The 57,671-nt window shown below is 43.0% G+C and carries 49 protein-coding genes (1 of these 49 running past the window's edge); 34 read left to right on the top strand and 15 right to left on the bottom strand.

Going from position 1 to position 57,671, the window contains the following annotated elements; translation table 11 throughout:
- A protein-coding gene (locus tag NH399_RS19180) for an FG-GAP-like repeat-containing protein (RefSeq protein ID WP_253042805.1) crosses the window boundary here: on the top strand, nt 1-1,372 show its 3' portion. The gene continues 7,100 nt to the left of window position 1, outside the view; 1,372 of the gene's 8,472 nt are visible here — the last part of the coding sequence; the start codon falls outside the window, past its left edge; it ends in the stop codon at nt 1,370-1,372.
- Nucleotides 1,373-1,620: 248 nt separating this feature from the next.
- On the top strand, nt 1,621-3,015 hold the full coding sequence (cysS, locus tag NH399_RS19175; RefSeq protein WP_253042804.1) for a cysteine--tRNA ligase: 1,395 nt from the start codon (nt 1,621-1,623) through the stop codon (nt 3,013-3,015).
- 37 nt (nt 3,016-3,052) lie between these two features.
- On the opposite strand, the gene NH399_RS19170 is transcribed toward cysS, so the two are convergent.
- From NH399_RS19170 to mltF, 4 genes are all read right to left on the bottom strand, one after another.
- Nucleotides 3,053-3,985, bottom strand: coding sequence for a DUF808 domain-containing protein (locus NH399_RS19170; protein ID WP_253042803.1), 933 nt, complete (start codon nt 3,983-3,985; stop codon nt 3,053-3,055).
- Nucleotides 3,986-4,094: 109 nt separating this feature from the next.
- Nucleotides 4,095-4,760, bottom strand: coding sequence for an alanine and proline-rich secreted protein Apa (locus NH399_RS19165; protein ID WP_253042802.1), 666 nt, complete (start codon nt 4,758-4,760; stop codon nt 4,095-4,097).
- 117 nt (nt 4,761-4,877) lie between these two features.
- Nucleotides 4,878-5,438 (bottom strand): cob(I)yrinic acid a,c-diamide adenosyltransferase, encoded by a 561-nt coding sequence (locus NH399_RS19160; RefSeq protein ID WP_253042801.1) that lies wholly within the window; start codon nt 5,436-5,438, stop codon nt 4,878-4,880.
- Nucleotides 5,439-5,529: 91 nt separating this feature from the next.
- Nucleotides 5,530-7,032: a membrane-bound lytic murein transglycosylase MltF gene (gene mltF, locus NH399_RS19155; protein WP_253042800.1), complete on the bottom strand. Its 1,503-nt coding sequence runs from the start codon at nt 7,030-7,032 to the stop codon at nt 5,530-5,532.
- 363 nt (nt 7,033-7,395) lie between these two features.
- Between mltF and purL the strand changes: the two genes are divergently transcribed.
- The 4 genes from purL (at nt 7,396) to NH399_RS19135 (ending at nt 13,103) form a co-directional block, all read left to right on the top strand.
- A complete protein-coding gene (gene purL, locus NH399_RS19150) occupies nt 7,396-11,292 on the top strand; it encodes a phosphoribosylformylglycinamidine synthase (RefSeq protein ID WP_253042799.1) in 3,897 nt (1,298 codons plus the stop codon).
- A 139-nt stretch (nt 11,293-11,431) separates the two neighbouring features.
- A complete protein-coding gene (locus tag NH399_RS19145; protein WP_253042798.1) occupies nt 11,432-12,019 on the top strand; it encodes a hypothetical protein in 588 nt (195 codons plus the stop codon).
- A 32-nt stretch (nt 12,020-12,051) separates the two neighbouring features.
- Nucleotides 12,052-12,510, top strand: a complete 459-nt coding sequence (locus NH399_RS19140) for a hypothetical protein (protein WP_253042797.1) — start codon at nt 12,052-12,054, stop codon at nt 12,508-12,510.
- 176 nt (nt 12,511-12,686) lie between these two features.
- Nucleotides 12,687-13,103 carry a hypothetical protein gene (locus NH399_RS19135; RefSeq protein WP_253042796.1) on the top strand — a complete coding sequence of 139 codons (417 nt, stop codon included), beginning with the start codon at nt 12,687-12,689 and terminating at the stop codon, nt 13,101-13,103.
- A gap of 154 nt (nt 13,104-13,257) precedes the next feature.
- Here NH399_RS19135 and NH399_RS19130 read toward each other — a convergent pair whose 3' ends face one another.
- Together NH399_RS19130 and NH399_RS19125 are read right to left on the bottom strand one after the other, a co-directional pair.
- Nucleotides 13,258-13,929: a DUF3011 domain-containing protein gene (locus NH399_RS19130; RefSeq protein ID WP_253042795.1), complete on the bottom strand. Its 672-nt coding sequence runs from the start codon at nt 13,927-13,929 to the stop codon at nt 13,258-13,260.
- 11 nt (nt 13,930-13,940) lie between these two features.
- Nucleotides 13,941-14,876 (bottom strand): hypothetical protein, encoded by a 936-nt coding sequence (locus tag NH399_RS19125; protein ID WP_253042794.1) that lies wholly within the window; start codon nt 14,874-14,876, stop codon nt 13,941-13,943.
- A gap of 329 nt (nt 14,877-15,205) precedes the next feature.
- Here NH399_RS19125 and NH399_RS19120 point away from each other — a divergent pair, with 329 nt between their 5' ends.
- Nucleotides 15,206-19,315, top strand: a complete 4,110-nt coding sequence (locus NH399_RS19120) for an ATP-binding protein (RefSeq protein ID WP_253042793.1) — start codon at nt 15,206-15,208, stop codon at nt 19,313-19,315.
- Between the two features lie 12 nt (nt 19,316-19,327).
- Here NH399_RS19120 and NH399_RS19115 read toward each other — a convergent pair whose 3' ends face one another.
- On the bottom strand, nt 19,328-20,317 hold the full coding sequence (locus tag NH399_RS19115; protein ID WP_253042792.1) for a questin oxidase family protein: 990 nt from the start codon (nt 20,315-20,317) through the stop codon (nt 19,328-19,330).
- A 260-nt stretch (nt 20,318-20,577) separates the two neighbouring features.
- Between NH399_RS19115 and gshA the strand changes: the two genes are divergently transcribed.
- The 4 genes from gshA to NH399_RS19095 all read left to right on the top strand — a co-directional run bounded on the left by gshA (nt 20,578) and on the right by NH399_RS19095 (nt 25,860).
- Nucleotides 20,578-22,143, top strand: coding sequence for a glutamate--cysteine ligase (gshA, locus tag NH399_RS19110; RefSeq protein ID WP_253042791.1), 1,566 nt, complete (start codon nt 20,578-20,580; stop codon nt 22,141-22,143).
- A 37-nt stretch (nt 22,144-22,180) separates the two neighbouring features.
- Entirely contained in the window at nt 22,181-23,689 is a 1,509-nt protein-coding gene (putP, locus tag NH399_RS19105; protein ID WP_253042790.1) for a sodium/proline symporter PutP, read from the top strand.
- Nucleotides 23,686-24,177 carry a GNAT family N-acetyltransferase gene (locus tag NH399_RS19100; protein WP_253042789.1) on the top strand — a complete coding sequence of 164 codons (492 nt, stop codon included), beginning with the start codon at nt 23,686-23,688 and terminating at the stop codon, nt 24,175-24,177. The genes putP and NH399_RS19100 overlap by 4 nt, the downstream gene beginning before the upstream one ends.
- A gap of 249 nt (nt 24,178-24,426) precedes the next feature.
- The gene (locus NH399_RS19095) at nt 24,427-25,860 is read left to right on the top strand and encodes a B-box zinc finger protein (RefSeq protein WP_253042788.1); all 1,434 of its coding nucleotides are present in this window, start codon (nt 24,427-24,429) and stop codon (nt 25,858-25,860) included.
- A gap of 34 nt (nt 25,861-25,894) precedes the next feature.
- Here the strand turns inward: NH399_RS19095 and NH399_RS19090 are convergent, their stop codons facing one another.
- From NH399_RS19090 to NH399_RS19080, 3 genes are read right to left on the bottom strand one after another with little or no spacing between them, the layout of a single operon-like run.
- Nucleotides 25,895-26,527 (bottom strand): glutathione S-transferase family protein, encoded by a 633-nt coding sequence (locus tag NH399_RS19090; RefSeq protein ID WP_253042787.1) that lies wholly within the window; start codon nt 26,525-26,527, stop codon nt 25,895-25,897.
- Between the two features lie 37 nt (nt 26,528-26,564).
- Complete coding sequence (locus tag NH399_RS19085; RefSeq protein ID WP_253042786.1) at nt 26,565-26,993, bottom strand: SRPBCC domain-containing protein; 429 nt, start codon at nt 26,991-26,993, stop codon at nt 26,565-26,567.
- An 11-nt stretch (nt 26,994-27,004) separates the two neighbouring features.
- A complete protein-coding gene (locus NH399_RS19080) occupies nt 27,005-27,343 on the bottom strand; it encodes a helix-turn-helix transcriptional regulator (protein WP_253042785.1) in 339 nt (112 codons plus the stop codon).
- A gap of 231 nt (nt 27,344-27,574) precedes the next feature.
- On the opposite strand from NH399_RS19080, the gene NH399_RS19075 reads away from it, so the two are divergent.
- The 4 genes from NH399_RS19075 to NH399_RS19060 all read left to right on the top strand — a co-directional run bounded on the left by NH399_RS19075 (nt 27,575) and on the right by NH399_RS19060 (nt 33,310).
- Nucleotides 27,575-28,291, top strand: a complete 717-nt coding sequence (locus NH399_RS19075; protein ID WP_253042784.1) for a hypothetical protein — start codon at nt 27,575-27,577, stop codon at nt 28,289-28,291.
- Between the two features lie 204 nt (nt 28,292-28,495).
- Nucleotides 28,496-30,475, top strand: coding sequence for a pentapeptide repeat-containing protein (locus NH399_RS19070; protein WP_253042783.1), 1,980 nt, complete (start codon nt 28,496-28,498; stop codon nt 30,473-30,475).
- A complete protein-coding gene (locus NH399_RS19065) occupies nt 30,460-31,575 on the top strand; it encodes a substrate-binding domain-containing protein (protein ID WP_253042782.1) in 1,116 nt (371 codons plus the stop codon). The genes NH399_RS19070 and NH399_RS19065 overlap by 16 nt, the downstream gene beginning before the upstream one ends.
- Before the next feature lie 40 nt (nt 31,576-31,615).
- Nucleotides 31,616-33,310: a flavin monoamine oxidase family protein gene (locus NH399_RS19060; protein WP_253042781.1), complete on the top strand. Its 1,695-nt coding sequence runs from the start codon at nt 31,616-31,618 to the stop codon at nt 33,308-33,310.
- Nucleotides 33,311-33,382: 72 nt separating this feature from the next.
- On the opposite strand, the gene NH399_RS19055 is transcribed toward NH399_RS19060, so the two are convergent.
- On the bottom strand, nt 33,383-35,566 hold the full coding sequence (locus tag NH399_RS19055; RefSeq protein ID WP_253042780.1) for a S9 family peptidase: 2,184 nt from the start codon (nt 35,564-35,566) through the stop codon (nt 33,383-33,385).
- A gap of 689 nt (nt 35,567-36,255) precedes the next feature.
- On the opposite strand from NH399_RS19055, the gene NH399_RS19050 reads away from it, so the two are divergent.
- From NH399_RS19050 to NH399_RS18985, 14 genes are all read left to right on the top strand, one after another.
- Nucleotides 36,256-37,896: a CTP synthase gene (locus NH399_RS19050; protein ID WP_253042779.1), complete on the top strand. Its 1,641-nt coding sequence runs from the start codon at nt 36,256-36,258 to the stop codon at nt 37,894-37,896.
- 20 nt (nt 37,897-37,916) lie between these two features.
- A complete protein-coding gene (gene kdsA / locus NH399_RS19045; RefSeq protein WP_253042778.1) occupies nt 37,917-38,756 on the top strand; it encodes a 3-deoxy-8-phosphooctulonate synthase in 840 nt (279 codons plus the stop codon).
- A 64-nt stretch (nt 38,757-38,820) separates the two neighbouring features.
- A complete protein-coding gene (gene eno / locus NH399_RS19040) occupies nt 38,821-40,098 on the top strand; it encodes a phosphopyruvate hydratase (protein WP_253042777.1) in 1,278 nt (425 codons plus the stop codon).
- 35 nt (nt 40,099-40,133) lie between these two features.
- Nucleotides 40,134-40,418 (top strand): septum formation initiator family protein, encoded by a 285-nt coding sequence (locus NH399_RS19035; RefSeq protein WP_253042776.1) that lies wholly within the window; start codon nt 40,134-40,136, stop codon nt 40,416-40,418.
- Nucleotides 40,419-40,514: 96 nt separating this feature from the next.
- On the top strand, nt 40,515-41,252 hold the full coding sequence (gene ispD / locus NH399_RS19030; RefSeq protein WP_253042775.1) for a 2-C-methyl-D-erythritol 4-phosphate cytidylyltransferase: 738 nt from the start codon (nt 40,515-40,517) through the stop codon (nt 41,250-41,252).
- 25 nt (nt 41,253-41,277) lie between these two features.
- Nucleotides 41,278-41,760, top strand: coding sequence for a 2-C-methyl-D-erythritol 2,4-cyclodiphosphate synthase (ispF, locus tag NH399_RS19025; RefSeq protein ID WP_253042774.1), 483 nt, complete (start codon nt 41,278-41,280; stop codon nt 41,758-41,760).
- A 24-nt stretch (nt 41,761-41,784) separates the two neighbouring features.
- The gene (gene truD, locus NH399_RS19020) at nt 41,785-42,837 is read left to right on the top strand and encodes a tRNA pseudouridine(13) synthase TruD (protein WP_253042773.1); all 1,053 of its coding nucleotides are present in this window, start codon (nt 41,785-41,787) and stop codon (nt 42,835-42,837) included.
- 57 nt (nt 42,838-42,894) lie between these two features.
- Nucleotides 42,895-43,635: a 5'/3'-nucleotidase SurE gene (surE, locus tag NH399_RS19015; protein ID WP_253042772.1), complete on the top strand. Its 741-nt coding sequence runs from the start codon at nt 42,895-42,897 to the stop codon at nt 43,633-43,635.
- Nucleotides 43,632-44,300: a protein-L-isoaspartate(D-aspartate) O-methyltransferase gene (locus NH399_RS19010; protein ID WP_253042771.1), complete on the top strand. Its 669-nt coding sequence runs from the start codon at nt 43,632-43,634 to the stop codon at nt 44,298-44,300. The genes surE and NH399_RS19010 overlap by 4 nt, the downstream gene beginning before the upstream one ends.
- Entirely contained in the window at nt 44,297-44,881 is a 585-nt protein-coding gene (locus NH399_RS19005; protein WP_253042770.1) for a YqaA family protein, read from the top strand. Before NH399_RS19010 ends, NH399_RS19005 begins: the two co-directional genes overlap by 4 nt.
- Nucleotides 44,882-45,245: 364 nt before the next feature.
- Nucleotides 45,246-46,205: a peptidoglycan DD-metalloendopeptidase family protein gene (locus tag NH399_RS19000; protein ID WP_253042769.1), complete on the top strand. Its 960-nt coding sequence runs from the start codon at nt 45,246-45,248 to the stop codon at nt 46,203-46,205.
- A gap of 91 nt (nt 46,206-46,296) precedes the next feature.
- Complete coding sequence (rpoS, locus tag NH399_RS18995) at nt 46,297-47,292, top strand: RNA polymerase sigma factor RpoS (protein WP_253042768.1); 996 nt, start codon at nt 46,297-46,299, stop codon at nt 47,290-47,292.
- A gap of 241 nt (nt 47,293-47,533) precedes the next feature.
- Nucleotides 47,534-48,220, top strand: coding sequence for a DNA-3-methyladenine glycosylase I (locus NH399_RS18990; protein WP_253042767.1), 687 nt, complete (start codon nt 47,534-47,536; stop codon nt 48,218-48,220).
- A gap of 374 nt (nt 48,221-48,594) precedes the next feature.
- A complete protein-coding gene (locus tag NH399_RS18985) occupies nt 48,595-50,472 on the top strand; it encodes a VCBS repeat-containing protein (protein WP_253042766.1) in 1,878 nt (625 codons plus the stop codon).
- Nucleotides 50,473-50,564: 92 nt separating this feature from the next.
- Here the strand turns inward: NH399_RS18985 and NH399_RS18980 are convergent, their stop codons facing one another.
- From NH399_RS18980 to NH399_RS18965, 4 genes are read right to left on the bottom strand one after another with little or no spacing between them, the layout of a single operon-like run.
- Entirely contained in the window at nt 50,565-51,503 is a 939-nt protein-coding gene (locus NH399_RS18980; protein WP_253042765.1) for a hypothetical protein, read from the bottom strand.
- A gap of 9 nt (nt 51,504-51,512) precedes the next feature.
- The gene (locus tag NH399_RS18975) at nt 51,513-51,770 is read right to left on the bottom strand and encodes a BolA family transcriptional regulator (RefSeq protein ID WP_253042764.1); all 258 of its coding nucleotides are present in this window, start codon (nt 51,768-51,770) and stop codon (nt 51,513-51,515) included.
- Complete coding sequence (locus tag NH399_RS18970; protein WP_253042763.1) at nt 51,771-52,070, bottom strand: YciI family protein; 300 nt, start codon at nt 52,068-52,070, stop codon at nt 51,771-51,773. It abuts the gene before it with no gap.
- Nucleotides 52,071-52,073: 3 nt separating this feature from the next.
- Complete coding sequence (locus NH399_RS18965; protein WP_253042762.1) at nt 52,074-52,661, bottom strand: inner membrane-spanning protein YciB; 588 nt, start codon at nt 52,659-52,661, stop codon at nt 52,074-52,076.
- 397 nt (nt 52,662-53,058) lie between these two features.
- On the opposite strand from NH399_RS18965, the gene NH399_RS18960 reads away from it, so the two are divergent.
- The 5 genes from NH399_RS18960 to scpB form a co-directional block, all read left to right on the top strand.
- Entirely contained in the window at nt 53,059-53,898 is an 840-nt protein-coding gene (locus NH399_RS18960) for a PHP domain-containing protein (protein ID WP_253042761.1), read from the top strand.
- 28 nt (nt 53,899-53,926) lie between these two features.
- Nucleotides 53,927-54,550 carry an L-threonylcarbamoyladenylate synthase gene (locus NH399_RS18955; protein ID WP_253042760.1) on the top strand — a complete coding sequence of 208 codons (624 nt, stop codon included), beginning with the start codon at nt 53,927-53,929 and terminating at the stop codon, nt 54,548-54,550.
- A gap of 236 nt (nt 54,551-54,786) precedes the next feature.
- The gene (locus tag NH399_RS18950) at nt 54,787-56,004 is read left to right on the top strand and encodes a tryptophan--tRNA ligase (RefSeq protein ID WP_256489700.1); all 1,218 of its coding nucleotides are present in this window, start codon (nt 54,787-54,789) and stop codon (nt 56,002-56,004) included.
- Between the two features lie 27 nt (nt 56,005-56,031).
- Entirely contained in the window at nt 56,032-56,955 is a 924-nt protein-coding gene (locus NH399_RS18945) for a ScpA family protein (protein WP_371876101.1), read from the top strand.
- Between the two features lie 3 nt (nt 56,956-56,958).
- On the top strand, nt 56,959-57,671 hold a 713-nt coding region (scpB, locus tag NH399_RS18940; protein ID WP_253042759.1), incomplete at its 3' end, for an SMC-Scp complex subunit ScpB.

Here is a 57,671-nt window from a genome sequence, read left to right as displayed (position 1 = left end):
GAGTACGTCAGGAAGTATCATCAAAGAAAATGATACTCATTACATCCACAAGGAAGCTCTCGGATCAACGGATGTCATCACTAATGGCAGTGGCGACATTCTGGTGGATGAGCAAGGTAACAAGATGATCTTTAGCTTTGATAGCTGGGGAAAACGGAGAAATCCTTTTTCTGGCGAGCAGTTGCTAGAGTCTCAGTTGCCTTCTATTGGAATCAGTATCTTTGCCAAGCTCTCAACACAAAGAGGATATACAGGACACGAAATGCTGGATGAGGTTGGCCTTATTCACATGAATGGTCGAGTGTATGATCCTATGCTGGCGCGATTTGTCAGTGCCGACCCTGTGATTGATGGTGTTAAGAATACTCAAGGCTACAATCGTTATAGTTATGTCAGTAATAACCCGTTGGTGTATACAGACCCCAGTGGTTATAGCAAATGGCGTAAGTATCGTGGTGCGGTGATTGAGATCATCGCTCAGATTGTTCGAGTGATTTTGAATGTCTATGCTGGAGGATCTGGAGAAGCATTCTATGCCTATTATCAAGCAGCAAAGATGATGCGGAATGCTTACGTGGCCATGAAGAATGGCTCACTGGATAGTGCGGTTAAAGGCTATTTCATTAGTATCTTCACACCTTATGTTTCTGGTGCTGCAGGAAGTTATGTCAATAGTCTCACTAGCAATGGGTTCTTGCGTTTTGTAGCGGGTGCTGTAATTCAGGGAACTATCTCCGAAGCGACGGGGGGCAAGTTCTCAAATGGAGCAAAAGGCTATGCATTCAAATGGATGGCTGGGAAAATACTTGGCGGAAAGGGCAAAACAGGTAAAGGCCAAAGCTCCGAACGAGAAGATATTACTGCACCTCAACTTAGAGCTGATATTGATGGTGATGGTATTCCTGATGATGGAATGGATGGCGCATCGCTTTCTAAGCAATCGGTTTCTTACTCTAGCCAAAGAAGTAGCGTCACGATCGAAGAGCTCGGAGTTAACCATTCAGAAGAAAGCATTATGTGTACTAAGTTCTGTAATGATGATTTCCTACGTGGAGTAAATACCGGAAAGCTTTTCTATTCTACTGCCTCTGATACATTACGTATGGAGAATGCTCGCAAAGGCGATCGGAACATTCAGATTGCTCTAACGGTAACTCCGATTGGTGGTGGTGCTGGTTATGCAGCTTATAGAGCTGCTTATTGGTGGGCTGGTAAAGCAACGCTTCGACAAAAAAGAGCCATTGTTAAAACACTTCGTAAAGCATTACAGGAAATTAGTGATGTTGATGGTTCGCTTGCCTCCAAAACTGGAGGCAAGACACCGAGTCCTTACGATATGCTTAATCCTCCACCTCCTTACATTGGATTCTAGCTGTTGATAAGAGATGTTAAGACCAGAATTAATTATTTTGGTCTTAACTCATAAGGTTGACAATTTCCTTAATGATGGTAGTTTTGTGTTATGAACATGATTATCCAAACTAACAGAGCTATTTCCGCTACTTCACAGTGTTGCTGCTGCGAACGATTGCGGCCGCTTGTCTGTTAATTTGACAACTACCTTTTCTTAAAGGGCCGCAAAGAAATTTGCGGCCCTTTTTTTATGCCTGGAGAAAACTGATGGAATTACAATTGTTTGACACCTACCAACGCGAGGTAAGGGCCTTTGAGTCGATTGAGAACAATCAGGTGGGGCTTTATTCTTGTGGGCCAACGGTTTATGACTTTGCGCATATTGGGAATTTAAGAACCTATTTATTTGTTGATCTGTTAAAACGTGTTTTGGCATTGAATGGCTATGACATCCGGCACGTGATGAATATTACTGATGTTGGCCATCTGGTATCGGATGCTGATGATGGTGAAGACAAGATGGAGAAAGGTGCTCGCAAGCACAAGGAGTCTGCCTGGGATATTGCCAAGCGTTTCGAAGCCGCTTTTTTTGACGACCTAGAACGACTTAATATTTTAAAGCCGACAATAGTCAGTCGAGCGACAGAGCATATTCAAGAACAAATCGATTTTATTCTGTCATTGGAAGAGAAGGGGTTTACTTACATAACAGATGATGGCGTGTATTTTGACACCAGTCGTCAAGATAACTATGGATTTCTGGCGCGTCTGGATAAAGAAGGCTTAATGGCGGGTGCTCGTGTTGAAGTTAATCACAAGCGGCATATTACTGACTTTGCTTTGTGGAAGTTCAGTGGTGATACCGAACGACAAATGGAATGGGAAAGTCCGTGGGGCAAGGGTTTTCCCGGTTGGCATATTGAATGCTCAGCAATGGCCGAAAAGTACTTAGGGCCATTATTTGATATTCATGTGGGTGGAGAAGACCATATTTCTGTTCATCACACGAATGAGATCGCTCAGTCTCAGGCTCGACATAATACGAATATGGCGAACTACTGGATGCATGGTTATTTCTTACAACTGGATAAAGAAAAAATATCTAAGTCGGGTAAGTCGTTAACATTAGAGCAACTGATACAAAAGGGAGCTGATCCACTGAGTTATCGTTATTTAACTTTAACGGCTCACTATCGGAGTCATTTAAATTTCAGTTGGCAATCATTGCAGTCAGCAACCAATGCGTTGACTCGATTAAGAGGGTTGGTATCGGAGTGGAAAAGGGGGAGCAAAGAAGACAAGTTACCGCATGCCGAATATCAACAGCGTTTCTATGATCTGATTAATGACGACTTAAATCTACCTGGCGCATTAGCGTTAACTTGGGAGTTGGCTCAAAGTGACCTGGAGTCGAATGTTAAGTTATCGACACTTTCCTATTTCGATCAAGTGTTAGGTCTTAATCTGATGGAATCAACCATCGAGTTAGATATACCTCAAGAGGTTATAGAGCTGGCAGAAAAAAGACTACTGGCGAGAAAAAACAAACAGTGGTCATTGTCAGATGAACTGAGAGATGAAATAGAAAGTGCTGGATTTCAGGTAGAAGATACTCGTGAAGGTTATAAAATAAAAAGCAAGAAAGTAGAGCTTGGTGAGTAAGAGTTGCCCCAGACTAAGCATCTGGGGCATTCAACTTTTAGTGTGCTTCTTTTTTACCTATTACCTTTTGAACACCGCTGACTAATAGTAGTACTAGACCGCCAGCGATAAAGCCGCCAATCATTTCTAGCAGAGTTGGGACGATATATTTTAAGGCGGTACCAACCGTTGATATTGCTGCCATTGTTTCTTTTACGCCATGGAAGAAATCATGAGAGCCGGGTATGCCATGAAGCAATATGCTACCGCCAACCATAAACATAGCAATGGTGCCAATAATGGACAGTGACTTCATTAAGAAAGGTGCAAAAATAAGTAGCCCCTTACCAACGGCTTTCTTAAAACTTGATGCTTGCTTTACCAGGTAATATCCGGCGTCATCCAACTTAACAATGCCTGCGACTAAGCCATAAACACCCACTGTCATTAATACTGCGATACCGACAACAACACTAACTTGCATCATAAACTCGGCGTTTTGTACTGTTCCTAGAGCGATAACGATGATTTCGGCGGAGAGAATAAAGTCTGTTCTGATGGCGCCTTTGATTTTTTCTTTCTCGAACTCTTCCATATCTACGTTGGGATCAGACAGAGCCTCCAGTTTCTCTTGGTGCTCTTTTTCATCGTCTTTATGAAAAAACTTGTGAGCGACTTTTTCGAAACCTTCGTAGCAAAGATACGCACCGCCTAACATTAACAAAGGAGTAATTAACCAGGGTAATAAAACACTGAGTAATAGCGCAGATGGAACCAGAATCAATTTGTTTTTAGCGGAACCTTTGGCAACGGCCCAAACAACAGGGAGTTCTCTCTCGGCTCTTACTCCAGAAACCTGTTCTGCATTAAGTGCCAGGTCATCACCCAGTACACCCGCGGTTTTTTTTGCCGCAACTTTGGTCATAACTGCGACATCGTCCAGTACTGCTGCAATATCATCAATTAAGGCTAATAGGCTTGATCCAGCCATTTATGAACTCCTGATTATTTATTCGTTGTGAGCGGTTAACAAGCTTTTATAATGTGAGGCTTATTAACCGAGTATCTTATATGTATGTTTCAATTTTAACAGATTATCGTTAAGGCGTATCAGTAGGTGTTGCGTAGATTTCGCGGCGAACTTCATCCAAGCGTTGGCGCAAATATTCCGAACGCGTTAAACCATCTGGGTAACTATCCATTTGCATAACTTCTCTAACAATTTCGGCTTCTCGCTCTTTGTAACTTTTATGCTCTGGTGTACGGTTCGCCAGATAGTGTTGCCACTGTTGTTCGCTTACTGCTTTTTCTTCGGCCAGCAATTTTTGAGAATAGCTTTGATAGTCTTCCTGATTCATCACGTACTTCATTAGCGCCAGCTTTAAAAAGGTTTTCTCAGGTTGAGAAATCTGCTGATTAGCCGCTTTGGTCTCAATGTCTTCTAATAATTCATTCGCCGTGTTATCCAGCTCCTCTCCAGACAATTGGGCAAGTTCCTTAAACTGCTTGTGGTATCGCTCGCCATCTTCAATGTCTTTAAAGTAGGCTTCTGCGCGAGGATCGAGTGGCTGCTCCTCGGTCGCAACTGGTTCTGGGGATGCTTGCTTGTTGGCTATAGCTGGAGGGGGATTGGAGGCTTGTTGGGTTGGTGCTGGTTGAGGCTCTGCGACAGCAGGAGGTGAGGATAGGGTATCTTCTAATTTGATCCAGACGACAATGCCCATTATCAAGACGACCGACATTACAATAAAAAAGAGCTTTTTCATGGCTATCCCCTGCTATTTTTTTCGCCAATATACCACTAAGTGGTTGGGGCCTTCCAGTGACCATTAGCGATAGTTGATTGCTCTTTGTCAGGGGGACTCTATCCCCCTGATAAAGAGTTATGCGTCGTCTTGAGTTCTTTTGGATTGCCACATCTCTTCAGTAATGTCTGAGCTTTTGGCCAGAATTCGACAGCACACAAAAAGAAAGTCTGACAAACGATTGAGATAGATTTTACCGGATTCGTTGATACTCTCTTCTCGGCCTAGAGAGACCATTCTGCGCTCTGCTCGACGACAGATGGTACGCGCCAGGTGGCAGCAGGTGGTTGCCATATCGCCTTTCGGTAAGATGAATTCTTTTAGTGGCGGTAGTGTGTCATTCAGTTCTGCCAACCAGGACTCAAGCGTGCTGACGTCTTCTTCTTTGACTAGAACGTATTCTGGCATGGCCAGTTCGCCGCCCAGGTTAAACAATATATGCTGGATCTTATCCAACTTCTCGCGGATGTTGTCTGGCAGCGTCTGTGAGGTGACCATGCCTATTGCTGAATTCAGTTCATCCACTGTGCCGATGGCTTCAATTCTTAGGCTGTCTTTGGCGACGCGTTGGTTTTGACCGATACCGGTTGTGCCGTCATCACCAGTTTTGGTGACGAGTTTTGATAAGCGATTACCCATGTGCAGTTCCTCAATAGAATGATGACTGCATTGTAACGGATTTTTCTACGAGGAGATGATAAAAAAGGCTAACAAAATGAATAGTTAGCCGTTAATCAACGTGTGATTTTGATTCTTTTTCAGGCAGCGGTTTTAACTGACTGCGGGGATGGGCCTCGCTGGGAGTGTCGTCATTCGATGCCACCATTTCGCCAGGCTGAAGCTCAATGCGATCAGGTCGTTCTTCGTTTAACCAAAGCAGAACATCATAATAACGACGGATGTTGGTTACATAATCGACAGGCTCATTACCACGAGCGTAACCAAAGCGGGTTTGTTTGTAGTAACGTTTTTGACGTAATAAAGGAAGTCTTTCTTTAACGTCGACCCATTTGTCTGGGTCAGCGCCTTGCTTTTGCGTAATGATGCGTGCATCTTCTACGTGACCCCAACCAATGTTGTAAGCCGCCAGGGCAAACCAGGTTCGGTCTGGTTCACCAATGCGTTCGGGAACTCGTTTTAGCATACGGCGCAGGTATTGCGCACCGCCTTCAATACTTTGCTCAGGATGCAGACGATGAGTAACCCCCATCTGTTTAGCTGTTCTTTGAGTGAGCATCATGATGCCACGAACACCTGTGCTGGAGCGTGCTTTAGGGTTCCAATGGGACTCTTGGTATCCAATCGCTGCAAGCAGACGCCAATCAAGATCGTCTTTGGCGCTTTTTTGGAACATCTCTTTATAAGGCTCCAGTTTTTCTTGGGCGCTTTTAAGGAAGGTACGAGCGTCTACATAATCAAATTCGGCTACGTGGCCATAATATTGTTCAACCAACTGACTGACTCGACCTGATTGTTGTTGCTCGCCAAAGAACTCGACCGCTTCACTAAACAGAGAGAAGTCATTGTCTTTCGCAAACGCCCAGGCCAGCTGTTGTGGCTCACCAACGGTAAAGGCGATAACCAATTCGGTGTTGTAGCGACGATTAAGATCTAAGGCAACGGAATCAACAATGGTGTAGTCGAGTGTCTCATTCAGAACCATATCCAGTAGTTCTTCCTGAGTGTGTTCTTCGGTTTCGGTCCAACTTAGCTTAGGAAACTGCTTTTTCATTTCAAGCAGAGCGGCTGAGTGGCTACTATGTGCTAAAACACGTAGCTTGCCATTTAACTGACCAAAGTTTCTGGGCCAGGTTTTACCTTGTTTAAATACAAGCTTTGATGTGGTGCTTTGATAAGGAGAGGCGAATCGTACACGTTCACTGCGAGAGCCTGTCACGGTTAAACCTGCAGCAGCGAAGTCGGCCTGGCCGTTCTCTACTGCATCAAAAATGTCTTTTATGCTGTCTTCTGGAACAAAAACGGGGGTGACGCCCAAATAATCAGCAAATTGAGTGGCTAATTCGTACTCAATGCCCGCTGGGCCATCTTTTTGTACATAATAGGTCGTTGGGCTGTTGCGAGTAACCACACGCAAAATGCCGGATTTCTTAATCTGCTCGAGTCGGGTGAGTTGGGGTTCCTGGCACGCAGTTAGCGTCAAAAGCATCAGGACTGATGTTACTAACGTTGCCGATCGTGCTGTGAATTGTCGTAAATGTGTAATAAAACTCATAAATATACTAGATTCCAAACTCATCCTATTTATATCCCTATACTGTGCAAGTCCCATAGTACGAGGGCGATTATCAGGGCTGGCGATGGATTGCGCAAGTTTTTATGCGGACAATTTTGCGTCACCCTGTATGAATTTTAGCTGAATTTTGCGATATCCGGGCAGCAATATAACGGCCGATTTGGCAATTTCTTGAGTGAAAATTGAGCTCGTTTGGCTATGTACCCAATAAATAACAAGAAAAATATGCTCTATACTTGCTCAGGAACTTACCAAAGGGAGCCTTTTCCAGTAAAATGGCGGTCCTTTTCTGGCGCCCTTATTTTTTGCCTTTGATCAATGTCATTATAGAGAGTGAGTTACATGCTGATTTTGCGTGGTGCCCCTGCATTTTCTGAATTCCGTTTAGCTAAAATTGAAAAAAACTGTCGTGAAGCTGGTGTCGAGCTTGGCAGTCTGTATGCTGAATTTGTCCATTTTGCCCATGTTTCGGAGGCTTTGACCGACGCCGAACATCAGGTTCTGGAGCGTATTTTAAAATATGGCCCCAGTAACGCCACTGGAGAGCGTAATGGCTCTTTATTGGTTGCCGTTCCACGTCCTGGAACTATCTCTCCATGGTCTTCTAAAGCAACGGATATTGCTCACAACTGTAGCTTAAATAAAGTACTGCGTCTTGAACGTGGTATTGCCTTCTACTGTGCAAACACCGACGGTGCGGAGTTGAATGAAGAGCAATTGAATATTGTTAAAGCCCATATCCATGATCGTATGGTTGAAGCGGTACTACCGAAGCTAGAAGCTGCCGACATTTTGTTCCGTCAGGAACAGCCGCGCGAGTTAACTCGAGTGGATATTTTGCAAGGTGGGCGTGAAGCGCTTGTTACTGCAAATGTTGAGCTGGGCTTAGCACTCGCCGAAGATGAAATTGATTATCTGGTTGAACGCTTTGGTGAGCTAAAGCGTAACCCAACCGACGTTGAACTTATGATGTTCGCGCAGGCTAACTCTGAGCATTGCCGACACAAAATTTTTAATGCTTCGTGGACCATTGATGGCGAAGAACAAGATCGTTCTTTGTTTAAGATGATCAAAAACACTTACGAAGTAGGTCATGAAGGCGTACTGTCTGCTTATCGAGACAATGCCGCTGTTATTGAAGGATTTGAGCAACCTCGTCTGTTTGCTGATCCTGATTCAAAGCACTATCAATATCATCAAGAGCCTGTGCACATCTTGATGAAAGTAGAAACTCATAATCACCCGACTGCTATTTCTCCATACCCAGGCGCATCTACCGGTTCTGGTGGTGAAATTCGTGACGAAGGTGCAACGGGTATTGGTGGTAAGCCAAAAGCGGGCTTAACAGGTTTTAGTGTTTCTAACCTTAAAATTCCTGGCTTACAACAGCCATGGGAAATCGACTACGGCAAACCTTCTCGCATCGTTTCTGCCCTCGATATTATGATGGAAGGCCCGATTGGTGGGGCTGCATTTAATAACGAGTTTGGTCGTCCAGCTATTTGTGGTTATTTCCGAACTTATGAGCAGGCTCATAGCTTTAGTTATGGTGAAGAAGTTCGTGGTTACCATAAGCCGATTATGATTGCTGGTGGTATGGGTAACATCCGCGACGGTCATGTTGAAAAAGGCGAGATCAAAGACGGCTATAAAGTGGTTGTTCTTGGTGGACCTGCCATGTTGATTGGTTTAGGTGGTGGTGCTGCGTCATCAATGACATCAGGTACCAGCCAGGAAGATTTAGACTTCGCATCGGTACAACGTGACAACCCAGAAATTGAACGTCGTTGTCAGGAAGTGATCGATAACTGTTGGGCATTAGGTGATCGTAACCCTATTGCTTTCATTCACGATGTGGGGGCAGGCGGTTTATCGAATGCTATCCCTGAGTTAGTTCATGATGGTGGTATGGGCGGTAACTTTGAACTGCGCCGTGTACCTAATGATGAGCCAGGCATGAGCCCTGTTGAAATCTGGTGTAATGAATCACAAGAGCGTTATGTATTAGCGGTTGCTCCTGAGCATCTTGAGCGTTTCGAAACGATTTGTGAGCGCGAGCGCTGTCCGTTTGCTGTTGTTGGTGAAGCGACAGAAGCGTTGCACTTAACTTTGAATGATGAGCATTTTGATAACCAGCCTATCGATTTACCAATGGATGTTCTATTTGGTAAAGCGCCAAAAATGCATCGCGATGTCACCAGTGCAAAAACGGATGGTGTTGCGTTAAATATTGATGCAGAGCTTAACGAAGCGGTTGATCGCGTATTGTCATTGCCTGCTGTTGCCGACAAAACCTTCTTGATTTCTATTGGTGATCGAACCGTTGGTGGTTTGGTTGCTCGTGATCAAATGGTAGGTCCCTGGCAGGTGCCTGTTGCTGACTGTGGTGTGACGGCATCAACATTGAGTGCTTATACTGGTGAAGCTATGGCCATGGGAGAGCGTACTCCTGCGGCTCTATTAAATTACGGTGCTTCAGCTCGTATGGCCGTTGGTGAGGCCATTACTAATATTGCTTCTGCTCGTATTAATAAAGTTTCTGAAATTCGTCTATCGGCAAACTGGATGTGTGCTGCTGGTGCTCCTGGTGAAGATGCTGGATTATACGAAGCGGTTAAAGCAGTAGGTATGGATCTTTGTCCTGCATTAGGTATTACAATTCCTGTAGGCAAAGACTCTATGTCAATGCGTACGGTTTGGCAGGAAGACGAGCAAAACAAAAGTGTCACTGCACCTATGTCGTTAGTGATTACAGCTTTTGCTCCAGTGCAAGACATTCGTAAAAGCTTAACGCCACAATTGCGCACCGACAAAGGCGCAACTCAATTGTTATTAATCGATTTAGGTAACGGCAAAAATCGTTTAGGTGCGACTGCACTGGCTCAAGTATTTAATCAGCTTGGTGATGATACCGCTGATGTTGATAGCGCTGAGCAGTTAAAACACTTCTTTGATGCGATTCAGGCATTGAATGAAGCGGGTCACCTCCATGCTTACCACGATCGCTCTGATGGTGGTTTATTAGCAACCGTTACCGAAATGGCGTTTGCTGGTCATACTGGTTTGAACCTTAAGTTGGACTCCTTAGCAAACGATCCTTTGGGCGTATTGTTTAACGAAGAGCTGGGTGCAGTTATTCAGGTTTCAGCTGATAACATGGATGCGGTTAATGCCATCTTTGCGCAACACCAATTAAGCGGTTGTGTTCATAACATCGGTGAATTGGCTCAAGATAAAACCATTACGATTGCTCATGGCGATCAGCAATGGTTGCAACGTGAGTTAGCTGACTTACGCGCGCTATGGTCGGCAACAACCTTCCACATGCAAAGCCTGCGTGATAATCCTCAATGTGCACAAGAAGAGCAAGATGCACGTTTGGATATGTCAAATCCTGGTATGCAGCCAAAAACAACTTACGATGTTAGCGAAGACATTGCAGCACCTTTCATTAAAACGGGTGCATTGCCTAAAGTAGCTATTTTGCGTGAGCAGGGCGTTAACAGTCATCTAGAAATGGCCGCTGCCTTTATGAAAGCGGGTTTTGATGCTGTTGATGTTCACATGAGTGACATTCTGGCTGGTCGCGTTTCAATAAACGACTTTAACGGCGCAGTTGCTTGTGGTGGTTTCTCTTACGGTGACGTATTAGGTGCTGGTGAAGGCTGGGCAAAATCGATATTGTTTAACTCTCAGGCGCGTGACCAGTTTGAAGCTTTCTTCAACCGTGAAGATGCTTTTGCTCTGGGTATCTGTAATGGTTGCCAGATGATGTCGAACTTAAAAGAGTTGATCCCTGGCAGCGAACATTGGCCGCATTTTGTACGTAACCAGTCAGAACAGTTCGAAGCTCGTTTTGCCATGGTTGAGATTGAAGAGTCTCCTTCGGTCTTTATGCAAGGCATGGCGGGTTCACACTTGCCGATTGCTGTATCTCACGGTGAAGGTCGTGCAGAGTTTGTTTCTGCTGACGCGGCAAAAGCAACCTCTGATTCTGGTTTGGTTGTTGCGCGCTATATTAATAACTATGGCGACGTTGCATCGACTTATCCGGCGAATCCAAATGGCTCACCAATGGGTATTAGTGGATTAACTAATAAAAATGGTCGTGTGACGATTATGATGCCACACCCAGAGCGTGTTCAGCGTAATGTTCAGAACAGTTGGAGCCCTGATGAGTGGGGTGAAGACGGTCCTTGGGTACGTATGTTCCGTAATGCTCGTGTTTGGGTTGGATAAATCAAACTGACTGTTTAAAAAAGGAGGCTTATAGCCTCCTTTTTTTATTGTTGTTATCTTGTCATTTTTATCGTATTTATAGCATAAGGGTTAGCTACAGCGTGATGTGTGAACTCGCGCCGTTTTTGAGAATTATAAAATGAATAAATTGGGATATATCGCTTTCGTTCTGGTGGTGTTTGTAGCAGGGATTTACTTAGGACAGCAAGGCCGAGGTGTTGAGCCAGTAACACCAACATCTGACTCTGAAAACACCAACACAAAACACACTTTGCCTTTAAATGCAGAAGCAACAACGAAAGATGTTGTCGATGAACCAACTGTAGAGCATCGTTCGCAAACTTCTATAGAAAAAACGGTAAAAACTAATAAAGCTAAAGTTCCTTCTAAGTTACCAGAGAAGGCAAGCCACTCAGAGCGCTATGCTACACAATCGATTGATTTTGATTGGAGCCATAGTCAGCGAGAAAAAATTGTACAACTCTTCGATAGTCACACAGCACAAGAGGCTGGAATATTACTTCAGTCTTCGGAGTGCAAATCAAGTATGTGTCGGTTGGAGCTAAGTAATTATGATTCAGAACAGAATGCTTTAGATATTCAACTGACAATGGAAACCTTGTATTCCGTTGACTGGTCAGAAGCTAATGTTTTCCATATTGAAGCGGTTGCAGATGATCCTAATACTCGAGTCATCTACTTAATTGATACAGAAAGAAACCCTTAGTGCAATTTAACAAGAAAACTTAAAGGATACTTATGAAAACTTTTAAGGTCGTTTGTGCTGGTGTACTTCTGATGGCAGGAGGCCTTGTTTGGAGTCATCAAGCTGATGCAACAACAAACGCTCAAGCCGCTTCCTCTAAAAAAAGTAGTTTTGCGCCAGACTATTTGAAGGATGCTCGTAAGCTGTTTTATAAGGAACAAGTTGATAAAGAGTGGCGTTTAGCACAAACGAAAAAATACTCGTCATTGTTTGATAAGCCATGGCCCCAAAAAACAGGTGCTCTATTAAAGAATATTGACTGTCGAACAAGCATTTGCCGATTAGAACTAACGAACTACCACCAAGAACAACCTCGCCTTGAGTTAACAAAACTCATTAATGCAATTTATACACTAGAGTTGCCTGAGCAGTTTTTTACTCAATCAGAAGCTTATGGGGAAAATCCTAATGTACGTATTTTATATTTAGTTGATGCCAGTCGCATCAAGTGAAGTAGAGGGAGTAGGGGGTAATTGGAGCTTTGTTAAAAGGAATAATGAAACTGCAGATTATGAAGTCTGAAGGTACTGGTAAAGAAAAAGTAGGTAAAGTTGACCTATCTCTCTGTGGATTCAAGAAAGAATCAGATTTGGGCCTTTTTGATTAGAGTTTTTTGAAAGGAGATAAAATGGTATTTGAACATATCGACGAGCTAATAGAAGATGGCAAGTTATCACATAATAAGAAAAGTGCTGGAACTTTTTTAAGTGACCTTAAAAGTGCGTTGAGTGAGTGTGAGAATTTGAAGATTAGAGACAGTGAAAATTCATCTTTATTTCTCAAGGTTTCTTTGGAAGTAGTCGGAGACACTCCGACTGTTTTTTTCTCAGAGTCAGTATTGCATGATCTATATACGGACATCACAGGAGTGTACTTGCTCAATTGTACTGAAATGAATCGGTTCTCTGATGAGCTAGTATTTAGCTTCTTTTGTAATTTCCTAGGGGAAGGTGGAGTAAGAGGTGAGATCGTAATATTAGGAAAAGAATATTTAGAATTAGTGAGAAAATATGAGTCAGAATACGAAGCACTACAGGAAAGATAGTCGGAAGTAGATATATAGTTAAGGTTTAAAAGTAGTCATTTTAACCAGCAGCCTGCGCAGGGAATACTGGTCTCCCTACGAGCTGTATTATTGAAAGGGAAGTCGTAATGATGTTATTTCGACTTCCCTTTATATTCTAAATACCAAGTAAAGTTTAGTTCGCATGTACCGTAAAGGTTGCCCGGCATCCATTATCGACCCACAGTTTTACTTGGTTACTGCTGGTTCCACTTAACACGCCCCAGTCCGTTCCTTTTTTACACCAGCTATCTGAGTGACGATATCGTATCCAGACAGGAACATTGGAGTTTCCATTGTTAAAAGGTTTTACGTTAAACGTGCAGGTTTTGTAGTTGTAGTGTTCGCTAGAGCAACTTAGGTCGGCCAGTTTTGCGGTGTTATGGAGAACAATGGGGAAAGTGGCCCGGCAATATTTACCTACGTTAATGTGTTGTCCTGAAACGATGCCATAATCCGCTCCAGCATTAGAAAAACAGCTGTCCTGAGAGTGGATATTGATGGTTCCAAAGACGTAGTGACTGGCGACTCTGGGCAGTTGGCATCTTTCGTCCGCTCCATGAATGCTTTCACAACGTACACGAATGTTATTGGCATAGTAGGTGGCTGGTGTTGTTGCACCTCCACTGCCTCCTGAACCACCGCCTGATCCGCCTCCGCAGAGGATATTGGGATTAGTGCTCGATTGGGTTTTATTTAAGTGGCAGTTATCGTTAGCTAATTGACTGTGTTTGCTGACGGGAGCCGCATCGACGGCGAAGGCGACAAATTGAAAGCACAATGGAATTAAAGCGTATTTAAGTTTCATTATATTGCTCCTTATTGATGATTTGAGTTAGAGGAGGGGGATGAAGAAGGTGTTGCTTGATTAATCGTTATTTTTCGAACATGGGGAGAAAAATATTCAGTGATATAGATCGCGCTATGATTTCGGTCTGTCGTGATGCCATTAGGCAGTCCAAAGGTCGCTTCTTCGTTGGCTCCATCTTGGTTTCCAAAGCCACCGCTACCTGCAAACTCAGAAACTTCTCCTTCCAGTGTTACTTTGTAGATCTTGTTGGTGGCTAAGCTGGTGGTATAAAGATGGCCAGCGGCGAAAACCAGATAGCCGATGTTGTTGCCAGCAATGTCGAGTGTAGCGAGTACGCTGATGTTTCCATCTTTATCAAACTTGATGATTCTGCCATCGGAGTAGTTGCCCACATACATATTACCCTGACGGTCAAATGTGATGCCGATAGGGCAGGCAGCCAATAACGGATCGTCGCTAAATACCGTGGCGCTGCCATAGCGATCGATTTGATAGATGCCACCGTCAAAGCAGCTGGTCACTAATAGACCTCTTTTGGGATGATAAGCCATGCCACCGCCAACACTAGCGGGTATGGTTGATAATTGTTCTAGATGACCTAAACGGCTACGTTTAAAAATATTGCCGTTGTTTAGGCTCGCAATATAAAAGTTGCCTCGGGAATCAAAGGTATTGCCAATAGGACCGCTCAGATCTCCTAACCCAATCGTTACGGTCCCATCTTGCCGGACTTTGTAAATTTCTGTGCCTGTGAGTTGGCCGTTTTGATCGAACTCGCCAATATTAGAAATGTATAGGTTGCCGTTTCTATTAAAGTTGATCGCGTCGTTATAGCTATTGGGTAAAGTGGCAATCGTTGTGACTTCCGCCATTGCTGTCATGGATATCAGCGTTGTTCCAAGCAGTTTCAATGCACCGAAAATACTTTGGCAGTTAGCTTTCATAGTACTCGCTCCGTGTTTTAGTCGTGGTTGTGCCAAGTAGTATGAGATATTTTTAGGAAGCACAATTAGCACTGATAAGACGGATAGTGATACTTAGAGGACCATTTATTGTTACTTTCGTGTTAGGCTTGTTTTTCTTTTTATTTCAGTGGGTTAGGCAGGCTTTGTTGCGTGGCCTGTGACTTTGTTCGTTGTTTATGTCCAATCATTGCCAGCTTCTGTCCATTGAGTGATAGACAGTTTTAAAGGTGAGTCGTTAGTATGAGCTGCGACTTTCCAATAACAAAGTTCTTTGAGTACGAAGAGCAAAGGTAATTAAGGACTGGGGTTTGTTTGATATCAAGTGGCATTGTCTGTGGTTTTTATTTTTGTTTTGGGTTACACAAAGTTTTGCCATTCAGCCTATATTGAAATTTCGAGAGCTTTCGCAGAACGAAGGCTTACCAGAAAATGCTATCTGGACAATGGAGCAAGATTCTGACGGTTTTGTATGGTTGGGAACAACCAATGGTGTTTATCGATATGATGGTTACGAGTTTTTAGCATTCCATAGTCAATATACTTTTAAAAATAGAGAGCTTAACTATGTTCGAGCTTTGTACAGAGCAGACGATGGTAAGCTTTGGGTCGGAGCTTATGGTGGGTTAGGTATTGTTAACTTATCCAAGCAAAGTATCGATCGAGTTAATCTTAAGGTTACAGAAGCGCTGTCACTGTCGGACTTTGAAATTTATGCTTTTTTTAAAACGACAAACAACCAGATTAAACTTGCTACTAATGAGGGCATTATCACTTTAAGTTCGGGGTTTGATCGTGTTGTCGCTTATGAGCATCAACAGCTAGGTTTAGGTGATGTGCCGAAAGTGCGCTCGATGGTTCGACTAGAAGATGGTGATGAGCTGATTGGTACGTTAAAAGGGCTGATTGTAAGAAGCCATAAAACTGGCACTTATGAGTTTTTTGAGCCTGAGCTAAGTCATCAACTTAAAGTTCAAGTATTGTATCGACGGCATAATGGCACCTTGTTAGCGGGAACCGATCAGGGCCTCTTTGAAATCGATGAAGAGCATCGCCGACTGGTTCGGCAGTTTCCGCAGTTGTCCGATAAATATATTATGTCTGTGACCGAAGAAGGTGCCGAGGGATTATGGGTTGCGACCTTTCAGAATGGTTTGCATTTTGTCAGCGAAAGCGAGCAGCAAGACTATCAGGCATTTGCTGGCCAAAAGATGTTGTCTGTTTTTTCTGATAAGGATGGAATGGTATGGGTAAGCAAGTCCCGTGCAGGGTTAGCTCTTTTTAATCCTTCTTCTCGTCAGTTTCGTTGGTTTTCCATGCATGAACAAAGCTTGTCTTGCCTGGCAACGTCTGAGGTGGCTCACATTTTTGTTGGTAGTGACTCGGTATTTTGGCTTGGCACATCCAACGGACTTTATCGGGTTGATTTACAGAATGGTCAATGTGAAGAATTTAATTCTCATGAAGGACAAAAAAGTCTTCATCTAAAAGCGCATATTTCAGGTTCAGAAATTGTTGGATTGATCCCTAATCCTTATATAAGTGAGTTGCTTTATGTGTTGACCACAAGAGGTGTTGATGTCCTGAATCAATCAAGCCTTAAGGTAGAGTCTCATAATATTTTTAAAGATAAGGTCAGTGGCATTTTTGATATCTCTCATGATAGCAAAAAGGATGTTTATCTCGCAGCTTATAGTGGGTTTTATCGTTATAATCTAGAGTCCGGACAAGCTTCTCAATTAGTCTCTCAAGGGTTAAAAAATAAAAGTAATGTCTATGCTAAGACATTTCAGTTCTCTAGCGGGCGAGTTTTGATTTCTAGCTGGAGAGGTTTATTGATGTTAAATACAGACCAGAAACTAGTTCCGGTACAGTGGCCGGGTTTTGACTTTGTTAAGAACCCTAGCAATATAATATTTAAGGATCGTCAGGAAACCTTATGGATTGGGTTTGATGATCTCGGCTTGTTTCGGTTCTCCGAAGAAGGAAAGCTTATTAAGGCTTACCGAGATAGTAACAAGCTGCCAGTAATAGAAAAGTTCGCGGGTATCCTTGAGGATCATCAGGGGAATATTTGGTTATCTGGAGGGAAAAACTTAGTTAAGTTAAATCCTGTAACGGATGACATCATAGTATTTTCGTCCGTTGACGGTTTCTCTGAGGGTGCTTTTAATCAAGGCGCATTCAGGGCTGATAGTGGTGATGTTTTCTTTACAGGGAAAGATGGTTTTATTCAATTCTCTCCAAACCTTATTAAGCGTAACCACTCGAACAAAAATGCCAAGTTGACGGCATTTTATTTAGCCAATATGCGGATGAACCCGGAAACTTCTTATAATGGCTTGTCATTGAGTAAGCCTGTTCATCAAATGAGTGAGCTTGATTTAAGCTACAAAAATAATGCATTTGGGATGGAGTTTTCTAACTTAAGTTTTCATAACGCCAATCAACTTCATTATGCTTATAAATTAGAGCCTTGGGATAAAGACTGGACTGTCGTCAATGCCGAACAACGCCGAGTAAGGTATCGCAATGTCGCTCCTGGAGACTATCAGTTTCGTGTAAAGACTAAAGGAGTGGATGCGTCCTGGTTGAATGATGTTCATCTTTTGTCTATCCATATTGCTCCTCCTTTTTGGCTCACGACATGGGCATATTGTCTTTATATTCTACTGGCGGCGGTCACTTTTATTGCTATTGTCAAGTTTCGAACTCACTCTCTTGAAAAGCGGTCTAAACAATTAGAGATAGCCGTACGAATGAGGACACAAGAGCTGTCTGAAGAAAAAAGCAAAGTAGAGCAACTGCTCACTCAAAAGAATGCCGAGTTGGCTAATGTTTCTCATGAATTTCGGACACCGTTAACTTTGATATTGGGTCAAACAGAACAACTATTAACTCACTTTAAATCCCATGCTTTTGTAAATACTCAGCCAAGTATTACGCACCGACAAAAAAACAAGCTAGAAGTAGTACAAAGAAACGGCTATCGATTGTTGAGGATGGTAGAGCAGTTATTGAATATGGAAAGCTTTAGAGTTAAAGCGGTTGATGAAAAAAGAGTTTATGACACTCAAAAACTGACACGAGTTACCACCGAAGCTTTTTATGACTTAGCACAAGAGAAGCAAGTGACATTACAGGTTCTTCACCTGGAACCAGTAAGTTTTTTGTTAGTGCCTGATGCCCTAGAAAAAATACTTCTGAATCTTATTTCAAATGCTATCAAATATACTCCCAAAGGCGGGCAGATCACCGTGTGCAGTTTTCGTACTCTCTCTGGACAGTTTCATTTGCAGGTATGCGATACGGGGATGGGAATTGCTGCAGAAAAGTTACCAAGGATCTTTGACCGTTTTCACCGTATATCATCTTGTAGTCAAGAGAATATACCTGGTGCTGGTATTGGTTTGGCGTTAGTAAAAGAACTCGTGGCTGCACATAATGGTACTATCGAAGTGGATAGCCAACCCGAGCAAGGCTCTGAGTTTAATGTATACCTTCCGATTATTGGCGAGCAGGCGACTAGTGAGGCTTATGAGTCAAATACTGGAGCTATTGCCACAGAGAAAATGAGCATCGATCGTGGCCATTCCATCTTAAATAAACACGTTGCTTGGGATGAACCGTTAAGTGCCGATAACGCTCAACCACTTATTTTAATTGTGGAAGACAATCAGGATATGTTGGCTTATGTTTCTGACTGTTTAAGTGAGCAATATCGAGTGATGGTTGCCGCTGATGGTCAGCAAGGGTTAGAAAAAGCCATCGACGAAATCCCTGACTTGATCATTAGTGATTTAGTGATGCCTATTATGACTGGGCTAGAGCTTACACGAGCGCTCCGCAGCAGAGATTCAACGGATCATATTCCTATTATTTTATTGACCGCAAAAAGCGACCGTCATACAAAATTAGAGGGACTTAAAGATCAGGTCGATGAGTATTTGACTAAGCCTTTTGATATAGAAGAGCTGCAATTGCGGGTCAGTAATTTATTAGGTATTCGGCAGCTGTTAAGAAGGCGGTTTGCTCAAGAGCTTAATACGCAAGGAGCTATCAGTGAGTCTAGTCAGCTAATAATAGAAGATAAGCATCAACAGTTTATTGATAGGTTAAATCAGGCACTAGAAGTTATGCATGGAGATCCTGAGCTAACGATCCCACAAATATCTGAGAAGCTTTCTATGAGTAGTCGCCAGCTATTTCGTAAGCTCAAAGCGATTTCTGATATGACTCCCCGAGAGTATTTGCGAAACTATAGATTAGAAAAGTCTCGTCTAGCTTTATCCCAAGGTCAAAGTGCTAGTCGAGTTGCACTAGAAGTTGGTTTTTCATCACACAGTTATTTTACCAAGTGCTTTAAAGTTCAGTATGGTTGTGCTCCTTCAGAATTTTATGATGCTAAGCTTTCGAACTGAGCGATGACTTAATCACTCTTCATCAATCTTCACCGCTCTTCTAGCGATTAAGTAATATAATGAATCTCCATACTTGGAGTACTCTGATAAGCATGAATAAACCAACTTGATCTGGTGAGAGTCCGTTGAAGCCAGTGCTTTTTTTATAATGGAGTCGAAGTCGCAGTCCTGTACTTCGGGCTCTACTTCTTTATTATCAAACGGTAACCCCGTACTTAGATAAGCAACGACTATTGCTTTCCATAGTTCCCTTAGTGCTAACGATTCATCGTCGATATATTGCAGTATTGTTGAAAAGGCATGACAACCTGTCACCGTGTGCAATAGTGTAAAATCGTTTTGCAGATAAAATGCTTTAAGACATAATTTTCTAAGTGAGGCAAACGTAATGTCTTGTGGTTGAAAAACGACAGCATCTTGTTTTAAAAGGTTACCCACTTCGTTCATTCTATCGATGATAATACCCGGAGAGAATGAGTGCTTAACCCCTATGGGAGCCAGTCTGATTAGAATGTCTTCTAAAGTTTCTTCGGTTTTGTCGTTGCAAAGTTCAAAAGGTTGAAATTCAGCACTCCAGTAAGCCAGAGCAATAGCCATTTCGCCCTCGTTACCAGCATCAATGGCATAGGCTAATCGAATTAACGCATGAAAAGCGGAAGCGGCGATACCTGGCAGCAAAATAGGTAGAGATTGTCTTAATACCGCTTCGAATCCAAGGCTGTTGATTTGTTGCTTGTAGTACTTCAAATAGTTCGTGTAAGCACCACTTCTGCTTAAGTGTTTATTAAGTGACTCAATAACAAAGTCAGCTTCTTTCTCGTCGACAAGGGCAAGCCCTTTTATACTTTTATCAAAGATTGATTGCAGCCGCTCATCCGTTGCCCCTAAGCGATGCAACGCTAATAGTACCATGGGTAAGTGTGTGGCTAACCTGTCGCCATAGTGAGGATGATATTTACCCGCCTGCTCAAGGAGGTTGATTAATTGAGTATCGTTTGGCATAAATCCTCTGATTTGGTTGGCAATCTGATCACATAATACTATGTGCTGTATAGGTTTTTGGGTTCAGATCTTAGTATATCAACGGGTTTATCTCAGAGCACTTTCCTTCTGTCGATAAAAGTGAGTGTTATTTGTGCAAAAAGCACTTGTTTGCTGCGAAAATGGTCATTTTTGCCACTGCGGCTTTATCTGGTCAAACTGGTATCCCAACCTCGCCTATGGCATAGTTACGGGCATTAAAATGTTGGGAAAAAGAATGAATGTCGATTAACTTTTCGCTGCCACACGAATCTTCATTTTGGTCGCAGGATGCTGCCTCACAACTAAATGGGATTTTACGAGGATTAGAGAAAGAAAGCCTTCGAATCACTGATGAAGGATGCATATCTCAAAAGAGGCATCCCGAGGCGTTCGGATCGGCATTAACACACCAATTTATTACTACGGATTACTCCGAAGCCTTACTGGAATTTATCACGCCACCTACCACCGATTTATCGGCAACTTTATCTTGTCTGGATGATGTGCACCGCTATGTGCATCAGCATTTGGATGGTGAGACCCTGTGGGGTTCTAGTATGCCCTGTGTGATGGGAGATGAAGCGTCTATTCCATTGGCACAATATGGTTCGTCTAACAGCGCTCAGATGAAGACGGTGTATCGTATGGGCCTGGGCAATCGCTATGGACGCTTTATGCAAACCATTGCCGGTGTGCACTATAATTTTTCTTTCCCCGAGGCGTTGTGGGAGAGTTTGTGGCAGGCGTCAGATCAAACCATGGATTTGAAGGACTTTAAGTCTCACCGTTATATGGGGTTGATCCGCAACTTCCGCCGTCATGGGTGGTTAATTCCTTTGCTGTTTGGTGCGTCCCCAGCTTTATGTGAGTCTTTCTTACAAGGTCGTCCTTCCCATCTGGACTTGCTAGTGCCTGGTACTCGTTACGGGCGTTTTGCTACTTCTTTGCGCATGAGTGACCTGGGTTATCAAAACAATATCCAGCAATGCCTGAAAGTTAGCTATAACTCGTTAGAAGAGTATGTTCAGGGACTTGATCAGGCGATTCGCACCGAAGATCCTTACTACCAACAAATCGGTGTTTTGGTTGATGGAGAATACCGACAACTTAATGCCAACCTGCTGCAAATTGAGAACGAGTTTTATGCCAATATTCGGCCCAAGCGTGCGAGTCAGTCGGGAGTTCGACCGACACGAGCACTGAGCGAAGGAGGGATTGAGTACATTGAAGTTCGTTCTCTGGATCTGAATCCATTTGATCCACTGGGAGTCACTCAAGATACCTTGCACTTTATTGATGTCTTGTTGCTACTTTGTTTAATCAAACCTTCGCCTTGTATTACCGAGCGTGAGGAAGCCGAACTGGAAGAAAATTTAACGCGTGTTGTTAAGCGTGGACGTTTGCCGGGTGTTCATTTGTTAATGCAGAACTCTGAAGTTGAATTAAAGCATTTTGCCCATGAGCTGTTTGAGCAGCTGCAAGAGGTTGCTGAGTTACTGGATAAAGCTTACGAAACATCGGCTTTTTCTTCGTCGGTTCAGCAACAACATGCCCTGATTGATCAACCAGAAAAATCACTTTCTGGGCAAATCGTCAATTTAATTGAACAACGCCAGGATGGATTCTTTCCATTCGCGATGGAGCTTTCTAAACAACACTCAGAGTATTTTAATCAACGTCCTTTAGATGATGAGAAACATACAAAGTTTGAACAAGAAGCGAAAGTGTCGTTGCAAAAACAACGAGAAATAGAACAAAACGATAATAAAACATTTGAAGAGTTTTTAAGCGACTATTTTGCGTAACATTTAACGCCGTCGCACAAGGGGAGATAACAATAATATGAATACTGCAACACTGGTGACCTTTGTTTTATATTTGTTGGGGATGATAGGCATTGGTGTCTGGGCTTATTTTCAAACTCGAAATCTATCGGACTACATTCTTGGTGGACGTCGTCTGGGCAGTCTCGTTACAGCACTAAGTGCCAGTGCGACGGATATGAGTGGTTGGTTACTATTAGGGTTGCCAGGTGCTATTTATGCTGCCGGACTTAGCGAAGTTTGGATCGCTTTAGGGTTAGCTGTTGGTGCTTACTTTAACTGGCGTATCACTGCACCTCGTCTACGGGTTTATACCGAAGCTGCGGGTAACGCGATTACTTTGTCAGATTATCTGACTAACCGTTTTGAAGATAACTCGAACTTACTAAGAGTCATTTCTGCACTTGTTATCTTGGTGTTTTTTACTGTTTATGTGGCATCGGGTTTAACGGCTGGGGCCAAATTGTTTGAAGCTTCTTTTGGCATGGGCTATGAGGTTGCTTTGATCGTCGGTGCTGTGGTTATTGTAAGTTATACCTTTGTTGGGGGCTTTTTGGCTGTTAGCTGGACGGATGTGGTTCAGGGACTGTTGATGGTAACGGCTTTAGTGGTCGCGCCTATTGTCATGTGGATGGAAATGGGAAGTGTTGAGTCCATTAACCAGACGATTGCTCAAGTGGATGCCAAAAAGATGGACTGGTTTGCGGGTAAGTCAGCTGCGGACTATCTGTTATCCATTAGTTTCTTTTCCTTAATGGCCTGGGGGTTGGGTTATTTTGGACAGCCTCATTTACTGGCTCGTTTTATGGCGGCAAAATCGGTTGCTGATGTCCATAAAGCCAGACGTATTGCAATGAGCTGGATGTTGATCAGTATGGTTGGTGCCTTAGCTGTCGGCTATTTTGCTATCGGTTATTTTGTTGGCAAAGATGCTTTTGAGCTCTTGTCTACAGACAGCGAGAAAGTCTTTATTGTTGCCAGCCAGGTGTTGTTTCATCCGCTAGTGGCGGGCTTTCTGTTAGCTGCAATATTAGCTGCGGTGATGAGTACCATTGATTCGCAATTGTTGGTTTCATCCAGTGCGGTTACCGAAGATTTTTATCGCGTCTTTTATCGACGTCATGCTTCAGACAAAGAGTTAGTCTGGGTTGGTCGTTGTTCGGTGTTGGTGATTGCGTTGATTGCGGTAATGATTGCTACGGATAAAGACTCCAAAGTACTGGGTTTGGTGAGTAATGCCTGGGCGGGTTTTGGTGCTGCCTTTGGTCCTGTCATCGTTATGTCTCTGGTATGGAAGGGAATGACCCGTAACGGTGCCTTAGCAGGTATGCTAGGCGGTGCCTTAACGGTTATTTTCTGGATTGCTTTCAAAGAAGAACTGGGCGGTGTGTTTAAGCAAACCTATGAAATGATTCCCGGTGTTATCGTCGCAAGCCTGGCTGCTTATTTTGCCAGCAAAACGCAAACACCAAGCCAAAATATGGTAACAACCTTTGAACAAGTTGATAGGGTGGTAAAACAATCATGAATACTTCAATAACGATTCGTAAAGCGACGTCTGAGGATGTTGCTTTAATTCTGGGTTTTATTCAGCAACTTGCTGACTATGAAAAATTGTCTCATGAGGTCGTTGCGACTGAGGCAGATCTGCGCAATACCTTATTTGGCGATAATCCGGTTGCACATGTGGTGATTGCCGAAGCTGATGGTGAGCCAGCGGGTTTTGCTTTGTATTTTTATAATTTCTCCACGTTTCTGGGTAAGCCCGGATTGTACCTTGAAGACTTATTTGTTAATCCCAAATACCGAGGACTAAAAATTGGTAAGTCATTACTTATTCATCTGGCGAAAACCGCGCTAGAGCAAGGTTGTGGTCGTTTTGAGTGGTCGGTGCTGGATTGGAATACACCTGCCATAGAGTTTTATCGTGCTATGGGTGCTTCTGGCATGGAGGGGTGGACGATACAACGTGTGACTGGCGACGCACTGGTAGAGCTTGCAGCCAAAGCACCATAAATAGCGAGAGAGAAGACAGTTCTTCTCCCCACCCAAAATCATTAGGCTTTTAGCACAGCTTAATCGGGTGGGGGATTGGGTTTTTAAAAATGAAGGTCCCTGTAAAGGGAAGATTGTGGCATGGAGATTGCCAAAAAAGACACCTGTTCTGTTGCCAAATAGATGAATGGTTGGCGAAATATTTTCTATTATTAGTAAGAATACAAGGCAAAGCCAGACTAAGCCTTAGCTAAATTAAGAAGGAACAAAATGGAAGACTTGAAGTGTAAATACCATCCTGATGCTTCTGCATCTTGGTACTGTGGACGCTGCGATGTGCCTTTTTGCATGAGTTGCGTACCAGAAAACAAAAAGCATCATACACCACGTTGTACTCTGTGCCGTAACGATTTAGAGCTGCTTGGCATTCGAGATGTGATCACGCCATTTTGGTTTAAGCTAGGACATTTCTTTTTCTATCCATTCCATACAACCCTGTTAACCTTCAATATTATTATGACAGTGTTGTTTATGCTCATTCCAGACTTTTTGTTTGCACCTGTCATACAGTTGCTTTGGTTGGCATATCTGGTCAAAGTGGGCTTTGCAGTGATGGAATACACCGCCAGTGGACATCTTGATGTGGTTGAATGGAAAAAAATAACGGCCATTAATACCAACTCTGCTTTTTTAAAGCTCATGATTGTGTATCTGATCATGGGCCTCGTGTTATGGAAAATCAGTGCCTACAGTAATGTATTAGCCATCATTACGGGTATTTTCTTTATCTTGGGATATCCTGCGACCAATATTATTTTATGTATTGACAGATCTATCCTAAGGGCTGTTAATCCATTACGAATTATTCATATAATGCTATCCATTGGTGGCAGTTACTGGATTCTTTTTTTATTGCTATTACTACTCAACACCAGTTTGTTTTATGGCATTGAATTAATCGATAGCAACTTGTCCAGTTTGGTGAGTGATCCTCTACTGATATTCTTTTTGATTTATGTGTCCTTAGTGACTTTTAGAATGTTTGGTTATGTCATTTACCAATATCATTTCGAGCTGGACTTTTCTGTGCATCGCGATAGTTTGCATCAAAACATTCGTTCTCATGGGCGTCATACCAGTGAGCTTATGGATGAGCAGCAGGAACTCAATGAGCAAAGTGGTGGCGTGACCGAGGCAGAAATATGCATACAGGAAGGTCGCTATGCTGAGGCCGAAAGTTTGTTAAGACAAGCCATTGAAGAAGATGTTCAAGATAAGCAAGCTTACGATCTGCTGTACAAGCTTTATCAGCTGCAAGGTAAAACCAAATCTTATACTTCTCTGGCGTTACAACATTTAGATGCACTGGCTACACGTAATGCATTGCCTCAAATGCGAGAAGTATTTTTGAAAGCACAGGGTGTTGATTCTGGTTTTGTTCCCAAGCATCCCAAGATCATTCATTTATTGATTCGCAGTTTATCGAAGAAAGATGATGTTAAGTTATGCTACGCGTTGATGAACCATCTAAAGAAACACTATATTGATTATCCTGGTTTAGCTGATGCCTGCTTTACCTGTGCTAAGTTAATTACAGAAAAGTTAAATCGCCGAGAAGAGGCCGCAAAAATTATTCGGTGGGCGTTAAATGTGGCTAAAGGTGATTTAAAGACAACAATGGAAGGCTATCTAAAACTGCTTTAAAAAGGCGAGAGCTTTGAGCTCTCGCTGATATTGGTTACATCATTTTAAGCTTTTCTAACATGGGCAGCGCTTCTTCTAAAACATGTTGATAAGAAGAACGTTGCTTGGCCCGTTCATAGTAATCTACAATTTGGGGGTAGTCGTTAAACGGATACAACTGTTGTGCGTAAAACAAGGTCGGTATTGCTGCACAGTCGGCCATGGTAAAGTCGTCGCCAGCCAACCATTGATGATCGGCCAACAACTGACTCATTTCACTGTAGCTGTAGTCGATGTGTTTTTGGGCTTTTGCTAGCGCTTCTTTATCCTGCTCTTCTTCTGGCTTCATTGAGGCAAATAATAACGTCACTGTTGGATTGTTGAGATAAAGATCCATTTTTCGATCAATTGATCGAACGAGCGCCGCCGACTCAAGATCTTTTGGGATCAATTGAGAACCATGCTGAACTTCTAGATATTCTACGATGCTGGTTGATTCTGGAAGGTAACTCCCATCTTCTTTCTTGAGTAAAGGTATCTTCCCTAAAGGATAAACTTGAGCAAACTCTTTTTGTACGGCTTTATCGAGCAACATGATGACATTGCGTTTAAACTCGAGCTCTTTTTCGTAAAGAGCGAGTAAAACCTTTTGTGAGTAAGTTGAAAAGGGAGCGTAATAGAGTTCCATTAGTTTCTCCTATCGTTGTATCTCTGAATTGAAGATATCAGGCATTGACTTCAGTCAGCTTGTTTAAGTTATCAAGGCAGCCATTCCAACCCATCTGATGTTTATCGCACATTTCCTGGTCGGGAAACTCAGTATGAAGCAGAGACAGTTTCGAACGCTGCTCATCAATCGAGGTAAAGTCTACCTGTACTTTAGTTTTAGTCGGGCTGTCTTTCCACTGCCAGCTAAAGGTTAAGTTTTTATCCTTTTCAATATTGAGATAATGACCTTCGATAATATGTTGGCTACCGTCAGGATCTTGCATGACGATTTGATAATTGCCGCCTTCTTTTAAATCGACTTCAGCATGTGGAACCGTCATGTCTCCAGGGGCGAACCAACGGGCAATGACGTCTATATTTGACCAGGCGTTAAATAATTCGCTAACAGGGATGCTGAATTCTCTTTCGATAGTAAGCTGATGCATGATTAAACCTCTTAAGTATTGTCATTTGCTGGAGTGATTAGGTCGTCCAGCGTATCCAGTCGTTGTTGCCAAAAATTACGATAAATTGATACCCAGTCGAGTGCTGGGGCCAGTTGTTCGGGAGCTAAAGTGCAGTAGTGGATTCTGCCATCTACCCGGCGCTGAAGGATCTTCGCTTTCTCTAGGATTTTTACGTGCTTTGATACGGCCGCCATCGACATATCAAAGGGAGCACTTAGCTCGCTAATCGTGCGTTCTTTCTCTGCGACCAAGTGAACAATCTGGCGGCGTGTTTTATCGGCCAGAGCCATAAAAACGCGATCTAGAGCTTCTTCTGAGTCGTGATGCAACGTTAATCCTCAATAGATATTCAACCATTTGGTTAAGTATTGATCGTTTTGGTCTTATATTCAACCTTTTGGTTAAATGTTTTTTTGTTCAATTGAGAACCAAGGTAAAAAATCACGACAAATTAGGCATGTAGCGTTATTAAGAGTTTGGTAGAGTCTGTGTGGCGGGGAGCCAGATGATAGGAAGCTATCGTTCTGGCATAAGAAGTTTGAAGATGAGAATAAGAAACTATGAAAAAAGCGCTCTATCGTTACAGCCGAAAGATCCATAAGTGGGCGGGTATTGTCATTGGTTTGCAAGTGTTGTTATGGATATCCGGCGGCGTTGTGATGAGTGTCATACCTATCGAAATCGTGCGTGGGAATCATCTGCATCAACCTCTTAAGTCTGGAGAAGGGCAATTTGATCATGAATACTCTATTGATCAATTGCTCAAAGAACATGAGATACAGCCTACTCAAATCAAATGGCGTTGGATAGCCGAAACGCCGATTTACGAAATAAAAGATAAGCAACAGACTCGATATTTTAATGGTGGGACAGGCCAGGCGATTGTACAAACCGATGAAGCTCGAGTTCGTGAACTAGCTGCTATGTACTACACAGGTGATGAGTCTATTGTTGAAGTTTCTACTCTGACAGAGAAAGTGAGAGAAGCAGGTAGTATTCGCTTACCAGCATGGTCGGTCAGATTCGATGATACCTGGAATACTACTTTTTACTTATCTTCGGTGACGGGTGAGCTGATGCGAGTAAGAAGTGATATCTGGCGATTTTATGATTTCTTCTGGATGCTGCATATTATGGACTATGACGAGCGTAAAGATTTTAATAATCCATTACTGATTTCTTTTGCCATTTCAGGATTTATTTTTTCAGTTACTGGCGTGATATTATTGTTTCAGGTTTTTCGACGTCGTGATTTTATCTTTTGGAAAAAAGCATAAGATAGTTAAGTACAGCTAACAATATAAATCATGCTCACAAACAAATCATCTCAATTAAGAGATGATTTGTTTAACTCTAATTCACTTCCTTGATGATTGATTTTTATACTGCCATACTCAAATAAGATATCTCATCTTTATATCATTATTTGAGTTTCATTGAGCAAATATTGCTTAAGGAAATAGCAGAGTCAAGGATATTTCATGCAACTTGAACTGGCCAACCAGGTAGATGATTCCACTGCTGAAACTTCTCTCTCAGAAAAAACGAAAAACTATGCTTGTAGAGATTTTTCTAATGTCAGCTTTGTTAGCCAACAGCTAGATGGAACCGACTTCTCTTTTTGCCAGTTAGAAGGAGCTAACTTTGCCCAGGCCAGTTTAAAAAACTGTCGTTTTTTTTGCGCAAACCTGGAAGGTGCCGATTTAAAAGACGCACTTTTTCTTAATGAAGAACAGTTTTCTGGTGCCAATCTTGCCTATTGTCAGTTGCCAGATGATATAAGCTTTACCGCGATTGAAAGTGCAGAGAAAAACGCTGATGACTTGCGTCGCAACTTTCTTACTGTGGCTCTTATGTGCCTTTATTCATGGTTGGCGATAGGTTCAACAACCGACGTTGATCTGTTACTCAATGAGAGCACCGTATTTTTTCCTTTAATTGAGATGTCATTGCCAACGGTTGGCTTTTATTATGTGGCACCTCTTTTATTATTCATCGTTTCTTTTGCTTTTAATATACAGCTCACTAACTACTGGAAAAAAGTTTCACTGCTACCTTCTATCTTTCCTGATGGTACAAAAGTTATCAGCAAGGTGAATGCATCGATTTTTGGTAAACTTATCGAAGCATACTCACCTTTTTTGCGAGCTACATCACGGCGAAAAAGCTCAGAAAAATTAAAGGTAGTAATAGCGACCTTCCTTATTTTTTCAGCTACACCGGTTACTTTATTGTGCTACTGGTTTTCGTTTCTAAAACGACATGACTGGATTGGATCAAGTTTGCACTTGATTTTGTTATCTATCATTGTTCTCCACACTTTTTACTTGCTGGCTCTTATTAAAAATCATTTTAAGACACGTAGTAAAATTCATGTAGGCTATTCTTTCACCATACCTTGCTTTATTTTAGTCGCATCGCTATCTCTGATAACCATTGCTAATTGCTTCTATCAAATACCTTATCCATTCAACGCAAACATAGATGTTAGAAATGAAGTACTAAGCCAACGGTTGGAGAATACAAACGACAAGGATAATGAGCTTGTAAAACAAAAAAGTGTCAATATTTCTCACTTAAATCTGAAGTTTGCATCTTTCCGAAAGTCAACGCTTCAAGGCAGTGATATTGTCGATTCCGATCTAGAGTTCTCGATATTGCAACATGCAGATTTCAGTTACTCGAACCTGGCTAAGTCCATATTAAGCAATACCAAGATGGAGCATATTAAGTTAGGAAATGTCATTGCTAATCGAGCCAGGTTCGTTAACGCTTCCATGCCTTTTGCGGTCATGTCGGATGGTGACTTTCATCTGGCTGATTTCCGTTCGGCCAGATTAACGGGGGCAAAAATGTCTAATAGTCACCTCTCTCGTGCTGATATGACCGAAGCCGCTTTAGATTTTGTTACCGCTAATAAGGCTGACTTTTCTATGGCTATTATGCGGCATATTACCATGAATCAGGCTCAGGCAAACCAGGCCAACTTTTATTTGGCAGACTTGAAAGATGCGCACGTTTGGAAAACCACAATGAATCAAAGTCGCTTTATATTGGCCAGACTGCATCGCAGTAATTTTACTCACTCATCTTTTAATCAGGCTGACTTTTCTCAAGCGGACTTTAACCAAGCTTTGTTCATTGATACCAATGCGCGACAAGCCATTTTCTATTCGAGCAAATTACTGCATACCGACTTCTCTAACGCCGATCTGAAAGGGGCACATTTTGCTGGTGCACAGATCCAAAAAAGTTCTTTTTCAGGTGCTGATTTATCAGGGGCTGATTTCTCTGGAGCCTGGTTTGATGAAGTGAACTTATGCGGTGCGAACTTAACTTCAGCAAAGGGCTTAACCATTGCTCAGTTAAAGCATAGCTATATTGATGCTAAAACAAGATTGCCAAATTCTCTTGCCGTACAGTTAGGTCTACAGAGGAGTTCATCATGTACTATCGATTAGTATTGGTTTTTCTTCTGTTGAGTTGGGTCAATAGTTGCCATCAAGCTCAAAAGAAAGATAAACACCCTGATGCTATACGGCTTTCTCAGTTTATTGGTCCTTATCTTACTCAACACAAGATGAGTGGGATGCCTGCTGAGTCTTTAACTCGACTAGATAATGAACCTTGGCACTTTCAGTTTTCTCCATTACCTGAACCTCTAAAAATTGGGGTTTTGTTACCAAATAATCCAGAGCATGATCTCGCATGGCAACCCGTGGTATCTAGTATTTATGCAGAAGCAAAAAAGTGGAACATTAATGTTGTTCTAAAGTATAGCGACGGCTACTCAGCAATTTCACAGCATCAACATCAATTCCAACAGCTATTAGATGAGAGTGTGGATGCCATTATTCTGGCTTCGATGCATTATCGGGCAATGGATGAGCTAGTTTTAGCAGCCACCAAAAATCAATGCTTCAAGCAAGATAATCAAGAAAGCATAGTTCCCGTTATTGCGGTGGTCAATGATATCTATGCCCAGGCGGTGTGTGGAAAAGTAATGGTTGCCTTCTCAGATATGGGAAAAAAGGTCGGAGAGGCTATTATTCAAGATGCGATTAAGAGTAAAAAAGATAAAGTTCGTGTAGCTTTTTTTCCTGGTCCGATCAATGCCGGATGGGCTCCAGAAAGTTTATATGGTTTTGTCGAGGCTTTACGAAGCTTTTCTGGAGAGTTTGAATTGATTGAGCCTCGATGGGGAACCCCTGAGGCAGAAAAGCAACGGGAGTTAATCGAAGATGTTATGGCCAAAAATATTCATGTGGATTATATCGTTGGCAACGCTGTTGCTGCCGAACAGGCTGCGCATATTTTAGCGACCATGGGCCATGAAGATATTACTCAGGTTTTTGCAACCTACTATAGTCCTGCATTAACCGACGAAATCGAGCGAGGGTTAGTAAAAGCTGCGCCTTCGGATCAACCACAATTATTAGGTCGGCTGGCTTTGCAAATGGCCATTAAATTTATCAACAAGCCTAAGCCTGATTCTCTGCCTTTTCGTATCGCGCCTAATATTCCAATGTGCAGTAAACGCAATTTGTCGACAACTTGCTAAGGCATTGTTGGTGTCTAAGCAATAAGAGGAGGAGTATGTAATGCCTGGTTATGGATTGTTAAGTAATCTCAGCCCTTCGTTATTGGCACTATCTGAACACGAAACGGCTCGGTTTCCAGCAGTTATTGATACTTTATATAACTATGAAACCTTTTTAAACAAAGTGAAGTCGCAGCCTATTGCGAGCTTCGAACCCTCACAACGTAATGCGAGGGTGGCTGTTATCGGAGCCGGGCAAGCGGGTATGGTTGCGGCCTACGAGTTGTTAAGGGCAGGACTTAAACCTGTCGTGTTTGAAGCATCGTCAAGATTGGGAGGACGCGCCTGGTCGAAAACACAAGATGATGCCGAAGGCGCAATTGCCGAGATGGGGGCAATGCGATTTCCCCACACGGCTGCATTTACTCATTATGTAAATGAGTTTGATCTGACCCTAAGTAATAAATTTCCAGATCCAGGCAAGGTGCCAACATTGCTTTACTATCAAAATGAGCGTTTTCGGTGGGAGCCAAACGCCTCACAGCCACCGGGCATCTTTGCACAAATTCAAAAAGACTGGGAAAACTTTTTAAGTTCGTTAGGCGTCGATGAGATTACTGCTTGCTTACGCAATGGCCAATACCAGCAGGCACAATCTCACTGGCAAGGGCTGATCACCCGATACAAAGATGTTAGTTTCTTAACGGCTATTGTTGAAGGCATTCCTAAGTGGGGTACAAAGCAGCTGGGAGCCTTTGGAGCATTAGGGATTGGTAGTGGTGGATTTGGTCCTTTGTATCAGGTTTGTTTTTTAGAAATGCTAAGGTTGATTGTTGACGGACTCGAGTACAAGCAACAATTGCTGCTTGAAGGCATCTCCAGCCTGCCGAAAAACTTTTATGAAAAAGAAGTTCTGACACCTGATGGTGAACATCTTTCTTTAAGAAAACTCGATTCTATTCGATGGAAACATGAAGTGGCTGCACTTGAGTACTTGGGCGATAGTAGCCATAGAATCAAGTTGTCTTTTGCTGATAGAACGATTGAAGAAGAAGTGTTTGATTCGGTTATTGTTGCTACGACTACGCGTTCCATGGAAGTGATGGGAATGACGTTAGGTAACACCATCAAAGAGCCCGTAAAAAATGGTGTACGAAAAGTTCATATGATGAACTCATCAAAAATGTTCGTCTTTACTGAGGATAAGTTTTGGTTAAAAGATAAATCCTTACCGCAAAATATTCAGACCGATGAACTGGTGCGCGGTCTCTACTGTCTGGATTATGGAAAGCAAACTGATAAAGGCGTGTTGCTTGTTAGCTATACCTGGGGAGATGACTCAACCAAGTTGATAGCCATTGAACCGGAGCAACGTTATCAATTGCTGTATGACAATATAAAGGACATCTGTCCCGAGTTTGCACAACACATTGATCGAGATAATGCTCGTGTGATGAATGTCGATTGGCAACGAGAACCCCATTATTACGGTGCGTTTAAAGTGGATTACCCTGGGCAAGAAACTTACGTTAGAGATTTGTATTATCAATTTCAGACTTCATTACGCAAAGCCGATTGCATTTCTTTCGATACAGGTGTGTATCTGGCTGGAGACAGCGTGTCATGGCAAGGTGGTTGGACTGAAGGTGCGTTGCAAACTGGTATCAATGCGGCTTGTGCCGTTGCCCATCATCTGGGTGGAAAAGTCATTGAGGAATCGCCGTTAACGCAAAACCCGGCGAGTTATGAATATTAAGCGGTGAACTAACACGGAAGTTAATTAAAGAATACTCCACCTGACGGGGTCAGGTGGAGTGACTACAGGAGATTATTTTTTGATACCTAACAGATCAAAGAAGAAGGCATATTCAAGAGCCTGTTCTTTGTAACGACGGAAACGACCTGAAGCGCCACCGTGGCCTGCTTCCATATTGACATCAAACAACAAACGATTATCGTCAGTTTTAAAGTCTCTTAATTTGGCAACCCACTTAGCTGGTTCGAAGTATTGTACTTGAGAATCGTGCAAACCCGTGGTGACTAAGATATGAGGATAGTCCTGCTTTTTGACGTTGTCATAAGGAGAATAAGACAGCATATAGTCATAAGAGTCTTTGTTGTTAGGATTTCCCCACTCATCGTATTCATTGGTGGTTAAAGGAATACTTTCATCTAGCATGGTAGTAACCACGTCAACAAAAGGAACATGAGCTGCCAGGCCCAGATAGCTCTTTGGTGCCATATTAGCGATAGCGCCCATGAGCAGACCACCGGCACTGCCGCCAACCGCGAAGACCTTGTCTTTTGCGCCATACTTTTGTTCAACTAAAGCTTTTGTGACATCAACAAAGTCAGTAAAAGAGTTCTTTTTGTTGAACATCTTGCCGTTCTCATACCATGGACGTCCAAGCATCTGACTACCACGAACATGGGCAATAGCATAAACAACACCACGATCCAGTAGAGACAATCGAGAAGCCGAGAAGGAGGGTTCTATTGTGACACCGTAGGAGCCATAACCATACTGATAGATAGGATTGGTTCCATCTTTCTTGAATTTGTCTTTACGGTAAACGATGGATACAGGAACTTCTACACCATCACTCGCTTTGATAAAGATACGTTCGCTGTGATAGTTCTCTGGTTTAAAGTCTCCAATGACTTCATCTCTTTTTCTTAGCGTTTTCTCACCCGTTTTTAAGTTATAGTCGTAGACGCTAGAAGGTGTTGTCATAGAGCTATAGTAAAGTCTTAAAGTATCTGTGTTTTGCTCATAGTTAGCACTAAAGCCTGCGACAAAAACATCATCATCAAAGGTTACAGGTGTTTCTTTGCCTGTTTTCCATTCGATGGTTTTTATCTGAATTTGTCCACGAACTTTTTGCTTGGTAACCAGATAGTTTTCGAACAGCTCAAAATCCTGGAAGTATACGTCTGGGTTGTGGGCAATAACTTCTTCCCACTTGGAACGATCCGCTGTGTGATCTTTATGTACCTTCATCAAACGGAAGTTTTTAGCCTTCCAGTTTGTTCGAATGTAGAACCAGTCACCCAGCTTTCCATAAGCGTATTCGATATTTTCTTCAAGAGGAGCGAAAGGCTTAAACTCAGCATCTGGTGTATCGGCGTTTATCATTGATGCACCCTGTGTCGTAGTGCTGGAATGATAAATAGAAATCGTTGAACGATCTTTTGACTTCCCTATGCCGGTATAAAAGCTTGTATCTTTTTCTTCATAAACCAAGACGTCATCTTTTTGATCCGTACCTAGTTTGTGACGATAGACCTGATAGCCGAGTAGAGTCTGTGGATCTTTTTTGATGTAAAAAACTGTTTGATTGTCGTTGGCCCAAACGATACCACCGTCGGTACCTGTGAGTTTGTCTGCCAGCATTTCGCCAGTTTCGAGATTCTTAAACTCAACGGTATAAATACGACGACTCAAAGTATCCGTTGAATAAGCTAAAAGCTTGTTATCGGGGCTGACTTCAATGTCGCTTAATGCGAAGTAATCATGACCTTCGGCCAATACATTTTCATCAAGAATGATTTCTTCTTTTTGCTTGCTTTTGTCTTTGTTACGAACAAAAACAGGGTATTCTTTGTCGCCCTCATAGCGAGTGGAATACCAGTAGCCATTTTCTAGAGCTGGAACGCTAGAGTCATCTTTCTTTAAGCGACCGATTAATTCGTCGTATAGTTCTTTCTGGAATTGCTCGGTATGAGCCATGACGGCTTTGGTATATTTATTTTCTGCTTCGAGGTGAGCGAGAATTTCTTTGTCTTCGCGCTTATCGTCGCGCATCCAATAATAGTCATCGATACGCTTATCGCCGTGAATATCCATCGGGTGAGGGCTTTTTTTGGCGACAGGAGCTGCTGGTTGGGTTGGTTGAGTCATGGCTTTATCTGGCGTTGCTTGTGTTTTGGCTGGCTGAGACGCAGTATTGGCAGAATCACATCCTGCTAATGTTATGGTTCCAGTCAGCAAGACTAGGGATAGTTTGTTCATAAATATACTTCTCTTATTTTGTCGCTTCTTTATCAGCTATATGTTTTGAGGGCGATAAATCGGAGGCTATATCATCGTTCTAAATAGTTAAAAATGATGTCGTAGAATCGTAACGCATTGTATCAATTCATTGCATCCCATAATTTTGGTTATTAAATCCTACTAAAACAACTACTACTTACTTGATATTCTCACTGAGTTAGTCCTTTAGGTATTACCGTTAGACTACTGAATCAGAAAGCCTTTTTCTCGGGATATAAACTCTTTGTTATCAAGCTCCTATATCCTTTAGTGATAGGTTTCCCAAAGCTAATCATGAGTGAGTGTCTCAACTGGTATTGACAACGTTAGTGGAGTCTTCAATCGAGAATGAGACAGCTTCCTCAGTGTAACGAGATTTTTGAGATACGCAAGATGCCTGCGCATAAATTCTACTCGCATGCCAAGTGCCATATTTGTTATACTACTACCCCGTCTTGATACTACTCTTCGCAAGATACCAAAATTGACCAATTGTTACGCTAAACTCCTTAATAGAAGCGGGGTTTGGCTGGTTTTTATTTGTTGATTGTCAGGTCAATTGCGCGTGCAGGTAGTTAATTATTTTATCGGTGCTCAGACAACCTGAGTGCTGACTCGTTAAGTTTTTTCGGTAAACCGAGGTCGTTTTACACAATGGGTGGGTTTTGATGGCTACGAAATTTATATTTGTTACTGGTGGTGTGGTTTCTTCGTTGGGTAAGGGCATCGCATCAGCCAGCTTGGCAGCAGTATTAGAAGCACGTGGCTTAAAAGTCACTTTGCTGAAATTGGACCCCTATATCAATGTTGATCCGGGTACTATGAGTCCTTTTCAGCACGGTGAAGTTTATGTGACTGATGATGGTGCCGAAACCGACCTGGATTTAGGGCATTACGAACGTTTTGTTCGTACCCGTATGTCACAAAAGAACAACTTTACCACCGGTCGAGTGTACGCCGATGTATTGCGCAAAGAGCGTCGCGGTGATTATCTGGGTGGTACGGTACAGGTTATTCCTCATATTACTGACGAAATTAAACGTAAAGTTATCGAAGGCGCTGGCGATGCTGATGTTGCCATGGTCGAAATCGGTGGTACCGTTGGTGATATTGAGTCCCTTCCTTTCCTTGAAGCGATTCGTCAGTTAGGTTTTGAATTAGGTCGTGAACGCGCTTTGTTCATGCATTTAACCTTGTTGCCTTATATCGCGACTGCTGGTGAGTTGAAAACCAAGCCTACCCAACACTCTGTTAAAGAGTTGCGCTCTATTGGTATTCAGCCAGACATCTTGATTTGCCGTTCAGATCGCCAATTACCCCCTAGCGAAAAAGCTAAAATTGCCTTGTTCACTAACGTCGAAGAAAAAGCCGTTATCTCGATGAAAGACGTGGACAGCATTTACCGCATTCCTTCTTTATTGAATTCTCAAGGCTTGGATCAGCTCATTTGCGAGCGCTTCAATCTGGATGTGTCTGAAGCCAATCTGGATGAGTGGGAACAGGTTCTTTATGAGCAGGCGAATCCAAAAGGTGAAGTGACCGTTGCTATGGTCGGTAAATACATGGATCTGACTGACGCCTACAAATCATTAACTGAATCCCTTATTCATGCAGGCTTGAAAACACGCCTCTCAGTTAATATTGAATACCTTGACGCCGAAGATGTTGAGAAGAAAGGGGCTGAGAAAGTCCTGGGTAACGCCGATGCGATCTTGATCCCTGGTGGTTTTGGTGAGCGTGGCGTTGAAGGCAAAATATTGTCGGCAAAATATGCCCGTGAAAATAACATTCCTTACTTGGGTATTTGTTTAGGCTTACAGGTTGCTGTTATCGAGTATGCACGTAACGTTGCCAAGCTTGAAGACGCTCACAGTACAGAGTTCGAAATGGAGACACCCCATCCGGTTGTTGGTTTGATCACTGAGTGGATCAACGAAGATGGTTCTGTTGAAACCCGTGATGAAAGTTCTGATCTGGGTGGCACTATGCGTTTAGGTGCACAACCTTCAGAACTGGTTGGTGGTACTCAGATGCGCGAAATTTACGGCAGTGATGTGATTGTTGAGCGTCATCGTCATCGTTACGAAGTGAACAATAATTACATTGAGCGTTTAGAAAAGGCGGGTCTTAAGATCTCTGGCTTCTCTGCGGCTCAACATCTGGTAGAAACTTTAGAGCTACCGGGTCACCGTTGGTATGTTGCTTGTCAGTTCCACCCTGAGTTCACGTCAACGCCACGTGATGGCCATCCGTTATTTACTGCGTTCGTTGATGCGGCGCGCAGCTATAACGACGAAAGAAACGCTTAATTTAAAACGAGGATCAGATTATGGAACTATGTGGGTTTAAAGTCGGTATCGACCAACCTTTCTTTTTGATTGCTGGTCCTTGTGTGATCGAAAGTGAACAGTTGGCGCTGGATACTGCGGGTTACTTAAAAGAAGTCACCCAACGTCTGGGCATTCCTTTTATCTATAAGTCGAGTTTTGATAAAGCGAATCGCTCATCTCATGCCAGTTTTCGAGGTCCAGGACTAGAAGAAGGCATGCGCATTCTTCAGGCCGTTAAAGATCAAATTGGCGTGCCTGTGCTAACCGATGTTCACGAAGATACACCGATGAATGAAGTAGCCAGTGTTGTTGATGTATTACAAACACCGGCTTTTCTTGTTCGTCAGACCAATTTTATTCAACGAGTGTGTGAGGCGGGGAAGCCCGTTAATATCAAAAAGGGCCAGTTTCAGGCTCCTTGGGATATGACGCACGTTGTGAATAAGGCAAAAGCGACAGGTAATGAGCACATTATGGTGTGTGAGCGTGGTGCATCCTTTGGATACAACACTCTGGTGTCGGATATGCGTGGTTTAGCGATTATGCGTGAAACGAATTGTCCAGTTGTATTTGATGCTACGCATTCAGTTCAGCAGCCCGGTGGACAAGGCGCAACCTCTGGCGGACAGCGAGAGTTTGTACCTGTACTGGCTCGAGCGGCTATAGCGTCGGGTGTTGCGGGCATCTTTATGGAAACTCACCCAGTCCCATCCGAAGCAAAAAGCGATGGACCGAATGTGTTTCCTATGCACCAGATTGAAACCTTATTGAGTACCTTAAAAGCCATCGATGATAGTGTGAAATCCGCAGGCTTTATTGAGCACTCGTTGGAAGTTTGATTTTTAAAGCACCGATTATCGGTGCTTTTTTGCATTTTGATTATTAGGAATTGAGGAAAGTTTAATGACAAAGATCGTTGATATTAAAGCTAGAGAAGTATTGGACTCACGTGGTAATCCCACGGTAGAAGCTGATGTGATTCTGGAAGGTGGAGTTGTAGGTTCTGCTTGTTCTCCTTCTGGTGCCTCTACTGGCTCAAGAGAAGCTTTAGAATTACGTGACGGTGATAAATCTCGCTACCTTGGCAAAGGCGTTTTAAAGGCCGTTGCTAATATCAATGAGAACATTAAAAGTGCATTGGTTGGTCAGTCTGTTGATGATTTAACAGCATTAGACAACATGATGTTAGAGCTTGATGGAACTGAAAACAAAGCTAATCTGGGTGCTAACGCAATCCTGGCTGTTTCTTTGGCTGCGGCAAAAGCTGCTGCAACAGCGAACGGTAAAGCCTTGTATGAGCACATTGCTGGCGACAAAATGAACATGCCTGTACCTATGATGAACATCATCAATGGTGGAGCTCACGCTGACAACAATGTTGATATTCAAGAGTTTATGATTTTGCCTGTAGGCGTTCCTTCTTTCGCAGAAGCACTACGTTGTGGTACCGAAATTTTCCACGCATTGCGCAGTGTATTAAAAGAAAAAGGTCTCAACACTTCTGTCGGTGACGAAGGTGGTTTTGCACCTAACCTGGGTTCAAATGAAGAAGCCCTTGAAGCCATTGTTGAAGCGACTAAACGTGCTGGTTACACATTAGGTGAGCAAGTATTCTTGGGCTTAGACGTTGCTAGTTCTGAGTTCTACAAAGATGGTAAATATCAGTTAGATGGAGAAGGCAAGAGCCTGACGTCTGCTGAGTTCGTTGACTTCATGGCTGACTTGGTTGATCGCTATCCAATCATCTCTATCGAAGACGGTATGGATGAAGGCGATTGGGACGGCTGGAAGTTATTGACCGAAAAACTGGGCGACAAAGTTCAGTTGGTTGGTGATGACTTATTCGTTACCAACACCAAGATCTTACAAGAAGGTATCGACAAGGACATCGCTAACTCTATTTTGATCAAAGTTAACCAAATCGGTTCTTTGTCAGAAACTTTAGCAGCGATCAAAATGGCTCAAGAAGCGGGCTACACAGCGGTTGTTTCTCACCGTTCAGGTGAGACAGAAGATACAACGATTGCTGATTTAGCGGTTGCGACTGCGGCTGGTCAAATTAAAACAGGTTCACTATGTCGTAGTGACCGAGTTGCAAAATATAACCAGTTACTTAGAATTGAAGAGATGCTAGGTGAAAAAGCTGTTTATCCTGGCCGTGATGCATTCAATTGTTTCTAACCGAAAGGAGTGAGGGTTTCCTCAACAACTGAACGATGAAGTGGTGGGCAATATTACTGTTAATTTTAACCGCATTGCTGCAAATACGTTTGTGGTCAAATGATGGCGGTATTGCCGAGCTACGTCAGTTAGAAACAAAGGTTGCAGAACAAAAGCAAGCGAACGAAATGCTACGTCGACGTAACGCCGATTTGCGCAAGCAGGTTGATGCGTTACGTTCGAGCGAAGCGGCTATAGAGCAGTATGCTCGTCAACATCTAGAAATGATCAAACCGGGTGAAACCTTTTATCGGTTTACACCACCTCGCAACTCTCGTTAGCGCCATCTATTCACAAGGCGTGATTTTCAGGGAGCCTTTCATGTTTCAATGTGTAGTAACTTCGTACAGCCTCGTGGAATTCGGAGTTATCGTTTTATGTCGATGAATAAAACTTCTATCTGGGCAGTGATTCCTGCGGCGGGAACGGGCAGCCGTATGCAGAGTGAACAACCTAAACAATACCTGCCATTACTGGGACGTCCTGTTCTGGAATACAGTCTGCAACTTTTTCTTCAACATCCAGCCATCGAAGGGGTGGTCGTTGCTTTGTCGTCTGATGATCCCTACTGGCAAGATATTGATGCCACTTTAAGATCTAAAGTGATATGCGTTGACGGTGGTGCAGAACGTTCTGACTCTGTACTTAATGCAGTAAAAGCCATTGATGATCCTGACGCCTGGGTGCTTGTTCATGATGCTGCCAGACCTTGTCTGACAGCGGCAGAGATCGATGATTTATTAGCTCAACGTCGTGAGTTTTCTGATGGTGCTGTTCTTGGTGTTCCTGTCGTTGATACATTAAAGCGAGCGCAAGCGGGCGAGCCACTACAAATTGATTGTACGGTATCAAGAGAGGCTCTGTTCAGAGCTATGACACCACAGATGGCTCCCTTACAGACCTTGTTGCAGGCTTATGAGCAGTGTGCTCAGCAAGGGATTAAAGTCACCGATGAAGCTCAAGCTCTCGAGTCATCAGGGCGACAGTTAGGTATTGTGGTGGGACGCGCCGACAACATCAAAATAACTTACCCCGATGATATTGCTCTGGCAGAGTTTTATTTGCGACAACAGATTAACAAAGGGCTACGCGTCGAGCAGGATTCTGCTCAGTAGTCTCTAGCAAAAATAGGCAAAATACATGCTAAGAATAGGACACGGTTTTGATGCTCATAAGTTTGGTGGCGATAAGCCTCTGATATTGGGCGGTGTTGCAATTCCTGACTATCAGGGGTTATTGGCTCACTCTGACGGTGATGTCGTTTTGCATGCAGTGTGCGATGCTTTATTAGGTGCTGCTGCATTAGGAGATATAGGTACGCATTTTTCTGATCAAGACAGCGAGTTCGCCGATATCGACAGTCGTAAGCTGTTGCGACGAGTAATGAGTATGTTAGCGGATAAGCAGCTTCAGCCTGTGAATCTGGACATTACTATTTGCGCTCAAGCACCCAAAATGGCACCTCATATTGGAGCCATGCGACAAGTGATTGCTGATGACTGCGAGCTGGCGCTAGACGAGGTTAATGTTAAAGCAACAACCACAGAAAAAATGGGCTATGTGGGTCGTAAAGAAGGCATTGCCGTTCATGCGGTGACTTTGTTAATGCGTACCGAATCGTAACTTTTATCCTTTGAGAATAAGATCATGACCGAGTGGAAACCTGCCAACAAGCCAGTAATTGAGGCTGGGCAATATCGAACCACCGCCGAAGATTTTCGCGTTAAAGAACAACTTTCTTTTACTCCCAGTGGCGATGGCGAACATTGCTTATTGTATGTTGAAAAACGTGGTGCCAATACCACCTGGGTTGCACGACAATTAGCGGACTTTTTTGGCTTAAAAGAGCGTGATGTGAGTTATGCGGGATTGAAAGATCGTCACGCTGTTACTCAACAATGGTTTAGCCTGCACATGCCTGGCAAATCTAATCCAGATTCTTTGCCTGAGCACGAAGACTTTAAGGTCATAGAGCAAACCTGCAACAACAAAAAGCTTCGTCGTGGTGCTATCGCAAACAATCAATTCAGTCTTACTCTGCGTCATCTTCGCTGTAACCAAGACGAAGTAGAGCAACGACTGGCTCTCATTGCCAAACAGGGATTTCCTAACTATTTTGGTGCCCAACGTTTTGGCCATCAAGGCAACAACGTTAATAAAGCTATCGATATGCTTGAGAATGGGCGTCGAGTTAAAAAAAGCCAACGTTCCATTTATCTGTCTGCTTTGCGCTCAAAACTGTTTAATGATTATTTGAACGTGCGTATAGAACAAGACAGTTGGACTCGCCTGAGCCCGCAAGATCGTTTGATGCTTAACAACAGCCACTCTCATTTTACTATGACCAGTGACGATGAGCTGGCTGATATAGAACAACGTTTGCAACAAGGTGATTTACATATTGCTGGTCCTTTGCCCGGTGAAGATCTGGACCTGGCTTTATTGAGTGACCTTCATTTAACTGAAAGCTGGGAGCATTATATTGAGCTTTTGGCTAAAGCCAGAATGAAAACCGACTGGCGTTCACTTCGAGTGATTCCCGAGCAAATGAGCTGGAGCTGGCTGGATGAGCAAAGTCTGCAATTGGATTTTGCATTGCCATCAGGTGCCTATGCGACGGGGTTATTAAGCGAGCTTGGACAACTTGAAGATGCCATGGAAATTTGCCGAGTCGAAAACACGTCTACCGGCCAAGACTAGATTTTGGTCTGAGACTAAGGTCAACAGAAGATCCTATTGAAGAGTGGTAGAGCGGTAATGAACATTTTGCTAAGTAATGATGATGGATATTTTGCCGAAGGTTTAGGCCGTCTGGCAGAGCAATTGGCAGTTTCAAATCAAGTAACCGTTGTGGCTCCTGATAGAAACTGCAGTGGCGCGTCGAATTCTCTGACGCTGGAAGTGCCTATACGCTACAAGCAAACGTCGAATGGATTTTTTTCGGTGAATGGTACGCCTACCGATTGTGTTCATTTTGGCACCTACCATCTTATGTCTGAGCCGCCGGATATTGTTGTTGCGGGGACGAACGCTGGAGCAAATCTGGGCGATGATGTGCTTTACTCTGGAACCGTTGCTGCCGCGATGGAAGGACGCTCTTTGGGATTTCCTGCTATCGCTGTTTCATTGGTTGGATCAAATCATTACGACACAGCAGCCAAAGTGGTTGAGCGCGTTATAGAACGCCTCAAGCAACATCCTCTAGCGACGAATCGCATACTCAATGTCAATGTACCTGATGTTCCTTACGAAGAACTGGCTGGTTTTCAGCTAACCCGGTTGGGTCATCGTCATAGAGCTGATACTATTGTGCCTGCACAAGATCCCAAGGGACGTTCGGTTTATTGGATTGGTCCATCACCGGATGCACAAGATATGGGAGAGGGCACAGACTTTTATGCGGTGGCAAACCGCTATGTTTCTATCACGCCGCTGACTGTCGATTTGACGGCGTATGATAGCTTTAATCAGGTAGGGGAGTGGATGTCTGAACTATGAATTCTATCCATCTAAATGGCATTGGAATGACCTCGCAACGAACGCGCGAGCGGTTGGCGCAACGCTTACGTGACGAAGGCATTACCAACGAAACCGTATTAAATATCATTAGCTCAACGCCACGACATCTGTTTGTCGATGAAGCCATATCTCATCGAGCTTATGAAGATACCGCATTGCCAATCGGTATGGGGCAAACCATTTCGCAGCCCTTTATTGTGGCGCGTATGAGCGAGCTGCTATTGGAGTCAGGGCCGGTTAATCGAGTGCTGGAAATCGGTACGGGGTCGGGTTACCAAACCGCTGTATTGTCCCAGTTCTTTAATGAAGTCTTCACCATAGAACGAATTGGTCCTTTGCAACGGCAAGCACAAAAGCGTTTACGTCAGCTAAAACTGTTTAATATTCATTATTCTCATGGCGATGGATTTTTAGGCTGGCCGGATAAACAGCCATTTGATGCCATTATTGTCACGGCGGCACCGGAGCAGGTACCTGCGGCCTTGGTTGAGCAACTGGCAGAAGATGGACGCATGGTGATACCCGTTGGTCCACAAGGTGGCGCACAAACATTGCGCTTTATTCAAAAAACAGAAGAACAACTGGTTGAGCAGACATTGGAAGCCGTTAAGTTTGTTCCTTTGGTGAATGGAATTATTCAATGAAAATATTTTCTCCGATGTATGAGCGTTGTTTAAGATGGGCTCAACATCGACATGCTGTTTATTATCTTAGTGGTATGAGTGTTGCTGAATCGATCTTCTTTCCGATTCCGGTGGATGTCATGCTGGCACCCATGGCATTGGCTAAACGTGAAAAAGCCTTCTTTTATGCCTTTGTCTGCACGCTAACTTCTGTCGTTGGTGGTGTTATTGGTTATTTCTTAGGCTATTGGGCTTTTGATTCTTTAGTCATGCCAGTGCTTGAGTCTACGGGCTACATCACTCGTTATGATGAAGTGGTTAAGTGGTTTGAAGAATACGGTGTCTGGGTGGTCTTTATCGCAGGCTTTTCACCAATACCCTACAAATTGTTTACTGTCAGTGCTGGCGCCTTGCACATGGCGCTACTGCCGTTTTTGGTGGCTTCTATGATTGGCAGGGCTAGTCGATTCTTTCTGGTATCGGCGATGATGTATTACGGCGGCGATGCCATTGATCGTAAATTAAAGCAAACCATTGATTGGCTCGGATGGGTCGTCATTTTCCTTGCAGTGGCTGGCTATTTGATATACAAATATATCTAAGCTCAGAAAAATCATAGAGTTATTGCTTTTTCTTAAAGTGAAAAGCTAAGAGTAAGGTCGGTTTTAGAACCCTTTGGAATAAAAAGCTAGTTGATGGCAGTGTTCTGGTTATATTTTGTTCTGAAATAGGGTTCTTTATCGCGCTTCTGCACGGCTAGAAGGTTTGGGAAAGACCGATCAGGTAGCTAAGTGTGAATATTGACTCTTGATTTTGATTGAAGGTTCAGGCTGCCTCATTAAGCGGTTTCGATGGAGAGTCGATATGTTTAAAAGTTTAACCCGACTTTTTAACATTAAATTCGAGCAAGCGCCTTTCTGGCGCTGCTTTTCGCAGGTTATCTCAAAACGAATTTTGGGGTAGTTCATGTCGATTTATAATCAAAATAGACGAGCTATATTGGCTTCTGCGATGAGTTCCCTCCTTTTGTTGGGAGTGACTGGGTGCAGCCACAAATCGCCTGCGCCTGTGATCCACCTTTCTTCATCCTATCAATCCTCTGAGCTTGACAGAGAATCTCATCAGGGTAAGCAAAAACATTATAAAAACAAGGATATTCATAGAGTTAGGAGAGGAGACACACTGTATTCTATCGCCTGGCGCTATGGCCTGGATTACCGTTTTATTGCGAAGATAAATAAGATTGATTCTGATTATCAAATCTATCCAGGGCAAGAGCTTTTTCTTGCAAAGCAGCAATCAGGGGCTTCTATCGCGAATTTTAATGAACATGATTTGCGCAACTCGGTACTATCTGCGCTAGGAGTAAAAACTACCCCAAAAGTTGCTACAAAGCAGCCAAAAACGAAAGCCTTAAAAGTAAGTAAAAACTCACCCTCTAAGACTAAAGCGGTAGAGAATTCAATAAAAAAGAGCGCTTTATATACAAAAAATAAAAAAAATAGTCGACAAGCCACATCGAGATCGGTTAATCCTGAACCAGACGCAAGAAAAATTCGCAAATGGCTCTGGCCAACGAAAGGAGAATTGCTGAGTCGATTCTCACCAAAGGCAGGCGGAAATAAAGGTTTGGATATCTCCGGTAAAGATGGTGAACCTGTTCGAGCCGCTGCCCCTGGCAGAGTGGTTTACAGCGGTGGTGCGCTAAAAGGTTATGGAAATCTCATCATTGTGAAACATAACGAAGATTTCCTCAGCGCATATGCTCACAACAGCAAGATTCATGTTAAAGAAAACGAATTGGTTAAAGCTGGGCAAGTTATTGCCGATATAGGAAGAAGCGGGACCGATCAAAGTAAATTGCACTTTGAGATAAGATTTCGAGGAAAACCGGTCAATCCGCTGACTTATTTACCCAAATTATAAGTCGTCGTTTTGCGGCGGCAGCGGTATCAGGAAAAACAATACCGCTTTTTAACTGGACTATGCGTTTACGCATTTGGTGGAGAGCTATGTTATGAGTGACCAATTAGACACTTTGTATGGCGTTGGCTTGAGTGAATCCAACTCGAATCAAAAAGAGACGGAAACACAAGAGGCAGAAATAGCGACAGCAGAAACAGAGGCCGATTCTGGTCTGTCTGATGCTTACAGCGACTATCAGAAAGCTTACGATAAGTCTCTGGATGCGACTCAGTTGTACTTAGGAGAGATAGGAGCGTCTCCTTTGTTAACGGCCGAAGAAGAAGTTTTTTACGCCAGGAAAGCTCAAAAGGGATGTGAGAAATCCCGAGCTAAGATGATTGAAAGTAATTTACGTCTCGTTGTTAAAATTGCTCGCCGATATAATAACCGCGGCTTAGCATTACTCGATTTAATAGAAGAAGGCAACCTGGGTTTAATTCGGGCGGTCGAAAAGTTTGACCCCGAAAGAGGTTTCCGTTTTTCTACTTATGCGACTTGGTGGATTCGACAAACCATTGAGCGCGCCATCATGAATCAAACTCGAACTATCCGTTTGCCTATCCATGTTGTTAAAGAACTTAATGTTTATTTACGCGCTTCACGAGAATTAGCGCAGTCACTTGATCATGAACCTACCCCTGAAGAAATTGCTGAGAAGTTAGATAAGCCTGTTGAAGATGTTTCTCGCATGTTGGGTCTTAATGAACGTATTGCTTCGGTCGATACGCCTTTTATGGCTGACTCTGATAAATCTCTGCTTGATACCATTGCTGATGAGCGAGATATGGGGCCAGCAGAAAAACTTCAAGATGATGACTTAAAAAGTAACATTGAGTTTTGGTTGAGTGAACTTGGTGAAAAACAGCGAGAAGTGTTAGCCCGTCGTTTTGGACTTTTAAGTTATGAGCCTTCAACACTAGAAGAAGTAGGACTCGAAATTGGCTTAACTCGTGAACGTGTACGTCAAATTCAAGTGGAAGCTTTACGCCGCTTGCGTCATGTTCTAGAAAAGCAAGGATTATCTTTGGATGCGTTATTCCGCGTATAATCGCTGACCATCCAATCCGCAAAAAAACTCGCATTAATGCGAGTTTTTTTGTTTTTGCCAGTCTATTTTGTCAGTATGATCACGCACTTTCGAATAAAACCTTTTTGTCTTAGAAAAATACCCTGTATCATTTCGCCACCCAACATTGAATTATTTATACCTGTCGTCATTCAAAGAGCAGCGGTGTTGTTTGTATCTTGAAAGATGACGGGTATAGAAAGAAAAGGTACTGGTTCATTTTATGAAAGCTGAATCTTTCGACACTATTTATCAACGAGCGGCTGAGCGCAAAGGTGGAGAGTCATCGCTGGAGCATTTGCTGGATAAACCTTTAGATAATAAGTTACTAAGCAAGATACCCGACCACCGCTACTTATCAGAGTTTACCAAAAAGATTTTTCAATCAGGTTTTGTATGGAGAGTCGTAGAAAATAAATGGGAAAACTTTGAACGTGTCTTTTTTGATTTTGATATTAAGAAGTTGCTTATGATGCCTCCAGATATGATTGAGCGTAAGGCTTCTGATCCCGATATCATTCGTAACTTGAGAAAAGTAAAAAGTATTCAAAATAATGCGTTGTTTATCGATGATATTAATAAGGCAGAAGGTAGCTTTGGCGAATGGATTGCCAAGTGGCCAGAAGACAGTATTGTCGAGCTTTGGTTGCTTCTAAAAAAGCGCGGTGACCGTTTGGGGGGCAATACAGGGCCTTATTCTCTGCGCACTCTAGGCAAAGATACATTTTTGTTAACTCGTGATGTTGAAGCTTACTTTCGCAATCACAAGTTGATAGATGGTGGGCTTACCGCCAAAAGAACTCTGCATCAAATTCAGGATGTTTTTAACCAGTGGCGAGCAGAGTCAGATAGAAGTTTGCAGGAGTTGAGCTTGCTTGTTGCCTATGGTATCGGTGATAATCGGGTTTAGATACAGTAGAGCTTTTTCAGAGTGTTGGTTTTCATTTATAAAATAACAGGAATAATATTCTGACATAGCACGTTTCATCGATAACAAAATTTATAATTATGGATAGTTAAGGTGGCACTCTAAAGTGTTTTATTTGTGTGAGAGCAGGGATTTTGTGACAGGATTTGTCCGAAGAGTTTGATTAATGAAGCTCGGAATTTTGACACTTTGACTTATGGTCACAATAGTGTGTTGGAGAAGTTGTCTCCAACACTGTTCTTTTAAGATGCTCTCAAAATGGTCATTCTTGGTATTTTTTTCATATTTTAGGTGCATGATTTTTACTCTTTTAGATAATCCGTATATTTTAATTTACTTTGAGGATATTTGATTTAATGAAAACACTGACTTATTTATTACTAGTATATTCTTTGCTTTTTAGCTCAATTATAAATGCAGACTCTCAATCATTGATAAAAACACTTGCCGCACACAATACAAATACGATTGCTGAGTTTAATCCAACGGGTTACCCAATCGGTGGTGGCTATGGATACTCTGTTATTACAACCCCCACTGTCATTGTTTCAACCTCCCAAGAATTGATTGATGCGCTTGCTCAAGCTCGTTATGGAGATGTTGTTTATATTGATGATGATAGTGTAATTGACCTGCCACCAAGCATTAGGCCGCTTACTATTCCTGCTGGTGTTACTCTGGCAAGTGGGAGAGGTAAGAATAATTCATCTGGTGCTATCTTGAAAGCATCACAAAGCGACCCGACCACAGTATATGATCCATTACTACAATCAGGAGGGCCTGATATTCGCATTACTGGATTACGTATTGAGGGACATGATGGCACACGCTTAAATGATAGTTTTACTTCCAGTGGAATCAAAATAGCACATAACCATTCAGAAGTAGACAATTGCGAAATTTACAATTGGCCTCACGCTGCTATCTATGGTGTTGATGAGGGAAATAATCTTCATGTTCATCATAACTACATACACCATAATTACGGAAACGGGCAAGGTTATGGTGTCATGTTGGATGGCGTTAACGGGCTTATTGAAGCGAATTATTTTGATTACCACCGACATGGTATCGCAAGCACTGGAACAATCGGCTCTGCTTACGAAGCTCGTTATAATATATTTGGTAAAAACTTTGAGCTTTATGTTGTTGATATGCATGGGGGCGGTGACCGCCGTGATGGCACAAACGATGCTGGTGACTGGATGGTCGTTCATCACAATACTTTTTATAAAACAGATTCTGTAAACGGAGGTATTCATATTTCTGGAATCCCCAGAGAAGGCGTTTGGGTGTTTTCTAATTGGTTCAGTCAAGCTCCAACGGTAACTTACCGAGTTTATGTTGATCCTTCTTCAGATAACGATGGTCGTTGTGAGCCTTGTGCAGAGTCAGATTCGGTGAAGTTAGCTGAGAATGATATTTTTACTGTCAATAATAAAGTAGGTATTGAAACTTGGGGATCGCAGTTACTTGAGTTGAACAAAAGAACGAATTTAGGAGACTTTAATGGTGATGGATTAATCGACATTGTGAGCATGGATTCTTCTGGCCGTTTCAATGTGCAAATTCGGATGGCTGGTGGATTATTTGCTGAAAGTGCAGAGTGGGGAAGAAATGGAGCCGATTTAGAAGATATGCGGCGTTATAGAGTTGCAGATCTAAATGGAGATGGAAAATCTGATATTCTTTCGATAGAGTCTAATGGCTATTTTTATGCATGGTTAGCCGACGACACTGCAAGCTTTTCTGGCCCAATCGTATGGGGTAATAATGGTGCAGATATTGCCATGCAACGATATAAACTCGGAGACTTTAATGGAGATAATAAGGCCGATATCATTTCTTTTGAAGCAAACAACAATTTTTATGTCTGGCTCTCAAAAGATGGGAATGGCTTGAGCCGCCCTGCTAAATGGGGACAGAATGGACGAGATTATGGTCAGAGTGATAGGTATCGAGTTGCTGATGTTAATGGGGATGGACGCTCTGATGTAGTCTCTTTTGAAGGACGTGGTTTTTATGTGTGGCTTTCTTCTGTTAGCTCTTTTTCTAATGTTTCTCAATGGGGAGAGAATGGCGCTGAGTTAGAGCCTTATAGGTATGTACTCGGTAATAATGATGCGAGTCATAACAGTCACTTATTTTCTTTTGAGCCAAATGGTGGCAAGTATTTATGGCGTTCTACTGGACAATCCTTTTCTTTATTAAGCAATTGGTTTGAACAATGGTAGGACGCTTTAAATAAGGTAAGTCTATAAGTAACCCTGTCTTGATGTTGCAATTGGATTAAAAGTGAGCGTGAACCAATACGCTCTAATCGGGCTTAGAGCTCTTCAGGACAGGCCTCACCGCTAATTAATAAAAAATATTCTTCTGGGGCTGTGGATTGCCACGGCTCCATGCCAATTGAAGTGCGATCTTTTTGGTATTGTTCCAGCATCTTATCCAAAGCCTGTTGGTATTCTTTTTTTATCGGTTCTTCCAGCTGTTGATGGAAAAAACGTTGGCTTAAACCATCAATGAGTTGTTCTGGCATTTCACCAAAAATATAGGCTCGTTTTTCTAATTCTGCTTTTAATGTACTTGTTAATAGATTATGTCGTGCATGCCATAGTTTTAGATAACTGTAGTTCATTGACAGGCTTATCAGAGCGCCTATCTTTCCCATAATAGCAGCACGATACAAGTAGTTGTTGCTCTTTTCGAAAAGCTCCATGTCAACGGGTTCTGTGCTGATGTCTGGAGACGAAAACATGATGCTCGACATATCTGTTGGGACGGTTTGACCAAATGCTTGCAGTCGATAAATCATTCCCAGTGTTTGCAAAGCAAGTGGGTCACTTTGATTGGCGAGTTCTAATAAGGTTTCTTCCTGGTAGCCCTGGTAAGGATGATCTCGAATGACTTCATCAGAGTTTGGAAAATATTCTGGAAATGGCATGCCCCAATCATTAAACCATTCTCTGACAACCGCATATTCTGGAGTTAGATGGAGTGCATCTAAATCATCTGCGCTCCAACAATTTTTGTCGACAACGGAAGTCGTTGTATCTTTGGGCTGTTGAGAGTGAGCTGGCTGCGTTTCTATCGACTCTGTAGGTGTTAAAGTGGTTTGAGAATGTGTTTGAGTATTAACCGGAGTGTTAATGGGCTCATCAGGTATGTCAGCAGGTGCTGATTTGGGAGGTGCTGTGTCAGGCCAGAAATACCAGCCCAACACTAGGATTAGCAGGATTGAAAAAACATACAGCAGATGTTTCATGTATTGGTGTTATTGAATTTGAATACTTAATGCGTGGATGTCTGTGTCCATCATGTCACCTAAGGCATCATAGATAAGACGGTGGCATTGCAGAGGTCTTTTGCCTTCAAAAGCGGATGAAGAAATTTGAACAACAAAATGGCCTTTGCCACTTTTAGCACCGGCATGGCCAATATGTTTGTGACTCTCATCAATAATATTCAATTGACTTGGAGACAGTGCCTGAGTTAGTCGAGCTTGCATTTGCTCCATACGTTGTTCATTCATTTAGGGCAGCACCTTCTTAAAGGGTTTTACAATCACGTTTTCGTACACACCGGCACTGACATAAGGATCATCATCAGCCCATTGTTGGGCTTCTTCCAGAGAGTTAAACTCAGCAACAATCAAGCTTCCACTAAATCCTGCTTCTCCAGGATCGTTGTTATCTACCGCTGGATGAGGGCCTGCTATTAATAAACGACCCGCTTCACTCAACTGGGTTAATCGTTCTAAATGGGCCGGACGTGCTGATTGTCGCAGTGGCAAGCTGTCTTTAACATCTTGCGAGATAATGGCGTATAACACGAGTTACTCCTTGGTGTTATCGGTGTCGTTGCCTTCGAGTGCCTTTTTGGCGTCTTCGGGCATGTTTTTAAAGAGGATGGCGAAGGTTATCATCATCAGAGTAAATTGAATAATAGTGATACCCCAAACTTTAAAGTTAACCCAGACCGATTGGCTGAATGTATAAGCAACCCATAGGTTGAGCAAACCAACAGCCAGTGCACAGCAAGCCCAGATAACATTCAGTCGTTTCCACAGAGCATCTTCGATACCAAAAGATTCACCCGACATACCTTCTAGAAGATCTTTTAAAACGATGCGATTTTGTACCCATTGGCGAAATAAAAACACCACGGCTAGCATCCACATCAAAATGGTGACTTTCCATTTAATAAAAGCATCGTCGCGGAAGAGCAGGGTTAGACTGCCAAAAACCAAAGCTAGGCCCAAAGTGAACAGGTGCATTTTTTCCCATTCTTTTTTGAGTAGGCGATTACCCACTGTTTGAATGACAGCGGCAACCATCAGTACGCCTGTTGCAACATAAATGTCGAAAACATAGTAGGCGATGAAAAATCCTAGCAACGGAAAGAAATCAATTAATACCTTCATCGGGGTCCCTGAATAGAGTCACTATACCTTAAGTGCTTCACACTGCTCTTGAGTGGCCAGCAAGAAAATCTCTTAGACTCAGACACACCGAGTGGCTGTGAGACTCCTGGCAGCCAACACCCGCGCAGTTTTAAAGACGGGTATAAACTTGTTTTTAAGTGGTTAACAATGATACTTTGCCTTGCTTCTGATCGCCATGCTTTCTGATAGTTATTATTGAATGAATGAGATGAGCCTCACATAGAGCGAATCATTTGTTTATTTCTATTTTTAAATCAAAGAGTTAATTGCTGTTTTTATCGACTTTTACTCAGTGGCATTAAGGGATTGAGAAACAGCAGAGTTTCATTGGCGATTAAAATACGCTCAACAGAGTTTTTTTAGTGATTTCGTACCTATGATTATCAACATTCAACATGACATTGATTTACATGCTCATACTCATCTTTCTGATGGCAAGTTGCCTCCCGTTGAGTTAGTTGGCCTGTTTCGGGAGGCGGGGGTAACAACCATGGCCATTACCGATCACGATTCCATCGGTGCGCACCTTGAGCTGTCAAAGCATGATCTTGATGGCATTGAAGTGATACCCGGTGTCGAAATCTCCTGCTCGGCTGCTGGGCGAGAAATTCATGTAGTGGGTCTCGACTTTGACCTTAACAATGCCGCTATGTTGGCTTTTTTGGCTGAGCAACAGCAGCGTCGCCGAGAACGCATACGGCTGTACGGTGATAAGCTGGAGTCCCTTGGCCTGGAAGGCGTCAATCAGGCCATCGATGCGGTCAAAGCGGAGTCTATCACTCGTACTCACCTGGCTGAAATACTAATACAGCTGGGTTATGCAAAGAATAATCAGCAGGTGTTTAAGCGTTATTTAGGGCGAAAAGCACGTGCTTACGTTAAAATTGAATGGCCGAGTCTGGAACAGGCGGTGGCTGTGATTAAAGCGGCAGGAGGCACCGCTGTTCTGGCGCACCCCGGACGTTATCAGCTATCAAATCGCCAATTGAAAGAACTCATTCGGCAGTTTAAAGCTGCGGGCGGTCAGGGCATTGAGTTAACCTACTCTAACATTGACGAAAAAACCGCACGTTGGTTGTTGGAACGAGCCGAGGAGCATGGATTATTTGCATCGCAAGGCTCTGACTTTCATGATCCTGCCTGGCCCTGGGTTAAACCCGGACGGTTTCCGGCGTTAAAATCGGGTGTTGAGCCTGTTTGGTCATTGTGGCAATAATAAGAATCATCATAAAGGACACATGTTTATGGCACAGTATTTAGAAATACATCCTGACAACCCGCAACCTAGACTTATTAGCCAGGCTGTTGCATTGGTCAGAAACGGCGGGTTGATTGTATACCCTACTGATTCGGGTTATGCATTGGGATGCCATATTGGAGATAAAGCGGCACTGGACCGTATTCGACGGTTACGCAATCTGGACAAGCACCATAACTTCACGTTGATTTGTCGGGATTTATCTGAACTGGCGACCTATGCCAGAGTCGACAACGCCTCTTTTAGATTGCTTAAGAACCACACTCCTGGACCTTACACTTTTATCCTGAAAGCGACGAATGAAGTACCACGTCGATTACAGCACGCAAAACGAAAATCCATTGGGATTCGAGTGCCTGATAATGCCATTGCTTTAGCGCTGCTAGAGGATCTAGGAGAGCCGATTATGAGCTCCAGTCTGATCTTGCCTAATTTAGAGGAGCAATTATTTGATCCTGAAGAAATTGCAGAAGCTATTGGAAATCAAGTAGATATGGTTATTCATGGTGGCTTTTGTGGAACCTTGCCAACCTCGGTTATTGATATGACAGAGGGAGCCCCCAAGGTGTTAAGAGCGGCAGCTGGTGAACCTGAGTTGATCGCTGGCTAAGAGCTCGGAAGGCGTTTGCGTGGTAACGGAAATCAGCTTTATGAGGAAAGGTTACTTTTCAGCTTACTGATCTTGCGCTGGCAGGGTATAATTACCCGTTCGCTTGTTGTCATTTACGACTTAGCCAAACACTCGGTGAGATATCCCAACAAGGGTGATGGATAGAGCGTACTAAAGTCCACATTGAGCACTTGGAGCCGTTGTAGGACTATTCATTTATTTAGAGGGGGAGCATTTTGAGTTCGGTGGCGGTACAGCATCAACGTATTCTTTCGGGGATGCGTCCAACAGGGAAACTCCACTTAGGCCATTATCATGGTGTTTTGAAGAACTGGATTAAGCTTCAACACGAATATGAGTGCTTTTTTTGCGCAGTAGACTGGCATGCACTGACAACTCATTATGATGATCCTTCTCTTATCGAAAACCATGTTTGGGATATGGTGATCGATTGGCTTGCGGCGGGTGTTAACCCTGGCTCGGCAACGATTTTTATTCAATCTAAAGTTCCCGAGCACGCTGAGCTTCATTTACTGCTTTCTATGATCACGCCTGTTGGATGGCTTGAGCGTCAACCCACTTACAAAGAACAACAAGACAAGCTACGAGAGAAAGACCTCTCTACCTACGGTTTTCTGGGTTATCCCTTGCTACAGGCCGCCGATATTTTAATCTATAAATCGGGTCTGGTGCCTGTGGGTTCTGATCAGGTGCCTCATATTGAATTGGCGCGTGATATTGCTGGTCGATTTAATCATATTTATGGGCGAGAACCTGGTTTTGAAGAAAAGGCCGAAGCGGCGATCAAAAAGCTGGGTAAGAAAAATGCCAAGCTCTATAACTCATTGCGCAAAAAGTTTCAGGAAGAAGGTGTCGAAGAGGCTTTAGAGACCGCGCGTGCTTTGGTTGAAGGCCATGCCTCTATGTCGTTGGGCGATAAAGAGCGACTTTATGGTTATCTTGAAGGTGGCGGCAAGGTCATATTGCCAGAGCCGCTGGCGATGCTGACCGAAGTGCCCAAAATGCCTGGTTTAGACGGGCAGAAGATGTCTAAATCATACAACAACACCATTGCTTTGCGTGATGAGCCAGAATCAGTAGAAAAGAAAATCCGTACCATGCCAACGGATCCTGCTCGTGTTCGATTAACAGACGCCGGTGATCCTGACAAATGTCCGGTATGGGAATTCCACGAAATTTATTCTAATGAAGAAGTTAAAACCTGGGTTCAGGAAGGTTGTCGTTCAGCCAGTATTGGTTGCATTGAATGTAAGCAACCTGTGATCGATTGTGTGTTGAAGGAGCAGCAATCCTTTCTGGATAATGCGCGTGAGTACGAAGAAAACCCTGAGCTGGTGAAGAATATCGTTAATGAAGGTTGTGAGCGAGCCCGTGATATTGCCCGCGAGACTATGGATGATGTTCGTCATGCTATGGGCTTGAGTTATCGTTAATCAGAGAAAGTAGATTAGAGTTGCTTAATGAGTGAAGATCCTATCGAACAACAAGTTGCCTTAATTGAAGACGACACCAATGTGACGGAAGGCGAGGCCCCTGAACAGCCAGAAGATGAGCAGGTAGCTGCATCCTCGACTGCTGTTGCGACAGAGCAACCTGTGCAACAAGAGATGGCGTTGGCAATGGTTAATGGCGAGCCTGTTAAAGACATGCCGCAGGATCTTTATATTCCACCCGATGCATTAGAAGTTTTTCTGGAAGCCTTCGAAGGACCTCTGGATTTATTACTTTATCTGATCCGTCGTCAGAATCTCGACATTCTGAACATTCCTATTGTTCAAATTACTGAGCAATATATGGAATATGTTGAGCTGATGAAGAATATGAATCTGGAACTGGCGGCAGAATATCTGGTAATGGCTGCTGTTTTATGCGAAATCAAAAGCCGCGTTTTATTGCCGCGTCCCAAAATTGACGAAGAAGAAGAAGTGGATCCGCGTATGGATCTGATTCGTCGATTGCAAGAGTACGAACGTTTCAAAAAAGCCGCTGAAGATATTGAAGAGATGCCTCGTGTTGGGCGTGACGTATTCCCGGCATCGGCAGATACGCCAGAACTTAATATTGTTCGGCCACAACCTGAAGTCGATCTAAAAGAAATTCTATTGGCATTTAAAGATGTATTAAAGCGCGCACAAATGTTTACCCACCACCAAATTCAAAGGGAAACCTTATCGGTGCGTGAAAAGATGACAAATGTATTAGCTGTATTGTCAGGTGATACATTCACAAGTTTTGTGACCTTATTTGAAGTAGAAGAAGGCCGCATGGGCGTCGTCGTGACCTTTTTGGCGATTATGGAGCTTTCTAAAGAGTCTTTGGTTGAATTGGTTCAAACAGAACCTTATGGCCCGATCCATGTACGAGCACGAATGAGCGAAGAGTAATTTATGACACCTGAAAAGTTACAGAATATTCTTGAAGCAGCCCTCATGTCTTACGGTAAAGTCATGTCGGTGGATAATTTAATGCAGCTCTTTACGGATGAGGATCGTCCTTCTGTTACCGATATAAAAGCGGCGCTGGCTGCGATTCAGGAAGCTTGTGAAAACCGTGGCGTAGAACTTAAACAAGTGGCTTCGGGTTATCGATTTCAGGCCAAACAGGACTATGCAGAATGGGTTGCTCGTCTATGGGAAGAGAAGCCTCCACGATATTCCAGAGCGTTACTTGAGACCATGGCGCTGATTGCTTACCGACAACCCATTACTCGAGCCGAAATTGAAGAAGTGCGTGGCGTGTCTGTGAGCTCGCATATTGTGAAAACACTGTTAGAGCGTGAGTGGATTCGAGTCGTCGGACATCGAGATGTTCCTGGTCGGCCTGCTTTGTATGCAACGACAAAAGAGTTTCTGGATTATTTCAATTTAAAAAGTCTGGAAGAGCTACCGACATTGTCTGAGATTCGTGACTTAGATCAGATAAATGCAGAACTAGAGCTTGACGAAGCTGCTGCTCGTGGCGAACAGTCAGATACAGATACAGATACAGATACAGATACAGATACAGATACAGATACAGATACAGATACAGATACAGATACAGATACAGATACAGATACAGATACAGATACAGATACAGATACAGATACAGATACAGATAC

It is taken from the genome of Pleionea sp. CnH1-48 (assembly GCF_024124665.1).
GTDB lineage: Bacteria > Pseudomonadota > Gammaproteobacteria > Enterobacterales > Kangiellaceae > JAMXSB01.
This window is presented reverse-complemented; position numbering and strand designations above follow the sequence as displayed.

Excerpts from the sequence above, each read along its gene's own strand:
- cysS (WP_253042804.1), top strand. The coding sequence starts at position 1,621 with ATGGAATTACAATTGTTTGACACCTACCAACGCGAGGTAAGGGCCTTT.
- NH399_RS19170 (WP_253042803.1), bottom strand. The coding sequence starts at position 3,985 with ATGGCTGGATCAAGCCTATTAGCCTTAATTGATGATATTGCAGCAGTA.
- NH399_RS19165 (WP_253042802.1), bottom strand. The coding sequence starts at position 4,760 with ATGAAAAAGCTCTTTTTTATTGTAATGTCGGTCGTCTTGATAATGGGC.
- NH399_RS19160 (WP_253042801.1), bottom strand. The coding sequence starts at position 5,438 with ATGGGTAATCGCTTATCAAAACTCGTCACCAAAACTGGTGATGACGGC.
- mltF (WP_253042800.1), bottom strand. The coding sequence starts at position 7,032 with ATGAGTTTTATTACACATTTACGACAATTCACAGCACGATCGGCAACG.
- purL (WP_253042799.1), top strand. The coding sequence starts at position 7,396 with ATGCTGATTTTGCGTGGTGCCCCTGCATTTTCTGAATTCCGTTTAGCT.
- NH399_RS19145 (WP_253042798.1), top strand. The coding sequence starts at position 11,432 with ATGAATAAATTGGGATATATCGCTTTCGTTCTGGTGGTGTTTGTAGCA.
- NH399_RS19140 (WP_253042797.1), top strand. The coding sequence starts at position 12,052 with ATGAAAACTTTTAAGGTCGTTTGTGCTGGTGTACTTCTGATGGCAGGA.
- NH399_RS19135 (WP_253042796.1), top strand. The coding sequence starts at position 12,687 with ATGGTATTTGAACATATCGACGAGCTAATAGAAGATGGCAAGTTATCA.
- NH399_RS19130 (WP_253042795.1), bottom strand. The coding sequence starts at position 13,929 with ATGAAACTTAAATACGCTTTAATTCCATTGTGCTTTCAATTTGTCGCC.
- NH399_RS19125 (WP_253042794.1), bottom strand. The coding sequence starts at position 14,876 with ATGAAAGCTAACTGCCAAAGTATTTTCGGTGCATTGAAACTGCTTGGA.
- NH399_RS19115 (WP_253042792.1), bottom strand. The coding sequence starts at position 20,317 with ATGCCAAACGATACTCAATTAATCAACCTCCTTGAGCAGGCGGGTAAA.
- gshA (WP_253042791.1), top strand. The coding sequence starts at position 20,578 with ATGTCGATTAACTTTTCGCTGCCACACGAATCTTCATTTTGGTCGCAG.
- putP (WP_253042790.1), top strand. The coding sequence starts at position 22,181 with ATGAATACTGCAACACTGGTGACCTTTGTTTTATATTTGTTGGGGATG.
- NH399_RS19100 (WP_253042789.1), top strand. The coding sequence starts at position 23,686 with ATGAATACTTCAATAACGATTCGTAAAGCGACGTCTGAGGATGTTGCT.
- NH399_RS19095 (WP_253042788.1), top strand. The coding sequence starts at position 24,427 with ATGGAAGACTTGAAGTGTAAATACCATCCTGATGCTTCTGCATCTTGG.
- NH399_RS19090 (WP_253042787.1), bottom strand. The coding sequence starts at position 26,527 with ATGGAACTCTATTACGCTCCCTTTTCAACTTACTCACAAAAGGTTTTA.
- NH399_RS19085 (WP_253042786.1), bottom strand. The coding sequence starts at position 26,993 with ATGCATCAGCTTACTATCGAAAGAGAATTCAGCATCCCTGTTAGCGAA.
- NH399_RS19075 (WP_253042784.1), top strand. The coding sequence starts at position 27,575 with ATGAAAAAAGCGCTCTATCGTTACAGCCGAAAGATCCATAAGTGGGCG.
- NH399_RS19070 (WP_253042783.1), top strand. The coding sequence starts at position 28,496 with ATGCAACTTGAACTGGCCAACCAGGTAGATGATTCCACTGCTGAAACT.
- NH399_RS19065 (WP_253042782.1), top strand. The coding sequence starts at position 30,460 with ATGTACTATCGATTAGTATTGGTTTTTCTTCTGTTGAGTTGGGTCAAT.
- NH399_RS19060 (WP_253042781.1), top strand. The coding sequence starts at position 31,616 with ATGCCTGGTTATGGATTGTTAAGTAATCTCAGCCCTTCGTTATTGGCA.
- NH399_RS19055 (WP_253042780.1), bottom strand. The coding sequence starts at position 35,566 with ATGAACAAACTATCCCTAGTCTTGCTGACTGGAACCATAACATTAGCA.
- NH399_RS19050 (WP_253042779.1), top strand. The coding sequence starts at position 36,256 with ATGGCTACGAAATTTATATTTGTTACTGGTGGTGTGGTTTCTTCGTTG.
- kdsA (WP_253042778.1), top strand. The coding sequence starts at position 37,917 with ATGGAACTATGTGGGTTTAAAGTCGGTATCGACCAACCTTTCTTTTTG.
- eno (WP_253042777.1), top strand. The coding sequence starts at position 38,821 with ATGACAAAGATCGTTGATATTAAAGCTAGAGAAGTATTGGACTCACGT.
- NH399_RS19035 (WP_253042776.1), top strand. The coding sequence starts at position 40,134 with ATGAAGTGGTGGGCAATATTACTGTTAATTTTAACCGCATTGCTGCAA.
- ispD (WP_253042775.1), top strand. The coding sequence starts at position 40,515 with ATGTCGATGAATAAAACTTCTATCTGGGCAGTGATTCCTGCGGCGGGA.
- ispF (WP_253042774.1), top strand. The coding sequence starts at position 41,278 with ATGCTAAGAATAGGACACGGTTTTGATGCTCATAAGTTTGGTGGCGAT.
- truD (WP_253042773.1), top strand. The coding sequence starts at position 41,785 with ATGACCGAGTGGAAACCTGCCAACAAGCCAGTAATTGAGGCTGGGCAA.
- surE (WP_253042772.1), top strand. The coding sequence starts at position 42,895 with ATGAACATTTTGCTAAGTAATGATGATGGATATTTTGCCGAAGGTTTA.
- NH399_RS19010 (WP_253042771.1), top strand. The coding sequence starts at position 43,632 with ATGAATTCTATCCATCTAAATGGCATTGGAATGACCTCGCAACGAACG.
- NH399_RS19005 (WP_253042770.1), top strand. The coding sequence starts at position 44,297 with ATGAAAATATTTTCTCCGATGTATGAGCGTTGTTTAAGATGGGCTCAA.
- NH399_RS19000 (WP_253042769.1), top strand. The coding sequence starts at position 45,246 with ATGTCGATTTATAATCAAAATAGACGAGCTATATTGGCTTCTGCGATG.
- rpoS (WP_253042768.1), top strand. The coding sequence starts at position 46,297 with ATGAGTGACCAATTAGACACTTTGTATGGCGTTGGCTTGAGTGAATCC.
- NH399_RS18990 (WP_253042767.1), top strand. The coding sequence starts at position 47,534 with ATGAAAGCTGAATCTTTCGACACTATTTATCAACGAGCGGCTGAGCGC.
- NH399_RS18985 (WP_253042766.1), top strand. The coding sequence starts at position 48,595 with ATGAAAACACTGACTTATTTATTACTAGTATATTCTTTGCTTTTTAGC.
- NH399_RS18980 (WP_253042765.1), bottom strand. The coding sequence starts at position 51,503 with ATGAAACATCTGCTGTATGTTTTTTCAATCCTGCTAATCCTAGTGTTG.
- NH399_RS18975 (WP_253042764.1), bottom strand. The coding sequence starts at position 51,770 with ATGAATGAACAACGTATGGAGCAAATGCAAGCTCGACTAACTCAGGCA.
- NH399_RS18965 (WP_253042762.1), bottom strand. The coding sequence starts at position 52,661 with ATGAAGGTATTAATTGATTTCTTTCCGTTGCTAGGATTTTTCATCGCC.
- NH399_RS18960 (WP_253042761.1), top strand. The coding sequence starts at position 53,059 with ATGATTATCAACATTCAACATGACATTGATTTACATGCTCATACTCAT.
- NH399_RS18955 (WP_253042760.1), top strand. The coding sequence starts at position 53,927 with ATGGCACAGTATTTAGAAATACATCCTGACAACCCGCAACCTAGACTT.
- NH399_RS18945 (WP_371876101.1), top strand. The coding sequence starts at position 56,032 with ATGAGTGAAGATCCTATCGAACAACAAGTTGCCTTAATTGAAGACGAC.